This is a genomic window from Mesorhizobium sp. Z1-4 (genome assembly GCF_004000235.1).
Classification (GTDB): Bacteria; Pseudomonadota; Alphaproteobacteria; order Rhizobiales; family Rhizobiaceae; genus RCIO01.
Genome location: NZ_RCIO01000002.1, coordinates 108864 through 166131 on the forward strand (window position 1 = coordinate 108864; position 57268 = coordinate 166131).

Annotated in this window: 49 protein-coding genes and 1 riboswitch (2 of these 50 only partly in view); of the genes, 25 read left to right on the forward strand and 24 right to left on the reverse strand. The window is 62.4% G+C overall.

The window, feature by feature from the left end:
* The 3 genes from EP165_RS07535 to gap form a co-directional block, all read right to left on the reverse strand.
* Positions 1-684: the 5' portion of a phosphoglycerate kinase gene (locus EP165_RS07535; protein WP_127521093.1), read on the reverse strand. Its footprint begins 510 nt before the window's first position; 684 of the gene's 1194 nt are visible here — the first part of the coding sequence; it begins with the start codon at positions 682-684; its stop codon lies off the left edge, out of view.
* 59 nt (positions 685-743) lie between these two features.
* Complete coding sequence (locus EP165_RS07540; protein WP_127521095.1) at positions 744-2657, reverse strand: potassium/proton antiporter; 1914 nt, start codon at positions 2655-2657, stop codon at positions 744-746.
* A 155-nt stretch (positions 2658-2812) separates the two neighbouring features.
* Entirely contained in the window at positions 2813-3823 is a 1011-nt protein-coding gene (gene gap, locus EP165_RS07545) for a type I glyceraldehyde-3-phosphate dehydrogenase (protein ID WP_127521097.1), read from the reverse strand.
* A 263-nt stretch (positions 3824-4086) separates the two neighbouring features.
* Between gap and EP165_RS07550 the strand changes: the two genes are divergently transcribed.
* Positions 4087-4872, forward strand: a complete 786-nt coding sequence (locus tag EP165_RS07550; RefSeq protein WP_127521099.1) for a polysaccharide lyase family protein — start codon at positions 4087-4089, stop codon at positions 4870-4872.
* 27 nt (positions 4873-4899) lie between these two features.
* On the opposite strand, the gene tkt is transcribed toward EP165_RS07550, so the two are convergent.
* Positions 4900-6894: a transketolase gene (tkt, locus tag EP165_RS07555; RefSeq protein WP_127521101.1), complete on the reverse strand. Its 1995-nt coding sequence runs from the start codon at positions 6892-6894 to the stop codon at positions 4900-4902.
* Between the two features lie 273 nt (positions 6895-7167).
* Here tkt and EP165_RS07560 point away from each other — a divergent pair, with 273 nt between their 5' ends.
* Both EP165_RS07560 and EP165_RS07565 read left to right on the forward strand, forming a co-directional pair.
* Complete coding sequence (locus EP165_RS07560) at positions 7168-7440, forward strand: DUF4164 domain-containing protein (protein ID WP_127521103.1); 273 nt, start codon at positions 7168-7170, stop codon at positions 7438-7440.
* Between the two features lie 21 nt (positions 7441-7461).
* Positions 7462-7827, forward strand: a complete 366-nt coding sequence (locus tag EP165_RS07565) for a cell division protein ZapA (RefSeq protein ID WP_127521105.1) — start codon at positions 7462-7464, stop codon at positions 7825-7827.
* On the opposite strand, the gene EP165_RS07570 is transcribed toward EP165_RS07565, so the two are convergent.
* The 5 genes from EP165_RS07570 to EP165_RS07590 are packed head-to-tail and all read right to left on the reverse strand — an operon-like array spanning position 7824 to position 11353.
* On the reverse strand, positions 7824-8297 hold the full coding sequence (locus EP165_RS07570) for a GNAT family N-acetyltransferase (protein ID WP_127521107.1): 474 nt from the start codon (positions 8295-8297) through the stop codon (positions 7824-7826). The genes EP165_RS07565 and EP165_RS07570 overlap by 4 nt on opposite strands.
* A gap of 5 nt (positions 8298-8302) precedes the next feature.
* A complete protein-coding gene (locus EP165_RS07575) occupies positions 8303-8596 on the reverse strand; it encodes a CcdB family protein (RefSeq protein WP_127521109.1) in 294 nt (97 codons plus the stop codon).
* 2 nt (positions 8597-8598) lie between these two features.
* Entirely contained in the window at positions 8599-8835 is a 237-nt protein-coding gene (locus EP165_RS07580; protein ID WP_127521111.1) for a type II toxin-antitoxin system CcdA family antitoxin, read from the reverse strand.
* Between the two features lie 44 nt (positions 8836-8879).
* Complete coding sequence (locus tag EP165_RS07585; protein ID WP_127521113.1) at positions 8880-10694, reverse strand: ABC-F family ATP-binding cassette domain-containing protein; 1815 nt, start codon at positions 10692-10694, stop codon at positions 8880-8882.
* A gap of 2 nt (positions 10695-10696) precedes the next feature.
* Positions 10697-11353, reverse strand: a complete 657-nt coding sequence (locus EP165_RS07590) for a thiamine diphosphokinase (RefSeq protein ID WP_127521115.1) — start codon at positions 11351-11353, stop codon at positions 10697-10699.
* Positions 11354-11448: 95 nt separating this feature from the next.
* A riboswitch (TPP riboswitch) is annotated at positions 11449-11564 on the forward strand.
* Between the two features lie 42 nt (positions 11565-11606).
* On the opposite strand from EP165_RS07590, the gene thiB reads away from it, so the two are divergent.
* The 4 genes from thiB (at position 11607) to EP165_RS07610 (ending at position 16613) form a co-directional block, all read left to right on the forward strand.
* Positions 11607-12608: a thiamine ABC transporter substrate binding subunit gene (thiB, locus tag EP165_RS07595; protein ID WP_501981673.1), complete on the forward strand. Its 1002-nt coding sequence runs from the start codon at positions 11607-11609 to the stop codon at positions 12606-12608.
* Between the two features lie 15 nt (positions 12609-12623).
* On the forward strand, positions 12624-14246 hold the full coding sequence (gene thiP, locus EP165_RS07600; RefSeq protein ID WP_127521120.1) for a thiamine/thiamine pyrophosphate ABC transporter permease: 1623 nt from the start codon (positions 12624-12626) through the stop codon (positions 14244-14246).
* On the forward strand, positions 14243-14956 hold the full coding sequence (gene thiQ / locus EP165_RS07605; protein WP_127521122.1) for a thiamine ABC transporter ATP-binding protein: 714 nt from the start codon (positions 14243-14245) through the stop codon (positions 14954-14956). The genes thiP and thiQ overlap by 4 nt, the downstream gene beginning before the upstream one ends.
* Positions 14957-15131: 175 nt before the next feature.
* Positions 15132-16613, forward strand: coding sequence for a M48 family metalloprotease (locus tag EP165_RS07610; protein WP_127521124.1), 1482 nt, complete (start codon positions 15132-15134; stop codon positions 16611-16613).
* Positions 16614-16616: 3 nt separating this feature from the next.
* On the opposite strand, the gene EP165_RS07615 is transcribed toward EP165_RS07610, so the two are convergent.
* Positions 16617-17474 carry an RNA polymerase factor sigma-32 gene (locus EP165_RS07615; RefSeq protein WP_127521126.1) on the reverse strand — a complete coding sequence of 286 codons (858 nt, stop codon included), beginning with the start codon at positions 17472-17474 and terminating at the stop codon, positions 16617-16619.
* A 163-nt stretch (positions 17475-17637) separates the two neighbouring features.
* On the opposite strand from EP165_RS07615, the gene ispG reads away from it, so the two are divergent.
* A complete protein-coding gene (gene ispG / locus EP165_RS07620) occupies positions 17638-18891 on the forward strand; it encodes a flavodoxin-dependent (E)-4-hydroxy-3-methylbut-2-enyl-diphosphate synthase (protein ID WP_127521128.1) in 1254 nt (417 codons plus the stop codon).
* A 31-nt stretch (positions 18892-18922) separates the two neighbouring features.
* Here ispG and EP165_RS07625 read toward each other — a convergent pair whose 3' ends face one another.
* Together EP165_RS07625 and EP165_RS07630 are read right to left on the reverse strand one after the other, a co-directional pair.
* Positions 18923-21424, reverse strand: a complete 2502-nt coding sequence (locus tag EP165_RS07625; RefSeq protein WP_245440076.1) for a hybrid sensor histidine kinase/response regulator — start codon at positions 21422-21424, stop codon at positions 18923-18925.
* Positions 21425-21519: 95 nt separating this feature from the next.
* Positions 21520-22425, reverse strand: a complete 906-nt coding sequence (locus EP165_RS07630; RefSeq protein ID WP_127521130.1) for a polyprenyl synthetase family protein — start codon at positions 22423-22425, stop codon at positions 21520-21522.
* 102 nt (positions 22426-22527) lie between these two features.
* Here EP165_RS07630 and mtgA point away from each other — a divergent pair, with 102 nt between their 5' ends.
* The 4 genes from mtgA (at position 22528) to EP165_RS07650 (ending at position 25731) form a co-directional block, all read left to right on the forward strand.
* The gene (gene mtgA / locus EP165_RS07635) at positions 22528-23274 is read left to right on the forward strand and encodes a monofunctional biosynthetic peptidoglycan transglycosylase (RefSeq protein WP_501981662.1); all 747 of its coding nucleotides are present in this window, start codon (positions 22528-22530) and stop codon (positions 23272-23274) included.
* A gap of 146 nt (positions 23275-23420) precedes the next feature.
* Positions 23421-23603 carry a 50S ribosomal protein L32 gene (rpmF, locus tag EP165_RS07640; RefSeq protein ID WP_127521134.1) on the forward strand — a complete coding sequence of 61 codons (183 nt, stop codon included), beginning with the start codon at positions 23421-23423 and terminating at the stop codon, positions 23601-23603.
* A 133-nt stretch (positions 23604-23736) separates the two neighbouring features.
* Positions 23737-24132 carry a hypothetical protein gene (locus EP165_RS07645; protein WP_127521136.1) on the forward strand — a complete coding sequence of 132 codons (396 nt, stop codon included), beginning with the start codon at positions 23737-23739 and terminating at the stop codon, positions 24130-24132.
* A gap of 9 nt (positions 24133-24141) precedes the next feature.
* Entirely contained in the window at positions 24142-25731 is a 1590-nt protein-coding gene (locus EP165_RS07650) for a gamma-glutamyltransferase family protein (protein ID WP_245440077.1), read from the forward strand.
* 24 nt (positions 25732-25755) lie between these two features.
* Here EP165_RS07650 and phaR read toward each other — a convergent pair whose 3' ends face one another.
* Positions 25756-26364, reverse strand: a complete 609-nt coding sequence (phaR, locus tag EP165_RS07655) for a polyhydroxyalkanoate synthesis repressor PhaR (protein WP_127521138.1) — start codon at positions 26362-26364, stop codon at positions 25756-25758.
* Positions 26365-26665: 301 nt separating this feature from the next.
* Between phaR and EP165_RS07660 the strand changes: the two genes are divergently transcribed.
* Positions 26666-27850: an acetyl-CoA C-acetyltransferase gene (locus tag EP165_RS07660; protein ID WP_127521140.1), complete on the forward strand. Its 1185-nt coding sequence runs from the start codon at positions 26666-26668 to the stop codon at positions 27848-27850.
* Between the two features lie 106 nt (positions 27851-27956).
* Positions 27957-28679: a beta-ketoacyl-ACP reductase gene (locus EP165_RS07665; protein ID WP_127521142.1), complete on the forward strand. Its 723-nt coding sequence runs from the start codon at positions 27957-27959 to the stop codon at positions 28677-28679.
* Between the two features lie 88 nt (positions 28680-28767).
* On the opposite strand, the gene EP165_RS07670 is transcribed toward EP165_RS07665, so the two are convergent.
* Positions 28768-29379 carry a DUF922 domain-containing protein gene (locus EP165_RS07670; protein WP_127521144.1) on the reverse strand — a complete coding sequence of 204 codons (612 nt, stop codon included), beginning with the start codon at positions 29377-29379 and terminating at the stop codon, positions 28768-28770.
* 658 nt (positions 29380-30037) lie between these two features.
* On the opposite strand from EP165_RS07670, the gene EP165_RS07675 reads away from it, so the two are divergent.
* The 8 genes from EP165_RS07675 (at position 30038) to EP165_RS07710 (ending at position 41584) form a co-directional block, all read left to right on the forward strand.
* The gene (locus EP165_RS07675) at positions 30038-33103 is read left to right on the forward strand and encodes a helicase-related protein (RefSeq protein ID WP_127521146.1); all 3066 of its coding nucleotides are present in this window, start codon (positions 30038-30040) and stop codon (positions 33101-33103) included.
* A gap of 10 nt (positions 33104-33113) precedes the next feature.
* Positions 33114-33449, forward strand: coding sequence for an RNA-binding S4 domain-containing protein (locus EP165_RS07680; RefSeq protein ID WP_127521148.1), 336 nt, complete (start codon positions 33114-33116; stop codon positions 33447-33449).
* A gap of 162 nt (positions 33450-33611) precedes the next feature.
* A complete protein-coding gene (fdxA, locus tag EP165_RS07685; RefSeq protein ID WP_127521150.1) occupies positions 33612-33950 on the forward strand; it encodes a ferredoxin FdxA in 339 nt (112 codons plus the stop codon).
* A 369-nt stretch (positions 33951-34319) separates the two neighbouring features.
* The gene (locus EP165_RS07690; RefSeq protein WP_127521152.1) at positions 34320-34892 is read left to right on the forward strand and encodes a CarD family transcriptional regulator; all 573 of its coding nucleotides are present in this window, start codon (positions 34320-34322) and stop codon (positions 34890-34892) included.
* A gap of 177 nt (positions 34893-35069) precedes the next feature.
* A complete protein-coding gene (locus EP165_RS07695; RefSeq protein ID WP_127521154.1) occupies positions 35070-35852 on the forward strand; it encodes a 3-hydroxybutyrate dehydrogenase in 783 nt (260 codons plus the stop codon).
* A gap of 117 nt (positions 35853-35969) precedes the next feature.
* Positions 35970-37052, forward strand: a complete 1083-nt coding sequence (locus tag EP165_RS07700) for a patatin-like phospholipase family protein (RefSeq protein ID WP_127521156.1) — start codon at positions 35970-35972, stop codon at positions 37050-37052.
* A 200-nt stretch (positions 37053-37252) separates the two neighbouring features.
* Positions 37253-38392, forward strand: a complete 1140-nt coding sequence (locus EP165_RS07705) for an efflux RND transporter periplasmic adaptor subunit (RefSeq protein ID WP_127521158.1) — start codon at positions 37253-37255, stop codon at positions 38390-38392.
* Positions 38393-38395: 3 nt separating this feature from the next.
* A complete protein-coding gene (locus EP165_RS07710; RefSeq protein ID WP_127521160.1) occupies positions 38396-41584 on the forward strand; it encodes an efflux RND transporter permease subunit in 3189 nt (1062 codons plus the stop codon).
* A 72-nt stretch (positions 41585-41656) separates the two neighbouring features.
* Here the strand turns inward: EP165_RS07710 and EP165_RS07715 are convergent, their stop codons facing one another.
* Positions 41657-42616, reverse strand: a complete 960-nt coding sequence (locus EP165_RS07715; protein WP_127521162.1) for an NAD-dependent epimerase/dehydratase family protein — start codon at positions 42614-42616, stop codon at positions 41657-41659.
* A gap of 106 nt (positions 42617-42722) precedes the next feature.
* Between EP165_RS07715 and EP165_RS07720 the strand changes: the two genes are divergently transcribed.
* Complete coding sequence (locus EP165_RS07720; RefSeq protein ID WP_127521165.1) at positions 42723-43610, forward strand: LysR family transcriptional regulator; 888 nt, start codon at positions 42723-42725, stop codon at positions 43608-43610.
* On the opposite strand, the gene EP165_RS07725 is transcribed toward EP165_RS07720, so the two are convergent.
* A complete protein-coding gene (locus EP165_RS07725; RefSeq protein WP_127521167.1) occupies positions 43595-44773 on the reverse strand; it encodes an MFS transporter in 1179 nt (392 codons plus the stop codon). The two genes, EP165_RS07720 and EP165_RS07725, sit on opposite strands and share 16 nt — an antisense overlap.
* Before the next feature lie 211 nt (positions 44774-44984).
* Here EP165_RS07725 and EP165_RS07730 point away from each other — a divergent pair, with 211 nt between their 5' ends.
* Together EP165_RS07730 and EP165_RS07735 are read left to right on the forward strand one after the other, a co-directional pair.
* On the forward strand, positions 44985-45713 hold the full coding sequence (locus EP165_RS07730) for an SH3 domain-containing protein (RefSeq protein ID WP_127521169.1): 729 nt from the start codon (positions 44985-44987) through the stop codon (positions 45711-45713).
* A 238-nt stretch (positions 45714-45951) separates the two neighbouring features.
* The gene (locus EP165_RS07735) at positions 45952-46419 is read left to right on the forward strand and encodes an avidin/streptavidin family protein (protein ID WP_127521171.1); all 468 of its coding nucleotides are present in this window, start codon (positions 45952-45954) and stop codon (positions 46417-46419) included.
* Positions 46420-46483: 64 nt separating this feature from the next.
* Here the strand turns inward: EP165_RS07735 and pyc are convergent, their stop codons facing one another.
* From pyc to EP165_RS07775, 8 genes are all read right to left on the reverse strand, one after another.
* Positions 46484-49945 (reverse strand): pyruvate carboxylase, encoded by a 3462-nt coding sequence (gene pyc, locus EP165_RS07740; protein WP_127521173.1) that lies wholly within the window; start codon positions 49943-49945, stop codon positions 46484-46486.
* 146 nt (positions 49946-50091) lie between these two features.
* Entirely contained in the window at positions 50092-51189 is a 1098-nt protein-coding gene (locus EP165_RS07745; RefSeq protein WP_127521175.1) for a branched-chain amino acid ABC transporter substrate-binding protein, read from the reverse strand.
* A 154-nt stretch (positions 51190-51343) separates the two neighbouring features.
* Positions 51344-51697, reverse strand: a complete 354-nt coding sequence (locus tag EP165_RS07750) for a DUF6867 family protein (protein WP_127521177.1) — start codon at positions 51695-51697, stop codon at positions 51344-51346.
* Positions 51697-52422, reverse strand: coding sequence for an ABC transporter ATP-binding protein (locus EP165_RS07755; protein ID WP_245440078.1), 726 nt, complete (start codon positions 52420-52422; stop codon positions 51697-51699). Before EP165_RS07755 ends, EP165_RS07750 begins: the two co-directional genes overlap by 1 nt.
* Entirely contained in the window at positions 52419-53897 is a 1479-nt protein-coding gene (locus EP165_RS07760) for a helix-hairpin-helix domain-containing protein (RefSeq protein ID WP_127521179.1), read from the reverse strand. Before EP165_RS07760 ends, EP165_RS07755 begins: the two co-directional genes overlap by 4 nt.
* Entirely contained in the window at positions 53897-55273 is a 1377-nt protein-coding gene (gene livM, locus EP165_RS07765; RefSeq protein ID WP_127522542.1) for a high-affinity branched-chain amino acid ABC transporter permease LivM, read from the reverse strand. Before livM ends, EP165_RS07760 begins: the two co-directional genes overlap by 1 nt.
* Positions 55274-55281: 8 nt before the next feature.
* Positions 55282-56211 (reverse strand): ABC transporter permease subunit, encoded by a 930-nt coding sequence (locus tag EP165_RS07770; RefSeq protein ID WP_127522544.1) that lies wholly within the window; start codon positions 56209-56211, stop codon positions 55282-55284.
* Between the two features lie 280 nt (positions 56212-56491).
* Positions 56492-57268: the 3' portion of a 4-hydroxyproline epimerase gene (locus tag EP165_RS07775; RefSeq protein WP_127521181.1), read on the reverse strand. It continues 225 nt past the right edge of the window; only the last 777 of its 1002 coding nucleotides appear in the window; the start codon falls outside the window, past its right edge; the stop codon is at positions 56492-56494.

Genomic DNA, 57268 nt, shown 5'->3' on the forward strand with positions numbered 1-57268 from the left:
GGCGAGGAAGGTGTTGGCCATGCCGCCGCCGATGACCAGCGCGTCCACCTTATGGACGAGGTTGGTGAGAAGATCGATCTTCGTCGACACTTTGGCGCCACCGACGATCGCGACCACGGGGCGCTCGGGATCGCCGAGACCCTTTTCGAGCGCATCCAGCTCCGCCTGCATGGTGCGGCCCGCATAGGCCGGCAGGACATGGGCGAGCCCCTCGGTCGAGGCATGGGCACGGTGCGCTGCGGAAAAAGCGTCGTTGACATAGACGTCGCCATTTTCAGCGAGCGCCTTCACGAAGTCAGGCTCGTTCTTTTCCTCACCGGCGTGGAAGCGGGTGTTTTCCAGAAGGAGAATATCGCCGCCAACCATCTCTGAAACCGCCTTGCGCGCCGGCTCGCCGATGCAATCGGAAGCGAAGAAGACACGACGGTCGAGAACGGTCTCCGTTGCGGCAGCAACCGGCTTCAGCGACTGGGCAGGGTCGGCCTTGCCTTTGGGGCGGCCGAAATGGGCAAGCAGGATGACCTTCGCGCCCTTTTCAGAGAGTTCGAGGATCGTGCCAGCCACCCTCTCGATGCGCGTGGTGTCGGTAACCCGGCCCCCGGCCATCGGCACGTTCAGGTCGACGCGTACGAGCACGCGTTTGCCTGCAGGGTCGAGGTCGTCGAGGGTACGGAAGCTGGACATGCTCTGCCTTTCACGGGATTCGCGCGCGCACCATACAGCCCGCCGCCCGCCGTGCAATATCAGGCTTTGTCGCGGCCCTCAGAATCGGCATCCGCGTCCGCCGGTTTCGCTTTCCCAGGCCCGTCGGACGCGATTTCGGAAGGCTCCACATCATCCCCCGGCTCCCGCGGCTTGCGGCGCGCCAACCGAGCGGCGATGAATGTACGTAGCTTGTGCGCCACTTCGCGGCCTGTAAGAAACAGCGGCACCTGCGGGTTTTGCGCCTCAGGCTCGAGCGATACGCCGACGGTTTCGACCTTGCCCGCGTCGTCCACGTCGCGGACGATCAGCTCGACAGGCCCCACTGCCACCCGGTCGGCATACTCGGCCTGGCCGCCCAGCCTCGAGGCCATCATCTCGGCAATCGTCATCGCGTCTTCGCCCGGGCGAAGTTCGATCCCATATGCAGACTGCAAGTCGGCCACCGGCCGCGAGGGATCGATGGCAAAGGCACCGAAAAACTCCTCGTCGTCGACTTCCACAGGCAGGGGGCTCGCGAACAGCCGGTCGAGAAGTGGCGGGTAACGCGAGGAAATGAAGAGATAGACATAATCGCCGGCGCGCAGCCGGCCGGCATATTGATACCGCATGGACTGGCCGTCGCGCACGACCAGCGACGGCCGCGCCCAGCGTGGAATACGTTCGCCCTGTTCCACAGGACTGCCCGGCACAACGTGATAGACAAGAAGCTCGTGGCTCGCCGTACCGGGCAGTTCGACTTCGAGCTTTTCGACCGGGCCAATGCGTTTCGGCACCAGAAGGCCCAGCCGGCGGGCAAGCGGGTTGATCGTCCAACCCTGCACGAGAAGCGATACAAGCACGATGATGAAGGCGACATTGAAGATGGTCGTGCCGTTGTCGAGGCCGCCCAGCAGCGGCACGATTGCGAGCAGGATGGAGACCGCTCCACGCAGGCCAACCCAGGCGACGAAGGCGCTTTCGGAGCGCTGGAAGTCGAACGGCAGAAGCGTGAGCCATACGGCGACCGGCCGTGCAACGAAGATCAGGAACAGCGCCAGCAGAATTGCGGGAATGGCAATCGAGGGAAACTGCGACGGGGTGGCGAGCAGGCCGAGGACCAGGAACATGATGATCTGCGCCAGCCAGGTCATGCCGTCCTGAAAGCGGCGCAGTACGGGGGTGGCCTTCATCTGCCGGTTGCCGGCGTAGAGACCGGCAACATATGCCGCCAGGAAGCCCGAGCCGCCCAGCGCGCCGGTGACGGAAAAGACCAGCAGCGCCAGTGCGATCACAAAGATCGGCACCAGCCCGCGCTCCATGTTCAACCGGTTGACGAGCCCGACGATCATGACGCCGCCGCCATAGCCCGCGATCAGGCCGATACCCATCTGGAGCACGAAATCGAGCAGGAACCCGATGCCGTTCGTTCCGCCGTCGCGTGCCAGGATCGCCTCAACCAGCGCGATGGTGAGGAAGATCGCCATCGGGTCGTTCGAGCCGGATTCGATCTCCAGTGTGGCGCGCACCTTCTCGCGGATTGAAATGCCGCCGATGCGCAACAGGAAGAACACGGCAGCGGCGTCGGTGGAACCGACGATCGCGCCGAGCAGAAACGATTCCAGCCAGGAAAAGCCCAGCAGCAGACGTGCCGCAAGGCCGAAAAAGAGGCTGGTCAGGAGGACGCCGGCAGTCGCCAGTGTCAGCGCCGGCCAGGCTGCCTGACGGAACGATTGTACCGCCGTACCGAAGCCGGAATCGAACAGAATGACGGCAAGGGCCAGGGAGCAGACAAAATAGGCAACGCCGGCATTGTGAAAATCGATACCGAGACCATCGACGCCGGCCAAAAGTCCGATGCCCAGGAACAGAAGCAGCAACGGTGCGCCGAAGCGGAAAGCGAGCAGGCTCGAAAAGGCCGCAACCAGCACGAGCAGCGTGCCGATCAGCGTGACCAGGTATATCCCTTCGAGCATTGAGCCAACTTTCCGATTGCGCCGTGCGGTCTGTTGCGCGCCTCAATGGCGGAATATTGGCGGAGCGTGCTGCAATGCCGCAAGGGCAAGTGCCGAAAAAGGCAAGAAAAAAGCCCGGCGGGGCCGGGCTTTTATAAAACCGAGGGCTGCGATCTTCAGATCAGCTTGCCAATCGCCACCGCGGTGTCGGCCATGCGGTTCGAGAAACCCCACTCATTGTCGTACCACGACATGACGCGCACCAGGTCGCCTTCGATCACCTTGGTCTGGTCGAGCGCAAAGGTCGAGGAAGCCGGATTGTGGTTCAGGTCGATCGAAACCAGAGGTTCGTTGGTGTAGGCGAGGATGCCCTTCAATGGGCCGTCGGCAGCAGCGACGAGCGCGTTGTTGACCTCTTCCACCGTTACCTTTTTTCGCGGCACGAACTTGAAGTCGATCACCGACACGTTCGGGGTCGGCACACGGATCGACACACCGTCCAGCTTGCCGTTGAGCTCCGGGAGCACAAGGCCGACGGCCTTGGCGGCGCCGGTCGAGGTCGGGATCATCGACATCGCCGCGGCGCGGGCGCGGTAGAGGTCCTTGTGCATGGTGTCCAGCGTCGGCTGATCGCCAGTGTAGGCATGGACCGTCGTCATGAAGCCCTTTTCGATGCCGAATGCGTCATTGAGCACCTTGGCGACCGGCGCCAGGCAGTTGGTGGTGCAAGAAGCATTTGATACGACAAGGTGCTCCTTGGTCAGCTTGTCCTCGTTGACGCCGTAGACAACGGTCAGGTCGGCGCCGCTTGCGGGTGCAGAGACCAGCACGCGCTTGGCGCCTGCTTCAAGATGCGCGGAGGCTTTTTCTTTCGAGGTGAAGATGCCGGTGCATTCGAGCGCGATGTCGACGCCGAGTTCCTTCCAGGGCAGCTTGGCGGGGTCGCGTTCGGCCAAAACCTTGAAGCTGTCGCCGCCCTCGATGTGGATCGTGTCGCCGTCAACCTTGACGCTCTTCGGGAAGCGTCCGTGAACGCTGTCATAGCGCATCAGGTGCGCGTTGGTCTCGACCGGTCCGAGATCGTTGATGGCAACAACATCGATATCCTTGCGGCCGGACTCATAGATGGCGCGGACAATGTTGCGGCCGATGCGGCCAAATCCGTTGATGGCGACTTTAACGGTCATGCGATGATCTCCTCGCGGACGTGTTGGGGCATTCCAGCCAGGACGCTGGAGAATTCGGGCGCGCCCTGACGGGCAGGCACGCCCTCTTAACGGCGCTGCGGGGAAGAATCCAGCGGGACTGCCGGAAAAGCATTGGTGCAACGGCATTTGGCCGCAATGCCGCTCAAACTAGAGCCAAATCAATGCTGCGGCGGCACGGATGGACGGGTGCAGGGCGGTGTGGCTAATGTACCGCCGCTGAAGCCCACGGAAAGGATGCTCGCATGGCATACCGATTACTGTCTGTGGTGGTCTTTCTCCTGGCGCTGCCCCTTGCGGCGCATGCCGGAAAACCGCCTTCAGGCTTCGAGGAGGCCCGGTTTCAGGGCCGCAGCCCGCAATTCGACGCGGATGCCGTCACCTTCACTCTCATGAGAGGCGATTGTTCGAAGAAGGTTTACGGCGACGGCCGCGGTGAGAGCGACTGCAAGAACGGCAATCTTCGATCACAGATCCACACGCGCAACAAGCAGAAACTCGGCAGAACCTACGAATATTCGATGGAAATCTGGGTCGATCCGGCATTCACGAATTTTGTCGCCTACGGCCAGCCGCGAAGCCCGCTGCTGATTGCTGAGTGGCAGCGCATCAACACGATCAAGAACCACATCTATGAACTGCATCTCGATTCCATGCGCGGCGTCCAGTTCGAAGACAAGAATTGCTTCGGGCCGAAGAGCTTTGGCGAATGGCGCCGGTTTTCGATGGTGGTGAAGTGGTCGAAGGGCAATGACGGATTTTTGCGCGTAACCTGCGACGATCAGGTGATCTATGAGCTCTCAGGTCAGCAGACTGCTGTTCCGCCGCTGTGCGGCGAACAGGTCAAGCTGCAATGCGATCCGAAACGCCAGGATCTGCGCAAGCCGGTGCAATGGCAGATCGGACCAAAACTTGGAGGTTTTGGCGTGGAGCACAAGAAATACGGCATGCCGAGCCAGTTCCGGACATTTCCGGAAAACGGCCTTCGGCTGAAAGTCCGCAATCTCTATTACGGTAAGCTGCGGCAATAGCCGTGGCAGATGCCACGGCCCGAACGCTCAGGCCTCGTCGTCAAGCCCGGCCATGGCGGCCTTGACGACCGCCTCGGCGGTGATACCGAAGTGAGCGTAGAGTTCCTTGTAGGGTCCGCTCGCTCCGTAGCTGCTCATGCCGATAAACTTGCCGTCCGAGCCGATGAAGCGGTCCCAGCCCTGCCGGACACCTGCCTCGACCGCGATACGCACCGGTGCGGTGCCGATAACGGCGGCCTGATATTCGGCGCTCTGTTGCTCGAACAGTTCGAAGGAGGGAACGGACACCACCCGTGCCGGGACGCCATTCTTCTCGAGCTCGGCCTGCGCGTTTACGGCGATCTCGACCTCCGAGCCGGTGGCGAAGATCGTCACCTTGGCATCGTCGGAGGCCATGCGAAGCTCGTAGGCGCCAAGTGCGCACAGATTGTCGTCGCTGGCTTCCAGGCGAACGGCAGGCAGGTTCTGGCGGGTCAGGGCGAGTGTCGAAGCCGACTTGCGGCTTGTGAGCGCGATCTGCCAGCACTCTGCGGTTTCCATCGCGTCCGCTGGGCGGAAAACCAGGTGGTTCGGGATCGCGCGCAGCGCCGCCACCTGTTCGACCGGCTGGTGGGTTGGGCCGTCTTCGCCAAGGCCGATGGAATCGTGCGTCATGACGAAGATGGAGCGGATGCCCATCAGCGAGGCGAGGCGCATTGCCGGGCGCGCGTAGTCGGAGAACGCCAGGAACGTGCCGCCGTATGGAATGACGCCGCCATGCAGCGCCATACCGTTGATGGCGGCAGCCATGCCGTGTTCGCGAATGCCGTAATAGACGTACCGGCCGTCATATTCGCCGGGCGCAATCGGTTTGGTCTGGCTGGTCTTGGTGTTGTTGGAGCCGGTCAGGTCGGCCGAACCGCCGATCGTCTCGGGCACGACGCCGTTGATGACTTCAAGCGCCATCTCGGACGATTTGCGCGTCGCGACATTGGGCTTGTCCTCGGCCAGCTTCTTTTTGTAGTCGGCCATGGCGCTGTCGAATTCGGTCGGAAGGTCGCCGCTCATGCGCCGCTCGAACTCGGCGCGCAGTTCGCCATCCGTATCGGTGAGGCGCTGTTCCCACGCCTTGCGCTCCTTCGCCGAACGCAGGCCTGCGAGGCGCCAGTCATCCAGAATGTCGGACGGGATAACAAAGGGCGGCGAATCCCAGTTCAACGCCTTTCGCGTTGCGGCGATTTCCTCGTCGCCAAGCGGCGAGCCGTGCACCTTGGAGGTGCCGGCCTTGCTGGGGGAGCCGAAACCGATCGTGGTGCGGAAGGCAATCATGGTCGGCCGGTCGGACTGGCGCGCCTTTTCAATCGCGGCGGCGATGGCGTCCGGATCGTGTCCGTCGGCCTGCAGCGTGTTCCAGCCGGAAGCCTCGAAGCGCTTCGCCTGGTCGGTGGAATCGGACAGCGAAACCGGGCCGTCGATGGAGATGCGGTTGTCGTCCCACATCACGATCAGCTTGTTGAGCCTGAGGTGGCCGGCGAGCGCGATGGCCTCCTGGCTGATACCTTCCATCAGGCAACCGTCGCCGGCCAGCACATAGGTATAATGATCGACGAGACCGTCGCCGAAGCGCGCATTGAGAATACGTTCCGCAAGCGCCATGCCGACGCCGTTTGCCAGGCCCTGGCCCAGCGGCCCGGTCGTGGTTTCGATGCCGGCGGCGTGGCCGTATTCAGGGTGGCCCGCTGTGCGGGAGCCGAGCTGGCGGAAGTTCTTGATCTCGTCCAGCGTGATGTCTTCGTAACCCGACAGATAGAGCAGCGAATATAGCAGCATTGAGCCGTGGCCGGCGGACAGGACGAAACGGTCGCGGTCGGCCCAGTCCGGCTGCTTCGGGTCATGCGTCATGAACTGGGTGAACAGCACCGTGGCGATATCGGCGGCGCCCATCGGCAGGCCGGGGTGTCCCGAATTCGCTGCCTGGACGGCGTCCATCGACAGAAAACGGATGGCATTGGCCATCCGGTCATGCTTTTCGCGTGAAGTCATTTCTTATGCTCGCTGACGGCCCCAGGCCAGGAATGGACATGCGGCGCGCTTGCCGCCGGAAAAAAGCAGGCGACACATATCAGGTGCCGCCCCTGAGTCAACAAAGCGGGCGGGCACCTGCCGCAGCCGTTCCACAACCTGTAAACAGACCAAGAACGCGGGGAAAGCCAATAGGGATTGGTTGACGCGTGCTTCACACGAAGCCTAATCTTTTCCGTCTAACGGCCTGCCATCAGGGCATGATTCCACGCGTACTCTGTCCGGAAAGTCGCCATGTCGAGCGAACCGACACTGAAAGAGGTGATCGCCCGCCTGGGGAAGGCGATCGATTCGCTTGAGGAGTCGGTCACGGAGCGCGTGGGCCGCGAACAGGACTCCGAGGAGGCCGAGGCGGAGGTTCAGCGGCTGAATGCCGACCGCGCGCGGCTTGCGCAGGAGCTCGATTCTTCCGAAGCCAGGGCTGAGCGTCTCGTAGACGCAAACAAGGAAGTGTCCCGCCGGCTGGTGACGGCGATGGAAACGATCAGGGCGGTCCTGGACAGGTAGTCCGGCAAACGAGATGCGGCGATGGCTCAAGTCACAGTAACGATTGACGGCAAGCAGTACCGGATGGCCTGCGACGAGGGGCAGGAAGAGCACCTCATCGATCTCGCATCGCGTTTCGACCGCTATGTCGCCCATCTGAAGGAGAGTTTCGGGGAGATCGGCGACCAACGTATCACCGTGATGTCCGGTATTATGGTGATGGACGAACTCGCGGAGCTGCAAAAGCGGGTTCTCGGCATGGAGAGCGAGATTGCCACGCTGCGCAAGACGCGTGACGATGCACTTGTGAAAGCCGACAAGAACGACGCCGCCCTTGTCGGAGCGCTGTCACACCTGGCCGAGCGCATGGAAGCGCTGGCTGGCAAGCTCGAACGCAAGGCGGACTAAAGCCGCAGTTCCAGAAGAGGAATCGTGCGGCCCGGGATCGAGCCTGAGGGCTCGTCGCCGATCCTGCGGGCGCCGTGGTGTTCGTAGAATGGTACTGCGCCTGGATCGGCCGCGATTTCGAGCGAAGTCGCGCCGCGGGCGGCGGCTTCTTCTGTCGCCCAACGGAGGAGCCGGCGGCCAAGGCCGAGCCCCATGAAACGCGGATCGACAAACAGTTTATCGAGATGCCAAACGCTGTCTTCCTCGCCGATTTCGGCTATGGCAGCGAGGCCGCCATCAACGGTGGCGACCCTGAGCAGCGGTGCGGCGGCGGTTTCAGGCGTCACCGTCAGCTCGGCGCGGCAGGCCTCCATAAATGTGCTGTCATAACCCCAATGCGCCTTGGAGCGCAGACACAGCTCGGTGAGGCAGGCGGCCTCGCCGGGGCGTGCGGCGCGCAGCGCGATGTTTGGGGGTATCGCCTGCGCCATCGAACTCAAAACTCGTGAAAGAGCATATCTAGCGCGGCGACGATTTCGTCGTGGTGTGCAGAGAGGTTACCGATCGGCTCGTCGAACAGCGTGTTGGGAACGGCCCCGATCAGTTGAGTTGCCATCACAAGCTTCTCGCCATCGAGTTCGAATACGGGATGAAGCCTGCGGATCGAGGGTGGCGTCTCGGACACTGGCAGAAGAGGAACGACGGCGCGCGATTGCAGCTGCTCGATGAGGTCAGTCTGGACATCGAGCACGCGCGTTCCCTGCAGCAGAAAAACATCGTAGCGCGCCAAGCTCAGAACATCCGATATTTGGCGAGTGGCAGGCCGTTTTCCTCGACATACCGGTTCCAGCCCTCGATCGCTTCGCGGTTTTCTTCCTTCCAGCGGCGGGATTTTTCAGCCGAAACGGCCTGCGCGATGCTTTCCTCGGCGACGCGGGACATGTTGATGCCCAGCTCTTTCGCCTCGGCGAGCAGCTCCTTGTTGAGCGACAGATTGACGGATTTGCGGGCGGGCGGTCTGGTCAGCATGGCGAACTCCTATGCGCATAATGTATGCGCATGATGCGCATGCATCAACCGCCCTCCATTTCCTCACGCAGCAGTTCCAGCTCCAGCCACTCTTCCTCCAGAGCGGAGCGCTTCTCGCGCAGCGTGTCGAGTTTCGCAGCCGTGTCGGCAAAAGCCTTCGGTTCCTTGCTGTAGAAATCAGGGTCGGCGAGCCTGGCTTCCAGCTTGTCGATTTCGACCGTTGCCGCCTCGATCTCCTTCGGCAGGTTCTCAAGCGCGTATTTCTGCTTGTAGGAGAGTTTTGCAGAGCCCGAGTGTGGCTTTTCGGCCTTTTGTGCCGCAGGCGCTGCTGCCTTCGAAGAACTGGACTTTGTGGCGCTTTTGATGTCGCGGCTGCCACGCTGCGCCAGCATATCGGAATAGCCGCCGGCATATTCGGTCCAGCGGCCGTCGCCTTCCGGTACCAGTATGCTGGTCACCGTCCGGTCCAGGAAATCGCGGTCGTGGCTGACGAGAATGACGGTGCCAGGATAGCCAGCGACGAGTTCCTGCAGCAGATCGAGCGTTTCCATGTCGAGGTCGTTGGTCGGCTCGTCGAGCACAAGCAGGTTCGACGGCCGTGCCAGAATGCGGGCCAGAGCCAGCCGCGCCTTTTCGCCGCCGGAGAGCTCGCGAACGGGCGAACGCGCCTGTTCGGGCTTGAACAAGAAATCCTTCATGTAGGACGCAACATGGCGCGGTTTGCCGTCCACCGAAATCTGGTCGCCGGCACCCTCGGTCAGGTAATGCGCGAGCGTTTCCATCGGGTCCGGCATCTCGCGGTGCTGGTCGAAGCTCGCGAGTTCCAGGTTCGCGCCGTGGCGGATGGTGCCGCCGTCAGGTGTCAGCGCGCCGGTCAAAAGCTTGAGCAGCGTTGTCTTGCCGGCGCCGTTCGGACCGACGAGCCCAAGGCGATCACCGCGCGCCACGCGGATCGAAAAGTCACTTACGATCGGCCTGTCGCCATAGCTCTTGGCGATGTCCTTCGCCTCGATAACCAGCTTGCCGGAATCTCCGGCGTCAGAGGCTTTCAGCGTAGCCGTACCCTCTGGGCCGCGCCGCGTGCGGTGGCGCTCGCGCATGGTCTGCAATTCGCCCAGCCGGCGCATGTTGCGCTTGCGGCGCGCAGTGACGCCGTAGCGCAGCCAGTGTTCCTCGCGCACGATCTGGCGGCCGAGTTTGTGCTGATCGCGCTCTTCTTCTTCCAGCAGCCTGTCCCGCCAGGCTTCGAAGGCGCCGAAGCCTTCTTCCAGCCGGCGGACCGTGCCGCGATCGAGCCAGATGGTGGTCTTCGAAACCCGTTCGAGAAAACGCCGATCATGCGAAATCATGACGATCGCGGAAGGGGAGCGCACCAGCTCGCCTTCCAGCCATTCGATTGTCGCGAGATCGAGGTGATTGGTTGGTTCGTCGAGCAGCAGGATGTCGGGTTCGGGCGCCAGAACGCGTGCTATCGCGGCGCGGCGGCCTTCGCCACCGGAAAGGGTTGCGGGGTTTTCCGCGCCTGTGAGGCCGAGACCATCCAGCAGATAGTCCGCCCGGTTCTGGTCGTCGGCGGGACCAAGGCCCGCAACGACATAATCGCGTACGGTTTCGAAACCTGCCGTGTCAGGCGCTTGCGGCAGATACCGCACTGTCGCATTGGGTTGGCGGAACAGCGTGCCCTCGCGCGGTTCGACCAGCCCGGCGGCGATCTTCAGCAAGGTCGACTTGCCGGAACCGTTGCGGCCGACCAGAGCGATGTGTTCGCCCGCCGACACGTTGAGCGAAATGTCTTCAAGCAGCGGGTCGCCACCGAAAGACAGGCCAATGCCGTCGAGCTGGAGAAGCGGAGGCGCCATGGTCAGGCCGCCGCGTCAACGGGCAGATTGGCGACCAGCATGGCCCGGCCCGCCTCAAGACTTGCGGTCAGCCGGGTTTCGACCTCATTGGATATCGTGAGCGACGAGCCGAAAGTGACGAAGCGGCGGTCAAGCGGCCATTTGACGCCGCGCAGCGTCAGCCCGGCCAGATCGCCGAAGCCCAGAACCGAAAACACCGTACCTCGCGGATAATCGAACTCGGCATCGCCCGGCAGTAGCGGTACAGCCTCAGTCGTGCCGCTTGTCAGCAGAACCCGGAGGCCGCTCTCGGCCGCGCGCATCGCGGTGGTCAGATGCAGAAAGGCATGGTCGGCCCGTTCGCCGCCAAAGGCGCCAGCGAGAATAATCTCGGTCGCACCGTCGCTGCGCGCGACTTCGATGGCGATTTCACCGTCGGTCTTGTCTTTCTCAGCCGGAAACCGTGCCGTCGGGACGTCGCCATGCTCGGCATGGTGATCGTCGGTCGCTGAGTCGAAGTCGCCAACCCACAGATCCGGCGACAGGCCGAGCGCCGAGGCGTACCGGATTCCGGAATCGGCCGCGATCACGCGGGTCCCGCCAATCTGCGCCCGTAGTCTCGGGGTCGGAGTGAGGTCACCGGCGAGAAGTATCGTCGTTCGCTTCGAATTCTGGCTCATGGCGCGCGCTCCTATCACGGAGCATCGGCGCAGTGGAAGCGGCCAGCCCTTGAAAACGGCTGTTGCGTCGGGGCGGCGGGAAGCTTAATGGTGGCGTCGCTCTAACGGGGTGCCGGACGTTCGATCCGGCTGAGAGGCCAAGGGGAAACCCTGCCAACCCGCTGAACCTGATCCGGTTTGCACCGGCGGAGGGATTAGACGCTTTGCCAAGGCGCCATCCCGTTCAACGAAACAGAAGGAGGCGCCGATGCGCATGATCCCTACAACACTTATCGCAACCGGCCTGCTCACCGTCGGCGCTCTCGCTGCCGCGGCGCAGGAAAACACGCTCACGATCTACACATATGAGAGCTTCAATACCGAATGGGGTCCCGGACCCAAGGTAAAAGAGGCATTCGAGGCCGAGTGCGCCTGTACGATCGAATTTGTCGGTGTCGCCGACGGTGTCGCGTTGCTCAACAGGCTCAAGCTTGAAGGTGCGGAGACAAGCGCCGATATCGTGCTGGGGCTCGACACAAATCTCACGGTAGAGGCGCAGGCAACCGGACTGTTCGCTCCCCACGGCATCGACCTTGCCAATATCAGCGTACCGGGGGGGTGGTCGGACGAAACCTTCGTTCCCTACGACTTTGGCTATTTCGCCGTGGTCTACGACACGCAAACAGTGGACACGCCGCCGGTGAGCCTGAAGGAGCTGGTTGAAGATGCCGAGGGGCCGAAGATCGCCATCCAGGACCCCCGGACTTCGACACCCGGCCTCGGCCTGCTCCTGTGGATGAAGGCCGTCTATGGCGACGACGCCGCCGAAGCATGGGCAAGCCTAAAGAGCCGTGTGCTGACGGTGACGCCCGGCTGGAGCGAAGCCTACGGGTTGTTCACGTCGGGCGAGGCACAGATGGTGCTTTCCTACACGACCTCTCCTGCCTACCACCTCATCGCGGAGCGTGAGGAGCGCTACAAGGCCGCCGAGTTCGCCGAAGGGCATTACATCCAGATCGAGGTTGCAGGGATCACTACCAAGGGCGCGGCCAACCCGCTCGCGGCGCAGTTCCTGCAGTTCATGACAGGTCCCGGGTTCCAGGACGTGATTCCGGAAACCAACTGGATGTTCCCGGCCGGCGCGACCACCGAGCCGCTCAACCCGGTCTTCGCCGACATGATCCGGCCCGAAGAGCCGCTGCTGGTCGATCCGGCAATCGTCTCCGAGAACCGCAAGGCCTGGGTCGAGGAGTGGCTTTCGGTGATGAGCAAATAGACCGCAGGTAAACTTATGCCTGCCGCCGCCCCCATTCGTGGCCGCATTCTGCCGGGCGCGCTGGCGCTCGGCGCGATCGGCCTTGTCATGGGCGGGGCGGCGGCCGGTCTCATATGGGAAGCCGGGTCCGACTGGTCGGGTGCTGCGTCCGCACTGGACGGCTACCTGATGCGCGTGGTGCGCTTCACCTTGTGGCAGGCGTTGCTGTCGACCGTGCTCTCGGTTCTGCCGGGCATCTTCGTCGCCCGGGCGTTGGCGCGGCTACCCGCATTCCCCGGACGCGGGGCGATCGTCTGGCTGTTCGGTGTGCCGCTGGCCCTGCCGGCAATCGTTGCCGCACTCGGCGTTCTGGCATTGCTCGGGCGGGCGGGGATTTTCGCCGACGTCCTGAGCACACTGACAGGCGACGACTGGCCGGGCATCTATGGTCTCAGCGGCATTCTCGTCGCGCATGTGTTTTTCAACATGCCGCTCGCTGCCCGCATGTTCCTCGAAGCCTTCAACGCCATTCCGGCCGACCATCGACGGCTCGAGGCGCAGCTCGGCATGAGTTCCTGGTCGGCGTGGCGGCTGGTCGAATGGCCGGCGGTGCGCGTGGCGCTGCCCGGTGTTGCAATGCTCGTCTTCATGCTGTGCATCACCTCCTTCACCATCGTTCTTCTTCTGGGCGGCGGCCCGGCGGCGACGACGCTGGAAGTCGCGATCTATCAGGCGTTGCGTTTCGATTTCGACCCCGGGCGGGCCGTCACGCTGACCTTCGTGCAGCTGGTCCTGACCGGTGTCGTCGTCGCTGTGGCCGCTCGCCTTGGCGCACAAATCGCCGGCGAGGCATTTCTTTCCGTGTCCGGCAGGACCGGCCTGTTTACGTCCGGAACGGAAAAACTCGTCAACGCTGTCATCCTTGCCGCCGGGTTCCTGTTCGTTGCTGGCCCGATGGCGGCAATCGTGCTTGCGGGGCTGGATGCCGATCTGATGCGGCTTCTTGGCGAGGCGAGCGTGCGAGACGCGGCGGTCACGAGCCTGGTGCTGGCTTTGCTCGCGGCGTCGCTTTCGGTCGCGCTCTCCGTTTCGCTGGTCATGGCGCGCCGGGCGCTCGAGCTGCGCAGGGGCCGGCTTCGGTCGCCCGGAATACTGGAGCGAATGACCGATCAGGGTGCGGCGCTCGTGCTGGTCATTCCGCCAATCGTGATTGGGGCAGGCTGGTTTGTACTTTTGCGGCAAAGCGGCGCCGGGGTGTTTGCGGCGGCGCCTGTCATGGTTGTCACGGTCAACGCCATCATGGCGATGCCCTTTGCCATGCGCGCCATCCGGCCTGCCTATGACAGCGCGTCAGCACGGCATGAGCGGCTGTGCGCTCAGCTCGGCATTTCGGGTCTGGCGCGGTTGCGGCTGATCGACTGGCCGCCGCTCAGACGTCCGCTCGCCACAGCATTTGCCTTCGCGATGGCGCTGTCGCTGGGCGATCTTGGGGTCATTGCGCTGTTCGGCAGCGAATATGTGAAAACGCTGCCCTATCTTCTTCTGGAACGCTTGAGCGCCTATCGCACACAAGACGCGGCCGGCGTCGCGCTGATGCTGGGCACGCTCTGTTTTGCGCTGATGATGTTTGCCGACTGGGCGTCGCGGAGGACAAGATGAGCGGAGCCGATATCAGTTGCCGCGATGTGCGGCTCAATCGCGGCGGCCAAAAGTTCAGCTTCGATTTCACGCTGGCATCGGGCAGTGTCGCGGCGCTCATGGGCCCGAGCGGGTCGGGCAAATCGACGCTGCTCGATTTGATAGCGGGGTTCGAAACACCGGGCAGCGGGGCGATACTGATTGGCGGCAGGGATGTGGCCCGGGACGCGCCAGCGCGCCGGCCCGTCTCCATGGTGTTTCAGGAAAACAACCTCTTCGGTCATCTGGATGTATTTGCGAATGTTGCGCTGGGGCGTTCGCCCTCTCTGAAGCTGGACGAGCGGGGACGAGCCGATGTGGGCGCGGCGATAGAACGGGTGGGACTGGGCGGCAAGGAAAAGCGTCCGCCGGCCACGCTCTCGGGCGGCGAGCGCCAACGCGTGGCACTGGCCCGGGTTCTGGTGCGCGACCGTCCGGTGCTGTTGCTCGACGAACCATTCGCCGCCCTGGGCCCGGCGTTGCGCGCCGACATGATCGCGCTGGTACGCGAACTCAGTGCGGAACGCGGAATGACGGTGCTGATGGCCACCCATCACCCCGATGATGCTGAGCGCATTGCCGACACAATGCTCTATCTGGAAGCGGGTACGATTGCCGCAAGCGGTCCCGTGAGCATGTTTTTCGGGCCTGACATGCCGGAAGCCTTCCGGCGATATGTCGGTTCCGAATAAGCTCCACAGCCTGTCATTGCCCGGATAGCGACATAATTGCGCGTCATTTGCGCAACGCGTTCGCGTTAATGTCGCGGGCGCGCCTTCGCGCGGCTGGCGGGCAGCGGCTGCACTGCTATACCGCAGGTAACTGCCTGAAAGGAATCGGAACCTGTTTCGCACCCGCACGTCCAGCATGATCGACAGCCAGTCCGGTCCCGCCACGCGGTGGCTGGCGCTGGCGGGTATGCTCGTGCTGCTCGCAGGGTGTCAGGGCATCGATTTCGGCAACAGCAGCGCGTTCAGGCCCTCCAGTGCGCCGGTGACGGTCGATACCGTCACCCGCAACGACCGGCTGGCCGGCATTGCACGCGAGCAGCATCCGCGCATCCTGGCGACCTATGGCGGCGAATACTCCGACCCGAAGCTTGAGCGCATGGTGGCCAAGGTCGTTGGGCGATTGACGGCGGTCTCGGACGATCCGACCCAGGCCTACCGGGTTACGATCCTCAATTCGCCGAATGTGAACGCGTTCGCGCTGCCGGGCGGTTATCTTTATGTCACTCGCGGGCTCCTGGCGCTGGTCAACGATTCTTCCGAACTTGCGGCGGTCATCGCGCATGAAATGGCCCATGTGACCGCCAACCACGGCATCCAGCGGCAGCAGAAAGAGGCCGAGGAGGTTCTCGCCGCGCAGGTTGTCAACGATGTGCTTGGAAGCAGCCCCAACGCGCAGGTGGCGCTGGTGCGCGGCAAGCTCAGGCTGGCGCAGTTCTCGCGCAATCAGGAACTCGAAGCCGACGCGATCGGCATTCGCTCCTCCGCGCAGGCCGGTTATGATCCGTTTGCCGCGTCGCGCTTCCTGCAGTCGATGGCTGGCTATACCGACCTGCGCTCGGTGAGTGGCAGCAACGACGCCAGTCTGGATTTCCTAGCATCGCATCCAAACGCGCCGCAGCGTATCGAACTCGCGCGCCGCCATGCGCGACAATACGGCCCGCAAGGCGAGCAGGGCGCGCGTGACCGCGATGCCTATCTGGCGGGCGTGGACGGTATGCTCTTCGGCGACACGCCGGAGGAAGGTTTTGTGCGCGGGCGCACCTTCCTGCATCCTCGGCTGGGTGTCTCGTTCTCGGTGCCCGAAGGTTTCGTGATCGACAATTCGGCTGTAGCGGTGACCGCGGCCGGCCCCGGCGATACCGCAGTGAGATTTGACGGTGTCACACTCAGCCGGCGTGTTGCACTTTCCGACTATCTGCAATCGGGCTGGGTTCAGGGGCTGGTGCCCGGAAGCATCCGGCCCGATGTCATCAACGGAAGCGAGGCTGCGCGCGCGCGCGCCACCGCGGATGGCTGGCAGTTCGCAATCACCGTGGTGCGGGCGGGTTCGCAGGTGTACCGGCTTTTGACCGCGGCCCCGGCCGATAGCGCGGCGCTCGGTCGGGTGGACGGTGCAGTCACTGGAAGCTTCAGGGTGCTTTCCGACGCAGAACAGGCGGCACTGGAACCGCTCAGGGTAAGGGTGCTGACGGTGCGCAGTGGGCAGAGCGTGGCTTCGCTCGCCGCCCAGATGTCCGGCGTCAGCGACAAGGTAGCCCTGTTCAGGCTTCTCAACGGGTTGGCACCGGGGGCCAGCCTGTCTGCCGGCGAGAAGGTGAAGATCGTCACCGACAGGTGAGGGTCAGGCAGGCGAGCCCAGCTGCGGATGTGCCTCCAGCAGGGCGGCGCGCAGTTTCTCCAGTGCGCGCCCTTCGATCTGGCGCACGCGCTCTTTTGAAATGCCGAGTTTCTCGCCGAGCGATTCCAGCGTGGCGCCGGATTCGCGCAGCCGCCGTTCCCGGATGATGCGCAGTTCACGGTCGTTCAGGGTTCCGAGCGCGGTATGCAACCATTCGGAGCGGCGTTCATCGTCGATCGTGTCTCCGGCAAGCTCGTCGGGGCCGGGGGCGTCCGAAACCAGAAAGTCCTGGCGGCTGGCATTTTCGTTTTCCGAGCTCAGCGGGGCGTTGAGCGAGGTGTCGGAACCCGAAAGGCGTGCATCCATCATTTCGACATCGGCGGACGACACGCCCAGCGTATCCGAAATGCGTTCGTAGATGTCGGCCGATGTCAGCATCTCGCCGCCAACTGCAAGGCGGGCGCGAAGCCGCCGCAGGTTAAAAAACAGGGCTTTCTGGGCCGAGCTGGTTCCGCCCCGCACGATCGACCAGTTGCGCAGGACGTAATCCTGGATCGACGCCCGTATCCACCATGTGGCGTAGGTGGAAAAGCGGACTTCACGCCCGGGATCGAAGCGGGCCGCTGCCTCCAGCAGGCCGACATGGCCCTCTTGCACGAGATCGGCCATTGGCAGGCCGAAGCCGCGAAACTTGGCCGCCATGGCGATGACCAGGCGCATATGCGCCATTGTGATGCGGTGAAGTGCGTCCTGATCGCGCTGTTCCTTCCAGCGGACGGCAAGCTCCTGCTCTTCGTCGCGTTCCAGATACGGCGCCCTCATGGCGCTGCGGATCAGGCTGTTGGCGGGTGGCTCCTGCATGGCGGCTCTCCCAGGTTGTTGCCAATGTGGGCGTCCTGTGCGGCGAACCGAAGGCGAAACCGCCGCGATTACGCAAACGTGAACGCCCGACACCGCCCATTGACATCAGCCGGAGGGTTCGCCACCTGAGCAGCAACGAAATTCGGGCCGGAAAGGTTGCGGCATGAGCGGATATTCAGGCGCCCCACTACCGCGCCGCGTCTCGGTCGCGGTGCCTGTCGGCGGCGTGACCGTCGGCGGCGAGGCACCCGTCGTCGTCCAGTCGATGACCAATACGGACACCGCGGACATTGACGCGACCGTCGCTCAGGTGGCCGCACTGCACCGCGCCGGCTCCGAACTTGTGCGCATCACCGTCGACCGCGATGAAAGCGCTGCAGCCGTGCCGAAGATACGCGACCGGCTGGCCAGGCTTGGTGTCGAAGTGCCGCTGATCGGCGATTTTCATTATATCGGTCACAAGCTTCTTGCCGATCACCCTGCCTGCGCCGAGGCGCTGGCCAAATACCGGATCAATCCCGGAAATGTAGGTTTCCGCGAAAAGAAGGACCGGCAGTTCGCAGCGATCGTGGAAACGGCGATACGCCACGACAAGCCGGTGCGGATCGGGGTCAACTGGGGGTCGCTCGACCAGGAGCTCCTGACCAGGCTGATGGACGACAATCAGGCCAATGGATCGCCGATGACGGCCGACGAAGTGACCCGTGAGGCGATTGTGCAGTCGGCGCTGCTGTCGGCAGAGCTGGCCGAGGAAATCGGCCTGGCGCGCGAGCGTATCATCCTGTCGGCCAAGGTCAGCCGCGTGCAGGATCTCATCGCGGTCTATTCCGAACTTGCAAAGCGCTCGGACCACGCGCTTCACCTTGGCCTCACGGAAGCCGGAATGGGCAGCAAGGGCATTGTCGCATCGTCTGCCTCGATGGGTATTCTGCTGCAGCAGGGTATAGGCGACACGATCCGCATATCGCTCACGCCCGAGCCCGGCGGCGATCGCACGCGTGAGGTGCAGGTTGCGCAGGAATTGCTTCAGACGATGGGGTTCCGGCAGTTTACGCCGGTCGTGGCGGCGTGCCCGGGATGCGGGCGCACGACCTCGACGGTGTTTCTTGAGTTAGCCGAGAAGATCCAGGCGGACCTCAAGGCAAATATGCCGGTGTGGCGCGAGAAATACCCGGGCGTCGAACAGCTCAAGGTCGCGGTCATGGGCTGCATCGTCAACGGTCCGGGCGAAAGCAAACACGCCGATATCGGCATCTCACTGCCTGGCACGGGCGAGACGCCGGCGGCGCCCGTCTTCATCGACGGGGTGAAAGCCGCGACGCTGCGCGGCCCTAAAATCGCCGACGATTTTCAGGAGATGGTCGCGAACTACATTGAAACCCGCTTCGGCCCGGGCGGCAAAGCGGCCGCCGAATAAAGGCGCGGCATCCGACGCCGCGCCCTTGGCATCAGGCCGAAAGTGCCTCTGCCTGACCGAACATCCAGGTCTCGATCTTGCCTGACAGCCGGTCCGGTGAGATCGGCTTGGTAAGATAATCGTCCATCCCGGCCTCAAGGCAACGTTCCCGGTCGCCTTTCAGGGCATGCGCGGTGATGCCGATAATCGGTGTATGGGTTTCCGTGCCCTTTTCGATGTCGCGAATTGCGGCGGTCGCCTCGAGACCGTTCATCTCCGGCATCGAAACATCCATCAACACGATCGAGGGGTGCAGTGCCTTGTAGAGTTCCACCGCGGTGCGCCCGTTGGATGCGACGCGGTACGAGATCCCCAGCCCATCGAGAATCTGGCTGAAGACGAGCTGATTGACCTCGTTGTCCTCGGCAACCAGAACGTCGATCGAGGCCGGATTGCGCGGCGCGTCGTTGGGCGATTTTATGGCAACGGGCGCCTGCGCGGCGGCTTGCCGCTTTGCCGGTTCGGGCTTCAGCGGCTTGGGCGCCGCCGCAGCGTCTTTCGGGGCTTCCTCGGACCGTTTCACCTGAAGAACATTGACGATCGTCTCAAGCAGGGCCGAAGAGCGCGCCGGCTTGGTCAGCTGTGCGTTGATGCCGTATCTGCTGGCCAGCAGACTGGTTTCAGACTGGTCTACCGATGTCAGCAGGATAATCGGCACCGACGCGTTGATGCCCGACTGCCTGATCCTCTGGGCGACCTCGACGCCGTTCATCCCCGGCATCTGGAAGTCGAGGATGATGCAATCCACGTCTGCATTGATCTCGGAGGCACGCTTCAGGAAAGCGAGGCCCAGTTCTCCGCTTTCGACGGCGGCGCCGTCGAAGCCCCAGTTTCTGAGCTGTTCCGTCAGGATGTCGCGGTTGATCGCGTTGTCGTCGACGGCGAGAACCCGCGCGCCGCTGACATCGAAGGGGACAGGCTTCACACGAACAGCCGAAGCGTCGATCGGCATCGGCACGCTGAACCAGAACACGGAACCCTTGCCGGGCGTGCTTTCGGCGCCGATCTCTCCGCCCATCAACTCGACCAGGCGGGTGGCAATGGCAAGCCCGAGCCCCGTACCTTCGTGACGGCGTGTGGACGAGGCGTCGACCTGCGCGAACTTCTCGAACACCGATGCAAGCTTGTCTTCCGGGATGCCGATTCCGGTGTCTTCGACACGGACCGTAACCATGATGCTGCTGTCTTCGACGGGTTTGCCGAACACCTCGACCAGCACATGGCCGCGCTCGGTAAATTTCACCGCATTGCCGACAAGGTTGGTCGTGATCTGACGGAACCGGCCGATATCGCCCACAAGGCTCGATGGCAGGTCGGGCGCGACCCTGACGATCAGCTCGAGGTCCTTTTCGGCGACACGGGTGGATACCAGCGTTGCAACATCCTCCACGGCCTCGCCGATGAGGAAGGGTGCTGGATCGAGATGCATCTGCCCGGCATCGATTTTCGAGAAATCGAGAATGTCGTTGATGATTGTGAGCAGTGCGTTGCCCGATTTTACGATCACGTCGACGAACATGTTCTGGCGGGAGTCGAGTTCCGTGCGCGCGAGCAGTTCGGCCATGCCCATGACGCCGTTCATGGGCGTCCGGATTTCATGGCTCATATTGGCGAGGAATTCCGACTTCGCTCGGTCGGCGGATTCGGCCCGCACCTTTTCCGCCTCGACGATTTCCTTCGCGTCCTGAAGCGATTTCTGCGCGTCTTCGATATTGCGCATCATGGGGCCGAACACACGTACGCCAAACAGAACTGCCGCAAGAACCATCGTCGCGGCCACGACCATCAAGGTGTATTGCAGCGTGCTGTAGCTGCCGACCATGTCGCCGTGCAGCCGGTCCAGCGTTGCCGACAGGTGCGGGCTGACGCGTTCGTTTGCGGCCTCGCTCAACTGGCGAAACACACGTTGCGCCGTGGAGCTGGTGTAGCTGCGGAATATCGAGAGACGGTTTGCGTGGGTGAGCACTTCCTTCACGTCGCGTCGCAGCGAGGCTCCCAGCCCGTCGCCGTCCCACAGGGGGCGCAGCGTTTCAGGAAGCGGCAGACCAGCGATGCTGGCGATGATCGTGTTGTCGGCCGCGGCCGGCGCGGCCAGGCCCGCAGCCCGGTCCTCTTCGGCCGAGATCGACTGGCTTTCGCCCATGCCAACATCGCCATCGGCGGCAGCGCGGATCGCATCGTAAGCTGCGGCGAGCCTGTCCAGCGCGGCCTGCAAATCGGCCTTGACGGTATCCACGGAGGTGCTGTCCCCGTGGCTCGAATGGCCGTTGGCCGACAAAGAGTGGCGCGTGTGATCGAGGCGGAGCGCGTGATAGATGACTTCGTCGGTAGCGTCGGCCATCAGGCCGATGACCGCGCCGAAGCGCACATGCGTTTTCGCCGTTTCTGCCTGCCAGTAGTTGTAGGCGGAGCCGGCACTGACTGCGAGTATGAAACCGGCTAGGATCGCGAAGAAACGCGTGCGCATATACTGGCGCGTGATGACCGAAGACATGGTCGTACCCCTGTACTCAACAGAGGCTAAAGATCGTTCATTCGGATTAAACGGCTGTTAACGCTGCAACACAATTCTTGAAGGCGCGTTGTTGCCTAGGTTTCACGCGTTGCGACGAACGTTGCGGCCTGGGTCAAATGCAACGCCGCAGACCCGTAGGGTGCAAGCAGCGCGGTTGCCTGGCCGACCAGCCCGTCGAGCTGGCGCCGTGCCCAGTCCGCGCCGTGAAGCGCCACGAGTGTCGCCTTGCCTGCCGTCGCGTCCTTGTCGGTCGCCTTGCCCAGTTTTTCGGTTGTCGACGTTACATCGAGCAGATCGTCGGCAAGCTGAAACGCCAGTCCGATCGCCGAACCGAATTCAGCCAGCCGCTCGCGGTCGGCTTCCGGCGCGCCGGCGATCACCGGGCCGGCTTCGCAGGCAAACCGGATCAGTGCCCCCGTCTTCATCGCCTGGAGCGTAATGATCTGCTGTTCGCCGGGTGCCGATGCGGCTGCGTCGAGGTCGAGCATCTGACCGCCTGCCATACCGCCAAGTCCGGCCGCGCGTGCAAGCAGCGCCACCAGTGTGAGCCGCGCCTTCGCCGACAGCGCCGTTTCGTCGTCGGCAATGATGTCGAAGGCGTAGGTCAGCAGGCTGTCTCCGGCCAGGATGGCGGTCGCCTCGTCGAAGGCCCGGTGAACCGTCGGCTGGCCGCGGCGAAGGTCGTCATCGTCCATGGCCGGCAGGTCGTCATGGATCAGCGAATAGCAGTGTATGCATTCAAGCGCTGCCGCTATGCGGAGCGATGCGGCTGGCTTGGCGCCGAAGAGCGCGGCACTTTCCATGACCAGAAACGGCCGCAGTCGTTTGCCGCCGTTGAGTGCGCCGTGCCGCATTGCGGCGAGCAGCCGCTCCGGCCGTGCGATTTCGCCGGCGCGGAGCTGCGCGTCCAGCAGCTTTTCCAGCAGGCGCTGGGTTTCGTCCGCGCAGCGTGCCAGCCGTTTCTCGAATTCGTGGTCCATGGGCGGGCAATGCAGCCAAACGTCCGTCCGGTCAAGCCGCGTGCGGCGTTGCGCCCGGCGGCGCCGCCCGCTATTCGGTTGCGGCAATCGGAGTCGGTCCGTTTGGCGCAGCAGACAAAATCCAAAACAAAGAGGAAGTCCGGCCGTGGTGCGACGGCGGCAAAGCCGCGCCGGCGATTGTGGCGCTGGCTGCGGCGCCTGTCGCTTGCGTTGGCAGTTGTCGTGCTTCTGCCCATTGTGCTCACACCGATGTACCGGCTGCCGGCGTTGCATCCGGTCTCGATGCTGATGGTGAAGGATCTTGTCACGTTCCAGGGCTACCGGCGCGACTGGGTGGCTTTTGAAGAAATGGGTACGGTGCTGCCCTATTCCGTCGTGATGTCGGAAGACGGTCAGTTCTGTTCGCATGGCGGTGTCGATTGGGGGGCTCTGAACACCGTGGTCCAGGACGCCCTGGCGGGCGAGGGCCTGCGCGGAGCTTCGACAATCCCCATGCAGACCGTGAAGAACCTGTTTCTGTGGCACGGACGCTCATATGTGCGAAAAGCTCTGGAGGTGCCGCTGGCAATCTATTTCGATGCGGTCGTGCCGAAGCAGCGGATCATGGAGATCTATCTGAATATCGCCGAGTGGGGCCCGAACATCTATGGCGCCGAGGCCGCGGCGCAACACTATTTCGGCCGGTCGGCTAAAGCATTGACGCGCCGCCAGGCGGCGCTGCTTGCGGTGACTTTGCCAAATCCCGGTGCGCGAGATCCCGCCAATCCGGGCAGCGGGCTGAGCAATCTCGCCGCGATTGTAGAGCGGCGCGCACAGCAGGCAGGAGATTATGTCGGCTGTCTGCGCTGACACCGGACCAGCGAAGATTCTTCGAAATGAGCGCTGGCCAAAAGCGGGTTTGGCGTGTATAGGCACGCGACTTTCAAGGAATTGTGCCCGCGAATGAGCCGGACTTGCCGGATACGCGGGCTTTTGACTGATAGATGGAGCTCGTCGTGGCTGTACCAAAACGAAAAACTTCGCCGTCCAAGCGCGGCATGCGCCGCTCGGCCGATGCGCTGAAAGCCCCGGCCTATGTCGAAGACAAGGATTCGGGCGAAATGCGCCGTCCGCACCATATCGACCTGAAGACCGGCATGTATCGCGGCCGCCAGGTGCTGGAGCCGAAGGAGAACTAGGTTCTTCTTCGCAAACGTGATCGAGGCCGGCCTTTGCGCCGGCCTTTTTCGTTTGAACCAGGCGGGTTCGGTACTTGACGCGGTGTTTGGGTGCCGGTCTTAACTGCGGGCGCTCAAACCGGAGACCGCAGCCATGGCTCACCTGCCGCTCATGATCGTGCCGTTCATTCTCTACAATCTTGGCCTGACCGGGCTTCTGGGCGGTGACGATCCCTGGTCGAACGTCCTCTTTTCGGTGTCGATGATCTCGGGCGGCGTGTGGTCGATGAAGCTCGCCGATCTGATGCTGGTGATCGCACTGGCGCTGCTTTTCATCGAGCTCGTCAAATCGACGCGTACCTCCAACGCCTCGGTAATCGACCATCTGCTTTCGACACTGGTTTTCGTGCTGTTTCTGGTCGAGTTCCTGCTCGTCAGGGGCGCAACGACTTCGCTCTTTTTTGTCCTGATGCTGTTTTCCCTGGTGGATGTGCTGGCCGGGTTCTCCGTTTCACTGCGTGCGGCAAGCCGCGACGTGAACCTGCGCTAGGCGTCGCCGATGACGCGGGATTTCTCGCTACCGGGGCGTTCGCCGGTAATCGCGGAAAACGGCATGGCGGCGACAAGCCACCCGCTTGGCACCATGAGCGCAATCCAGGTGCTGCGCGAAGGCGGCAATGCGGTCGATGCCGCTATCGCGGCCGTCGCCACGCTTTGCGTCGTGGAGCCCGGCGCCACCGGTATCGGCGGTGACTGTTTCGCCATCGTGGCCGAACCTGACGGCACGCTTCACGGTCTCAACGCCTCCGGCCGTTCGTCAATGAGCGCCGACGCCGATGCCGTTCGTGCGCGCGGGATCGCCAGACTTCCCGAATTCGATGCGCTGTCGGTTACTGTGCCGGGCGCGCTGGCAGGATGGGAGGCGCTGTCGAAACGTTTCGGCACGGTCGGCTTCGAACGGCTGTTTGCCGACGCGATCCGATACGCAGAAGACGGGTTTGCGGTCCATCCGCGCGTCGCTGCCGACTGGAAACGCTACGAAGCGGATCTGGCAAACGACCCCGGCGCGCGGCGTCACTATCTCGCGCACGGGCAAGCCCCGCGGGCAGGTGCGCGGATGCGCCAGATCGCGCTCGCGGATGTGTTGCGCAAAGTTGCCAAAGGTGGAGCGGCAGCCTTCTACGAAGGTGAGATTGCGGCCGAAATTGCAGCCACGGTCAGCGCCGGCGGTGGCTTCATGGAAGAAGCCGACCTTGCGGCCAGCGACGCCGACTGGGTGGAGCCGATCGGTGTGGTTCATGCCGGCCAGCGCCTCAATGAAATCCCGCCAAACGGGCAAGGCATTACCGCGCTGATCATGCTTAATGTGCTCGATGTTCTGGATGCCAGGCGTCTGCGGCGCGAAAGCGCCGAGCGCTGGCATCTGTGGATCGAGGTGGCGCGTCTTGCCTATGCGGCGCGCGATGCCTTCGTTTCCGATCCGGCAACAATGAACATGCCGGCCGAGACGATGCTGTCGCGCGAATTTGCGGAAGCTCTGGCGGCGCAGTTCGATCCGGGTCGCCGCAACAGCAGTCTCGTGATGCCGAAGCCGCCCGGCCCCGACACCACCTATCTGACCGTGGTGGACCGCGACCGGCGCGCCGTTTCGTTCATCAACTCGCTTTATTACGGCATGGGTTCGCGCATCGTGACACCGAAGAGCGGCATCACCCTGCAGAACCGCGGTGCCTGTTTTACCCTCGAGAAGGGCCACCCCAACGAGTTCGGGCCGGGCAAGCGGCCACTTCATACTATCATTCCCGGAATGGCGACCGGCGCGGAAGGCGCGACACTGTCATTCGGCGTCATGGGCGGTGGCTTCCAGCCAATGGGGCATGCGCAGGTGTTCACCGACATCTTTGTCGGCGGCATGGATCCGCAGGAAGCCGCAGACAGTCCGCGGCTGTTCTGGGGTGACGACGGCGTGCTGGAAGCCGAGACCGGGATACCGGATGAAGTGAGCGTTGGGCTTGAAGCGCGGGGCCATCGCGTTCGCAAAGCGGAAATGCCGCATGGCGGGGCTCAGCTTATTGCAATCGACCGCGCCAGCGGGTTTCTGATTGGCGGCTCCGATCCGCGCAAAGACGGACATGCCGCAGGGTGGTGAGGGCCGGCCCGCACCCCTGGCTGCTCAGCCGCGGCCCATCGAATCCAGCTTGTGCTGCATTGCCTTGATCTGATTTTTCAGTTCGCTGAGCTCGTCGCCGGCTTCGTCTGCAGGCGGCGCTTCGTCATCGGTCTCGGCGGCAGGCGCCGCACCGGTCGGAAACGGCGAGAACATCTGCATGGCGTTCTGGAACATTTCGATGTTGCGGCGCGCCTGCTCCTCGATCGCCTTCATCGGCGTCGTCATCTGCATCATGTCCATCGCATTCTGGCCGAAGGTGGATTTCATCTGCTCGCGCAGGCGCTCCTGCTCGCGCGAAAAGGCGATCATCGACTGTTCCAGGAAGGATGGCACGACCATTTGCATCTGGTCGCCGTAGAAGGCGATCAGCTGACGCAGGAATGAGACCGGCAGCATGTTCTGCCCGTCCCTGTTCTCCAGCTCGAAAATGATCTGGGTCAGCACCAGGTGGGTGATGTCTTCCCCGGTCTTGGCGTCGTTGACTGTGAATTCCTCACCGCGTTTGACCATTTCGGCAAGGTCTTCAAGCGTTACATAGGTAGATGTGCCCGTATTGTAGAGCCGTCGGTTGGCATATTTCTTGATAACAACCGGATCGTCTTTAGCGGGCATATGAGAGCCTCCCGAGTTACCGGCAATTCCGCCGTCGTTGCAGCGGACATAAACGGGACAGCCTGTCCGAAGCCGGCTTTGCTGACCATATTTTGGGCAGCATATGCGCAAAACAACCCGAAAAGAAAGCGGTTTGTGCAGTGCAAGGCATGGCCGCCGCACAGCAGCAGCGCCAATGGGTCCAATGCCGGGTTTCGGCCCGGGGCAAATTGGCTCCATCTCCCGCTTGGCGTTTGACTCGCATCAAGGAAACGGCAAGAAACAGGACTAGAGATCCGCCATCCGTTTCCGGGAGATTACCATGTCATCGGACGCCATCGTCGTTGCAAGTGCGGCCCGCACGCCAGTCGGTTCCTTCAACGGCGCATTCGCCAACACGCCGGCCCATGAGCTCGGTTCGACCGTCATCAAAGAAGTTCTTGCGCGGGCCGGGGTCGACGCCGCCGAAGTCGATGAGGTGATCCTGGGCCAGGTGCTCACGGCGGGGCAGGGCCAGAACCCGGCACGTCAGGCATCGATCAATGCCGGGCTGCCAAAGGAGACGACGGCCTGGGGGCTCAACCAGGTTTGCGGGTCGGGTCTGCGCACGATCTCAGTCGGTATGCAGCAGATCCAGACAGGCGACGCGAACATCATCGTCGCCGGCGGTCAGGAATCGATGTCGCTTTCGCCGCACTGCCAGCATCTGCGGGCCGGCACGAAAATGGGCGACCTCAAGCTGATCGACACCATGATCAAGGACGGCCTTTGGGATGCCTTTAACGGCTATCACATGGGCAACACTGCAGAAAACATCGCCAACCAGTTCCAGATCACCCGCGACGAGCAGGACAGCTTTGCCGTTGCGTCTCAGAACAAAGCCGAGGCGGCACAGAAGGCCGGCAAGTTCAAAGACGAGATCGTCGCCTTCACCGTCAAGACCCGCAAGGGCGACATCGTGGTCGATGCGGATGAATATATCCGCCACGGCGCCACGCTCGAAGCGATGCAGAAGCTGCGGCCGGCCTTCGACAAGGAAGGCACGGTGACCGCCGCCAATGCGTCCGGTCTCAATGACGGCGCCGCTGCCGTGCTGCTTATGAAGGAATCGGAAGCCTCGCGCCGCGGCATTACCCCGCTGGCGCGCATCGCTTCCTGGGCGACCGCCGGCGTCGACCCCTCGATCATGGGCACAGGCCCGATCCCGGCTTCCAAGCGCGCTCTGGAAAAGGCCGGCTGGTCTGTAGGCGATCTCGACCTTGTCGAGGCGAACGAGGCATTCGCGGCGCAGGCCTGTGCCGTGAACAAGGGGCTCGGCTGGGATCCTGAAATCGTCAACGTCAACGGCGGGGCCATCGCCATCGGCCACCCGATCGGCGCCTCCGGCGCCCGTATCTTCAACACGCTGGTTTTCGAGATGAAGCGGCGCGGGGCGAAAAAGGGTCTCGCAACGCTTTGCATCGGCGGCGGCATGGGCGTCGCGATGTGCGTTGAGGCGATGAATTAAGGAAGCGAATAGGGGAGCAGGGCAGTAAGGGAATAGGGAAAAGAGCGGAATTACCGCCTCCCTTGCTCCCGTATTCCCCTGCTCCCATCAAAACGGGAGGAAACAGATGTCACGAGTAGCACTCGTCACCGGGGGCTCGCGCGGTATCGGCGCGGCCATTTCGATCGCACTCAACAAGGCCGGCTACAAGGTGGCGGCGAACTATGCCGGCAATGACGAGGCCGCAGCCAAGTTCAAGGACGAGACCGGCATTGCCGTCTACAAATGGTCGGTCGCCGACTATGAGGCGTGCAAGGAAGGCATTGCAAAGGTTGAAGCAGATCTCGGCCCGGTCGACGTTCTGGTCAACAATGCCGGTATCACACGTGACGCGATGTTCCACCGCATGACGCCCGAACAGTGGCGCGAGGTGATCGACACCAATCTCACCGGTGTCTTCAACATGACGCACAATGTCTGGGGCGGCATGCGCGACCGCAAGTTCGGCCGCGTCGTCAACATCTCGTCGATCAACGGCCAGAAGGGCCAGGCAGGGCAGGCGAACTACTCCGCCGCCAAAGCCGGCGACCTCGGCATCACCAAGGCGCTGGCACAGGAAGGCGCGCGCGCTGGTATCACCGTCAATGCGATTTGCCCCGGCTATATCGGCACCGACATGGTCATGGCCGTTCCCGAAGACGTACGCAACAAGATCATAGCGCAGATTCCCGCCGGCAGGCTGGGCGAACCCGAGGAGATTGCGCGCTGCGTTGTGTTCCTTGCGTCCGACGATGCGGGGTTCATCACCGGCTCGACCATCTCGGCCAATGGCGGCCAGTTTTTCGTATAATAGTCGACGCACCGTCATCCCCAGCCAGGTTCCGAGGGTATCGGTCCCGAGCGTTAGGCGGTGGATGGCCTCAGGGTGACGGGGCTGGCTAAAGCAGCCGCCGGATCTGTTTCAGCGTGCGGCGGTCGAATGCCCGCTGCGCGTCGATGTGCTGCTTTTTGAGTGACTTGATCAGATCATAGGCCTTACGGCGCACTGCCCAGCAGTTGCTCTCGGGCTTCAGCCGCTTCAGATCGCTGCTCATCTTGCGTGCGTAGCGCTCTGCAATTTTCACATGCTGCAATTCGTGCTGCCTGATCACGCGTTCGAAGTGGCGGCCCAGGCGCGCTGCCGAACGGGGGGCGTCTTTGGGGCCTTTCCATTCGGGCAGTTTCAGCGTGATGGACAGGCCTGTGTCTGCCCTCGTTATGCGGCAGGCGCCGTCTTTCGAACGCATGTCGTAGTCGGGATAGAAGTCGATGATGCCGAGGCCATAGGCGCGTCCGCTCATCGGCGCGAAGCGCCGGACGGAGCGGACTATCTCCGTGTGATTTCGGCCCGAAACCGGGTAATAGGCGTGACGAACCTTTGTGCCCGTCACCTTCCAGCCGGACAGCAGCGGCACCACCATCACCGCGATCAGAAATGCCGAGGCGGCTCTGCGCAAACCCGGTTTTGTGCCGGTCGGCATCTTGCCGACGCCTGCGTGGACCTGACCCATGATCGTGTTCCCCAAGCACCGCGGGCCGATTGTGACTCAGCACCGTCTTTGAGCCAAGCCCGGGCTGTTTCAGGACGGAACGAAAAAGTTAACGCGGGCGGCACCGGAACCGGCGGCCGTTATCGATCGGCAGGCCGCGAATGTGCCCGCCGCAGCCAGATCGCACCAGATGTTGTGGTGAACAAACCCAAAACACCGGCCTATCAGTGATTCGTCGCCGGTTCGTTCCGTTTTTGGCCTGAACGTTAATCTCGAACGTCCGAAAGCGCGGCGGCGCGTTAAGTTCCGTATAGGATTTGTTAAGAGAATCTTAGGCTTAGCAGCAGGCATGGCGAGCTCGTGAGGTGTCGTGGCGCAAAAGGTTAACGCAGGTGGGCAAATCCGGCGACATGAGCGGATCTGGTGGCCGGGCCGATTCAGCATCTGGACAGAGCTGGTCCGATTCGATCAACATCTAGCCGTGAACAAACCCGGAATCAGCAGGAGTCAGTGATTCGTCGCCGATTCGTTCCAGACTCGTTCCATCCGTTAACATGGGCATGGTCGAGGGGTTTTGTTGCCGCCGCATCTTCCTATATGACGGACGGGTCAGCGCGGCAGCGCAGTTCATCGGCCACCCAGCTTCCGCCGACGGCTTCTTTCATTCCGAGCGCCTTGCATGAACATTCAGACAAAGCAGGCCGGTCCCCTCATCCTTTCGGGGCGCGATGTGACAGCGGTGCTGGGCCCGACCAACACCGGCAAGACGCATCTGGCGATCGAGCGGATGGTTGCGCATGAGAGCGGCGTGATCGGACTGCCGCTGCGGCTTCTGGCGCGCGAGGTCTATCACCGGGTCTGCGAGAAGGCCGGCGCCTCGAAAGTTTCATTGGTGACGGGCGAGGAGAAGATCCAGCCGCCCGGTTCGCGTTATTCCGTCTGTACCGTCGAGGCGATGCCGCGCGAAACCGATGCCGCTTTCGTTGCCATCGACGAGGTGCAGCTCGCCGGCGACCTGGAGCGCGGCCATATCTTTACCGACCGCATCCTGCATCTGCGTGGCCGCCAGGAGACGCTGCTGCTCGGTTCCGACACAATGCGCGGTATTCTCGAGCGGCTTCTGCCCGGGCTTTCAGTCGTGACGCGGCCTCGGCTTTCGCATCTTGCCTATGCAGGCTCCAAGAAGCTGACGCGCTTGCCGCGGCGCTCTGCGGTCGTCGCATTTTCCGCCGATGAGGTTTACGCCATCGCCGAGCTTATTCGCCGCCAGCGGGGAGGAGCTGCGGTCGTGCTTGGCGCCCTCAGCCCGCGCACCCGCAATGCGCAGGTCGAGATCTACCAGTCGGGCGACGTCGATTATCTTGTCGCGACCGACGCAATCGGCATGGGTCTCAACCTCGATGTCGATCATGTCGCGTTTGCGCAAAACCGCAAGTTCGACGGCCATCAGCACCGTCTGCTGACGGCGGCGGAGCTCGGCCAGATCGCGGGCCGTGCCGGCCGTCATGTGCGCGACGGAACATTCGGCGTTACCGGCAAGGTCGATACTTTCGACGACGAGATGGTGCGCCGGATCGAAGCGCATGAGTTCGAGCCGGTGAGGGTGTTGCAATGGCGCACGGCCCGGTTCGATTTCGCCAGCATCGACGCGCTCAGGCGCTCCGTTGAAACGCTGCCGCCGGTCGAAGGGCTGACGCGTGCGCTGCCCGCGGCGGATGTCATGGCGCTCGAACAGCTGGCGCGGGAGGGCGATATCGCCGCTCTTGCCGACCGGCCGGAACGTGTCGCGCTGTTGTGGGACGCCTGCGCCCTGCCGGACTACCGCCGCATCGCGCCGGCCCAGCATGCGGAACTCGTCGGCTCGATATTCCGCGATGTTGCCCGGACCGGGCATGTCGATGAAGATTACATGGCCGATCAGGTGCGTCGCGCGGCGCCGACTGAGGGCGATATCGACGTACTTTCGCAACGCATCGCCCAGATTCGCACCTGGACCTATGTTTCGCACCGGCCTGGATGGCTTGCCGATCCGCTACACTGGCAGGAAAAAACACGCGCTATCGAAGACAGTCTGTCCGATGCGCTGCACGAAAGATTGACGAAACGCTTCATAGACCGCAGGACATCCGTGCTCATGAAGCGCCTCAGAGAAGATACCATGCTTGATGCCGAAATCAGCCCATCCGGAGACGTGACGGTCGAGGGACACCACGTCGGGACACTGGAAGGCTTTCGCTTTACCGCTGACCAGAGCGCCGACGGCGAAGACGCCAAGGCGGTGAGAGCAGCGGCGCAGAAAGCGCTGGCGCAGGAATTTGAGAAGCGGGCAGATCGCTTTGCCAATTCGCCGAATGGCGATCTGGCGCTCGACTCCCAAGGCGTGCTGCGCTGGATCGGCGCGCCGGTGGCAACGCTCGTTTCAGGTGACGATGCGTTGAAACCGCGCCCCGTGCTGCTTGCCGACGAACAGCTGACCGGTGTGGCGCGCGACCGCGTGTTTGCGCGCGCCGAGCGCTTTGTAAATTATCAGGTTGAAACGCTGCTCAAGCCGCTGATCGACCTCAAGGGCGCGGACCAGCTGACCGGCATGTCGCGCGGCCTCGCTTTCCAGCTGGTGGAGAAGTTCGGGCTGGTGAACCGGCGCGACGTTGCCGAGGATGTGCGCGGGCTCGATCAGGATGCGCGTGGCGCGCTGCGGCGTCTCGGCGTCAGGTTCGGCGCATACCACGTTTTCGTGCCGGCGCTTCTGAAGCCCGGACCAGCCGGGCTGCTGACCCTGCTGTGGGCGCTCGCAAACGACGCCAAGGACCGCGCCGGTTTTGGCGATGTCGTGAATCTGCTGGCTTCAGGCCGCACGTCCGTGATCGTCGACCCCTCATTCGACCGGGCATTTTATGCCCTGTCCGGTTATCGTCTCCTTGGCCCCCGTGCGGTGCGGGTCGATATTCTCGAGCGGCTCGCGGATCTGATCAGGCCGGCACTCGCCTGGAAGGAAGGCGCGGTGGCGCGGCCGGAGGGCGCCTATGAGGGCAATGCCTTCGTCGTCACACCCGCGATGCTGTCGATCCTTGGCGCAACGCCGGACGACATGTCGGAAATATTGAAGGGCCTCGGTTATCGCGGCGAGCCCAAGCCTGCGGCCGAGGTAGAGGCGCGGATTGCCGAGCTCAACGCGCAAGCTGTTTCCGCGGCCGGCAATGCCGAGGGCGCGAAGAGCCCGCAGCCGGAAGCCGAAACGGCCGGTGAAGGCGCCAACGCGGAAGCCGGTCAACCGGAGCCATCGGCGCCGGCGGCAGAAAGCGGCGAGCAAAGCTGCCCTGAAAAACAGGAGACGGCGCCAGCCGAGAGTGCAGATGTCGCGGCGGCTGTAGGGCCGGCTGCCGGAGAGGCAAACGCAGCTGTCGCAGAAATGCCCGGTCAGGACGGAGCCGTTGCGGATACGGCGGAGGCCGCAAACGCGGACGAAACCGAAGAGCCTGCACCGGTCATCATCTGGCGGCCGGGCCGTATAGGTGACAGGCCGCGCAACAAGGGCAATCGCCAGGGCCAACAGCGGGCGAAGAACGGCGGCAGCGAGGGCAAGCAGCACACCAAGCAGCGCCGCAAAGGCAAGCCCGATGGCCAGCGCGGTCCGCGGCCCGAGCACGTGGGTGGCGCGCGCAAGCGCGACGAGCGTCCACGCGAAGCCGACCCAGACTCGCCGTTCGCAAAGCTGGCGGCGCTTCGGGACCAGATGAAGAAGTAGGAGCCAGGCCGTGAACGAGGCGTTGCCCGGACAGCGCATCGACAAATGGCTCTATTTCGCGCGTGTCGTGAAAACACGCACGCTGGCGACGAAACTGGCGCAGTCCGGCAAGGTGCGTATCAACCGGCAAAAGACGGACAATGCCGCCCGGCGTGTGCGGCCGGGTGACGTGCTGACCATTTCGCTGCGCGGACGGGTGCTGGTACTCAAACTGACCGCGATCGGCACGCGCCGCGGACCGGCAAGCGAGGCTGCGGCGCTGTTCGAGGACCTTTCGCCTCCGCGCGAAACGCTTGACGCAGCGCGGTCGTCCGCGGCGGCTATTCCGCGGGATGCAAAAGGATGAGCAAAGCCGGAGCACGGTTTGGTCGGAGGACCGTCATTCGGGGCAACCGGCAAAACTGTTCCCGATTGCGGCAAGGCGGCGCAATGGCGATACTTGCCAGCGTCCGACAAAGGGTCTACCTCACCCGCGAAATTCGTTTATTGCCGATCTGAAGAACTCGCCATGACCTATGTCGTCGTCGACAACTGCATCAAGTGCAAATACATGGACTGCATCGAGGTGTGTCCGGTCGACTGCTTTTACGAAGGTGAAAACATGCTCGTCATTCACCCTGACGAGTGCATCGACTGCGGCGTATGCGAGCCCGAATGCCCCGCCGACGCGATCAAGCCGGACACCGAGCCCGGCCTTGAGAAGTGGCTTGAGGTGAACACCGAATACGCATCGAAATGGCCCAACATCACGCGCAAGGGGGAGCCGCCCGCCGACGGCGAGAAGTTCGACGGCGAGGAAGGCAAATTCGAGAAATACTTCTCGCCTGAGCCGGGTGCCGGCGACTGAGACATACTCCGCACTTTACCCAGCGGCAGGTGAGCGAGATGAGGATATGGCAAGGGCAGTGGCGTTAACCGCGCCGCGCCATCACTCTTCGCGCATGCGGCAAATTGTTGAATCTTTCGGCTTTTTGTGGTAGGTTCACCAAATATGCCGATGACACACCATCGATCCAAGGCGCTAAAGCTTTAATCATCGAAAGGCGCAATCTCCACCCCGGCCCAGGGCAACCTGGTCCAGCGACGGCGTTTTGTCTCCATGACGCCGGATTGTTTGGGAGTGGTGTTTTGCGGTGTCCGGCACAGCTGACCGCGGCGCGGTCGAGGTGACTAGTCCGGCTGCCAAGGCCGGCGGGCAAACAGGAGTTTAGGGCGTATGGCAACCCAGCAGAAGAAATCGGCGACACGCAACGGCTACAAGACAGGCGAGTCCATCGTCTATCCCGCGCACGGGGTAGGGCAGATCGTCGCGATCGAGGAGCAGGAAGTTGCCGGTCACAAGCTGGAACTCTTCGTTATCGATTTCCAGAAGGACAAGATGCGCCTCAAGGTGCCGGTTGCGAAGGCAGCTTCGGTCGGCATGCGCAAGCTGTCCGAGACCGACTATGTCGATCGTGCGCTCAAGGTCGTTCAGGGCCGGGCGCGGGTGAAGCGCACCATGTGGTCGCGCCGCGCGCAGGAATATGACGCCAAGATCAATTCGGGCGACCTGATTTCGATTTCGGAAGTCGTGCGCGATCTCTATCGGGCCGAGAACCAGCCGGAACAGTCCTATTCCGAGCGCCAGCTTTATGAAGCAGCTCTCGACCGCATGGCGCGTGAAATCGCGGCCGTGAACAAGGTTTCGGAGACCGAGGCGGTCCACCTGATCGAGGCAAATCTCGCCAAGGGTCCGCGCCGCGGTCCGAAGCCGGACAATGAGGAAGCGACGCAGGAAGAGGCTGCATAAGCAGCTTTCCACCGAGAGTACTGGAAAAACCCGGCCTTCGCGCCGGGTTTTTTGTTGTGCCCCGAATGCCGAACGCAGACTGCCGGCGGCGTCCGTATTCCTACCAATGGACATTTTGCTGCAGTGCAATATATCCATGGCAATCTCGAGCGGCATCAGCCATGGAAAGGACGGATCATGCTCACCGGAAAAACAGCCGTTGTCACAGGGTCGACGTCCGGCATCGGCCTTGCGATTGCCGAAGCACTCGCAGCGCAGGGCGCCAACGTTGCGATCAACTCCTACACCGACAACGAAGACGACCATGCGATCGCTGCCCGGCTGGCCGAGCAACATGGTGTCGAGGCCGCCTATTTCAAAGCCGACATGTCGAAGGGCGAGGCGGCGCGCGGCCTGATAGATGATGTCATCGCGCGCTTTTCGTCGATTGATATTCTCGTCAACAATGCCGGTATCCAGTTCGTCGCGCCGGTGGACGAGTTCCCGCCGGAGAAGTGGGACGCCGTGATTGCCATCAACCTGAGCTCGGCTTTTCATACGACCGCGGAAGCGGTTCCGCATATGCGCCAGGCAGGCTGGGGCCGCATCATCAATGTGGCCTCTGCCCACGGCCTGAGGGCATCGCCGAACAAATCGGCCTATGTCGCTTCCAAGCACGGAGTGCTGGGGCTGACCAAGGTCGTTGCGCTTGAGGAGGCTGGCAAAGGCATAACCTGCAACGCGATTTGCCCCGGTTATGTTTTGACGCCGCTGGTGGAGCAGCAGATCGAGGATCGCATGCGCGAATCCGGCCTCGACCGGCGTGCCGCCGAGCTCAAATTCTTCCTCGACAAGCACCCGAGCGAGCAGTTCGTGACGCTGGGCGAGGTTGCCGCCGCCGCCGTTTACCTGGCAGGCGATATGGCGGCGCAGGTCACCGGCACCACGCTGTCGATCGACGGCGGCTGGACAGCCCGGTAATCCCGTCTTGCGAGGCTTCAACAGCCGCCATCGGCCAGACCTCGTCCCGGCACCGTCCATCGGCGGGCGAGGCTGGCCCCGGGAGCCGGGTTTGCGGCGCTGTAAAGGATCGGCCTGATGTCTAAACCGATCAACATCGCGCTGCAGGGCGGCGGTTCGCACGGCGCATTCAGCTGGGGCGTGCTCGACGCGCTGCTGGAGGATGGCCGCCTTGATTTCACCGCCATCTCGGGAACCAGCGCGGGTGCCATGAACGCGGTCGCATTTGCCGACGGCTGGAGCAAGGGTGGACGCGACGGCGCCCGCGAGCGGCTGGAGGCATTCTGGTGGGCGGTCGGCAGCGTCGGGCGTTTCAGTCCGCTTCAGCGAACCCCCTGGGACGTCTTGTGGGGCAACTGGTCGGTAGAAAATACGCCCGGCTTCCATTGGTTCGACACAGTGTCGCGGTTCATCTCGCCCTATGTCGCCAATCCTTTCGATTCCAACCCGCTGCGCGATGTGGTCCGGCGGCAGATCGATTTCGACAGGGTGCGTTCGGCAAGCGGGCCGAAGCTGTTTATCAGTGCGACCAATGTCGAGACGGGCCAGCTGCGGGTGTTCGACAAGCGGGAAATCAGTCTTGACGTTGTGATGGCCTCGGCGTGCCTGCCGCAACTGTTCAAGGCGGTCGAAATCGAAGGCGCGCCCTATTGGGACGGTGGCTACGGCGGCAATCCGGCACTCTACCCGTTCTTCTACGCCAGCCGTGTCGAGGATGTTCTGCTTGTCCAGATCAATCCCGTGGTGCGTGAAGGTGTGCCGCGCTCAGCGCGCGAGATCCAGAACCGCGCCGAAGAGATCACCTTCAACGCCGGCCTCCTGCGCGAGTTGCGGGCCATTGCCTTCGTCAAGGAGCTGATAGCGGCAGGCAATATTTCGCATGAGGACTATCGCGACATCCGCATGCACCGCATTGATGCGGACGAGGCATTTCGCGATTTGTCTGCGTCATCGAAAATCAACGCCGAATGGGCATTCCTCAAATATCTGCGCGACCTCGGCAGGGTTGCGGCGCAAGACTGGCTGGCGGATTGTTTTGACGATGTCGGGCATAAGCCCACGCTCGACCTGTCGGATATGCTCGCGCCGCAGCTGAAGCCCGGCAGCCAGAAGCCGATGGGGCGGCGCGTGCGCGAATTCCTTGGCCAGCGTCGGACCTGAGGCCGGTGGGTAAGTAATTGTCGTTGCTACTGACAATTGTGACAGCACAGAGCCTTTTGTGCAGCGCGAAAATGTAGTAGAAGCGCGCTCCTCCGCTCCGCTTTTGCGGTTCGGGATTGAACACAGGATGGACCCAACCCATATCGTGCAGGACGTTGCGTCAGCCGCGGCCCTGCCGGGTCCATCAATTGGACGTAGATATGCCAAAGATCAAGTTTCACCAGGTGGCGGCAGTCGTCGTCTTCGCAGCCACGGCCGCATGGGTAGCAACCGGCGAGTTTTCGTCCGTTGGCAGCGCCGCAAACGAGGCCCCGGCGGAAGCACAGGAAGCTGCGCCGCGCGAGCAGGAAGCCGTCCTGCGCACTGTGGCCGTGGTCGATGCACCGCGCATCATGCATTCGCGCGCCATCCGGCTTTCCGGCACCACCGAGGCGGACAAGAAGACCGTGCTGACAACGCGGGCAGGCGGCATCATTGCCGAACTGCCGGTGAAACAGGGCGGTGCGGTGAAGGCGGGCGATCTGATCCTCAAGCTTGAAGCCGAGGGCAAGGAGGCGATGGTGGAAACGGCGCGGCAGCTGCTTTTGCAGCGCGAGGCCGAGGCCGAAGCCGCAAAGCGCCTCGCTGAAAGCGGCAGCCTGCCCAAGCTGCAGCTCGACAATGCGCTTTCCGCACTGGCGGCGGCGAAGTCGCAGCTCGAATCGGCGATTGCCGAGCTCGGGCGCATAGAATTGCGCGCGCCTTTCGACGGCGTAGTGGATGTCGTGAATGTCGAGCAGGGTAGCCCGGTCGGCTCGGGCGCTGCGGTCATAACGCTTCTTGCGCTCGACCCCATTCTGGCGATCGGCGAAGTGAATGAGCGCGACCTGAAGCATGTGAAGCCCGGAAACACGGCCAACGTGCGGCTCGTGAACGGGCAGGATGTGGAGGGCGAGGTGCGCTACATTTCGCATGCCGCCTCGCAAACCACCCGGACCTATCGGGCCGAAGTTGCGGTTCCAAACGACGATCTCGCCATTCCCGCGGGCATGACGGCGGAGATCACGATCCGTGCCGAACCCGTGCTGGCAACGGTGCTGCCGCGCTCGGTTCTTACTCTCAGCAACAATGGCGACATCGGCGTACGGGGCGTCAATGACGAAGACATCGTCGTGTTCTTTCCGATCGATATCGTGGACGACACGCAGAGTGGGATGGTGCTCGGCGGCATTCCCGAAGGCGTGCGAATCATCGTCGCCGGCCAGCAGCTGATCTCCGACGGAGACAAGGTGAATGCTGTCCAGGCCGACGAAGAAATGATCAAGAAGCTCATCAGCGAAGCCACTGGCGGGACGCTCTAGCACATGGATATTGTCAAGCTCGCGATCAGGAATTCGCGGCTCACACTTGCTACGCTGGTTTTCCTGATCATCGCGGGGGCGCTGTCCTACCTGTCGATCCCGAAGGAGGCGGAGCCGGATGTCGCGATTCCGATCCTTTATATCAGCCTTGGTTATCAGGGCATTTCGCCCGAGGATTCGGAGCGCCTCCTGCTGCGCCCGGTCGAAGCCCAGGTCAAGGGCATCAAGGGTCTGAAGGAAATGAAGTCCTCCGCTTATCAGGGCGGAGGGTTCGTGCTTCTGGAGTTCGACCCGTCAACCAATCTCAGCACCGCGCTGGAAGACACGCGCAACAAGGTTTCGGACGCCAAACGTGACCTGCCGAGCGGTGCGGACGACCCGACGGTCAACGAGGTCAACATCTCGGAATTCCCGGTTCTGGTGGTCACGTTGTCCGGCCACATTCCAGAGCGTGCGCTGACGGCAGCGGCGCGTGAGTTGCGCGACCTGATCGAAGAAGTTCCAGGTGTGCTCGAGGCATCGCTTCAGGGCGCGCGCGACGATCTCGTGGAAGTCGTCATCGACCCGATGAAGCTCTCGTCCTACGGCCTGCGCCTCGACCAGATGGTTCAGGCGATCGGAGCTTCCAACAGCCTTGTTGCGGCAGGTGCGCTGAAAGGCGAAGAGGGCAGCTACCCGGTCAAGGTGCCGGCGCTGATCGAGACTGTCGAGGACGTTGCCAACCTGCCGATCGTGGCGTCGGGCAATGCGGTCGTGCGGGCTCAGGATCTTGCCACGATCCGCTCGACCTACAAGGACGCGGTGACGATTACGCGGCTCGACGGCGAGCCCGCGATAGCGATCGAGGTCAAGAAGCGGACCGGCGCAAACATCGTGGAAACGATCGAGGCGACGAAGCTGGTGGCCGACAATTTCGCCGCGCGCATGCCCGAAGGCGTCAACGTTACCTACACCCAGGACAAGTCGGTTTTCGTCAACCAGCTGCTCGGCGATCTGCAGAACCACGTGATGATCGCCGTCATCCTGGTGTTCATCGTCATTCTGTACGCGCTGACGGGCCGTGCATCGCTGCTGATCGGCCTGGCAATTCCAGCATCGTTCCTGATGGGTATCCTGGCGTTGGCGATGCTGGGTTACACGATGAACATGATCGTGCTGTTCAGCCTCATCCTGGCCGTCGGCATGCTCGTGGACGACGCCATCATCGTGACCGAGTTTGCCGAACGGCGCATGTCGGAAGGCATGCCGAAGGAGCAGGCATTCGAGCTTGCCGCCAAGCGTATGGCCGGTCCGGTCATCGCCGCGACGATGACCCGTATCGCCGCATTCTCGCCGCTGCTCTTCTGGCCGGGCATCATCGGCGACTTCATGAAATATCTGCCGATCACGCTGATCGTGACGCTGGCCGCATCGATGCTCTATGCGCTGGTGTTCACGCCGACGCTTGGCGCGATCTTCGCAAAGGTGCATGTGCAGGACGATGAGGAGCGCAACCGCGACGGCCTCTACATGAAGCTTGTGCGCAGCGCCGTCCGGTATCCGAAGACCGTGCTGCTGCTGACGGTCCTGCTTCTGACCGGTATTGTGCAGGGCTACGGAAAGTACGGCGCCGGCGTCGAATTCTTCCCCAGTGTCGAGCCCGACTACGGCCTGCTCTATGTGCATGCGCGCGGCAACCTTTCGCTGCAGGAACAGGATGCACTGACCCGTCAGGCCGAAGAGCGTCTGCTCGGCTGGCCGGGCATCAAGTCGGTCTACACACGGGTCGGTTCGACCCGTGGCGGCGGGGCCGACGTTCCCGAGGATGTCGTTGGTGTGATCCAGTACGAATTCGTCGACTGGCGTGAGCGCAAGCCGGCCAATGACATTCTGGACGACCTGCGTATTGCCATGGCCGGCATCGCCGGCGCGGAAGTGGAAGTGCGTGTGCCCGATGCCGGACCGCCGACCGGCCAGGCGATCCAGGTGCGCCTGTCGGCGGCCGATCCAACCGGCCTCAACGAGACGGCGGCGCGCGTGGCCGAAGCCGTGGCCAAGGTGCCGGGCGCCATCGACATCACCGACGGCCTACCGCCGCCCGGTGTCGATTGGGCACTCGAGATCGACCGCACCAAAGCCGCACAATACGGCATCAGCCCCTATTCGGTGGGCACGGTGGTGCAGCTTGTGACCACGGGTCTCAAACTCACCGACTACCGCCCCGCCGGTGTGGACGACGCCGTCGACATCCGCCTGCGCCTGCCGGAAGACCGGCGCACGTTGGCGACGCTCGATCAGCTGCGGGTGGAAACTGCTCAGGGTTCGGTGCCGATCTCCAACTTCGTGACGCGCGTCGCGGAGAAGCGGACGGGCGTTCTCAACCGGATCGACGGCGAGCGCACGATCGTCGTGCAGGGCAATGTCGCGTCGGGGTTCCAGGATGCCGTGGTGCAGGCAGCGGTAAAGGACACCGTTGGCGCAATGGATCTCGGCCAAGTCAAATGGGAACTCGCCGGGTCCAACCAGGACAGCGAGGAGGCCTCGGCTTTCCTGTCGAAGGCTTTCGGTGCGGCAATCTTCCTGATCTTCATCGTGCTTCTGGCGCAGTTCAACAAATTCACCAGCGTGTTTCTGGTGCTGATGACTGTGATCATGGCGACCATCGGCGTGTTTCTGGGCTTGCTCATCACCGGCCAGACCTTCGTAATCGTAATGTCGGGTATTGGCGTGATCGCGCTGGCAGGCGTGGTGGTGAACAACAACATCGTGCTGATCGACACCTATGACCGCCTGCGGTCCGAAGGGTGGACCAAGATCGACGCGGTGCTGCAGACCTGCCGCGAACGTGCGCGCCCCGTGGTGCTGACGGCCATCTCGGCAATTCTCGGTGTGCTGCCGATCGCATTCGGGCTTGGGCTTGAGCTGTTCCATCACGAGACGACGATCAACGCGCCGTCGACGCAGTGGTGGATTGCGCTTTCGAGCGCCATCGTGTTCGGCCTCGCCTTTGCCACGCTGCTGACCCTGATCGTGACGCCGGCGGCGCTGATGGTGTTCACGCGCGAGAAAAAGCCGGAAGGCGAACGCCGCAGCCTGCTCGGCCGGTTGTTCCGCCGCCGTTCCAGGTCCGGCGAGACAGCGGGCGTGAAGAGCGACGAAGATGCCGCGGAAGGGGATTTCCCGGCAGTGAGTTATCCCAAAGCTGCCGAATAGGCGCCGGCATGCCAGGAACAGGAGAACGGCGCGGATATCCGCGCCGTTTCTTTTTGGGCGCCGGTCGCCGCATCATGCGGCGTTGCGCTTTGGTTCCGTTTCAAAACCAAGATCTGCCAGCGCAGCGGCTACCGCTTCGTCCAGCGGCGTATGCGGTACAGGGCCGATGACGGCCTCAAGCCTGCCGGACACCAGCCGGTGTGGCTGCAGGCGCAGATAGCTCATCTCCGCAATTTCCCACATCATGGCGTTGACCATGCCGGCAAGCCTGACCGTCCACCAGGGCAAAGCGCTGAGGCGCAGCGGTTTGCCGAGAGCCTTTTCGGCGGCCGTCTTCATCTGCAGTTCTGTGACGGCATGGCCGGTGAAGTGGAAGACCTCGAACGGACCGAGCTTGCCGGTATTCTCGACCAGCGCGACGAATGCTCGCGCAAGGTCGGGCAAATAGGCCCATTCGTGAACGAGGTTCGCCGGGCCGGCGGTGGTGTAGACGCCCTTGCCGAGCTTCTTTGTCATCACGAGGTCGAACCACGAACCTGTGCCGGTGCCGCCGAAGAAATCGCCGGCGCGCAGTATCGCCGTGCGGACGCCCCGCTCACGGGCCGCCTTCTCGAACAGGCTTTCCATCTCGACGCGAATGCGTCCTTTGCGCGTCGTCGGGTTGAAGGGAAGGTCTTCGCGCAACTCGACCGGCAGCGGGCTGCCGAAATTGTAGACATTGCCTGGAAAGAGGTGGAGCGCGCCGCTGGCTTCGCAGGCGGCCATGACATTGCGCGCCAATGGCATGCACATCTCAACCCAGTCAGTGTAAAGCGGATTAAGGCCGTTGAAGATGATGTCCATACCCTGCGTTGCACGCACAAGAGCCGCCTGGTCCAGTGCGTCGGTCGCGACCGCCTGTGCGCCGTCCAGCTCAGGCGGCAGCTTGCCGTCGCGGGTTATGGCCCGGACCGAATAGCCTGCCTCGAGGAAAGCTTTCGCGACCGTGCGGCCGAGGCGCCCGCGTGCTCCGAGAATTGCGATCGTTTTCATGACGGATATCTCCTGCCGTTTCGATATTCATCATATGCGTCATCCAGATTTGAATTATAATCGCCTAACCTTGAGGCATGGATATTCAAATTTGAATGGATGAAGCATGGCGGAATTCGATTGGAACCTGATCAGGAGTTTCGTCGCAGTCGCCGAGGCCGGCAGCCTGTCGGAGGCGGCACGCCGGCTTTCCTCGAGCCAGCCGACCCTCGGCCGCCACGTTGCGGAACTGGAAACGGCTCTGGGCGCCGTGCTCTTCCGGCGCGGGCGCAGCGGATATGAGCTGACCGAGAACGGCGCGGCGTTTCTCGACCGTGCGAAAGCAATGCGTGACAACGCGGATACGATTTCCCGCCTCGCCGTCGGACGGGAAGAAAAGGTTGCAGGGACGGTGCGTATCACCGCAAGCGAGGTGGTGGCGACGTATGTGCTTCCATCGATCATGGCGCGCCTGGGCAGGAGCGAACCCGATATTGAAGTCGAGATCGTTGCCAGCGATCAGGTCGGCAACCTGCTGCGCCGCGACGCCGATATCGCGGTGCGCATGGTGGAGCCGGCGCAAAACGACATCATTGCCCGCAAGATCGCCGACCTGCCGCTGACCGCATGCGCGGCATCGAGTTACCTAGAACGGCGGGGACACCCCAAGACCGCGACCGACCTTCGGGACCACGACATTGTCGGCTACGACCGGGCCGACGACATCATTCAGGGTTTCGCGCAGTTCGGACTTTCGGTCGACCGGCACGCCTTTCGGTTCAGAACCGACAATCAGGTCGTGTTCTGGGAGGCTGTGCGTGCCGGAAACGGTATCGGGTTTGCGCAACTTTCGCTGGTGAAGCGCGATGCTCTGGTCGAGCCATTGCTGCAGGGACTGCCCTTGCCGGTTCTGCCGATGTGGCTGGCGATGCATCACGATGTTCGCCACAGCCCGCGTATCAGGCGCGTTGCCGATTTCCTGTTTGCCGAGCTGAAAACCTATGCCGCGGTCTGAGCCCCCGGCATGTCGGCGGCGCGCGCCAGCCCCGCCATGAGGGCGACGAGCACCAGCATCATCGCAAGGGTCACGAAAACCGGGCCAAAGCCGGTATTCTGGCCGGCAAATCCAATGATAGACGGCGCTACGAGCAGGCCGGAATAGCCCATCGCCGTAACTGTCGACAGACCCGCTCCGGAGGTGTCTGCGGGATGATTTCCGGCGGCCGAAAAGGCGATCGGAACCATATTGGCGGTGCCGAAGCCGCAGATCGCAAAGGCAATGATCGCAACCCAGTCGTTGGCTGCTAGGCCGGCGGCAAACATGCCGGCAGCGGCGATCAGGGCCGATGCGCGCAGCGTCGTTACCGCGCCGAAGCGTGTGCGAACGCCGTCACCGACAAAACGCGTGACAGCCATCGCGCCGGAAAAGGCTGCATAGGCGAGGCCGGCAACGGCAATTTCGCTGCCAAACTCCTGTCGGATAAAAATGGCGGCCCAGTCGAGAACCGCGCCTTCCGGAACCATTGAAAGCAGCGCGACAATGCCGGTGAGATATATTGCCGGCGAGCGAGGAAAGCCGAATTTGGTGGGCGATCCGCTCACCGGACGCTCTTCGTTGATCAGAAAACTTACGGCGCAGGCAACGAGAACCAATGCCACCACCGTGGCCAGGATTGCGTGGACCAGATGTCCGTATTGCTGAATTGCCAGGCTGCCTGCAGCGCCGCCGGCAAAGCCGCCGAGACTCCAGAAGCCGTGCGAGGATGACATGATCGCCCGGCGCAGCTTCTTTTCGACCGCAACCGCGTTGGTGTTCATGGCGACGTCCATGCCGCCGATAAGTCCGCCGAACAGGAAGAGCATAATCGCTGCAACCCAGACGTTCGGCACAAGGGCGATGCCCAGCAACGCGAAGGCGCAGACAAATGAAAAGCCGCGAAGGACGGTTCGCGATCCCAGACGGTGGATGAGCCATCCGCACCAGGGCATGGCAATGAGCGCCCCGACGCCGAAACCCACGATCAGCAGACCGAGCGTGAATTCGGTGATCTCAAGCCTGGTCAAGAAGACTGGGATCTGCGGCGCCCAGCTGCCAACGAGAAAGCCGTTGGCGAAAAAGAGGGTCGCGACCGCCCAGCGTCCGCGTTCTGCGGCAGCTTCTGTTTGGCAGCTGTTCAAGGATCGACCTCGCTACAATCGGTGCACGCTAAATCGATTGAATGGCAAGTCAAGCACGAAGCACGGCGGATGATTGTGCCAGTCATCCGGTCGCCGCATTGCCGACCAACGGGCGCCATATTCGGATTCCAATAAGTAGCCAGGGGGCGCCGCGATACCGATCCTCGGAATGAGGAGCGTTGCTGCCGCGGGTTGTGAGTAGAGAGTAGCGATGAACGGCCCCGTCAAATCCGTCACCCGCCCACATGTTGTTTCGTCTGCTGCCGCGGGTGCTGCTTTACAGCGGCATCGTGTCATGGCGAGCCAGTTTCCGTCTTCGGACGGAACGGGCGCGGCCACAGTGATCATGTCCGCCACTGGCCTGGTTGTGCTTGCAGCGGCCGCTGGCATGTTTTTCCTGTCCTCGCCTCAGGAGGAACCTGCCGCGGCCCAGCCGCCGGTAGTATTGGAAGAACAACAACCGGTCGCCGGCGCTGAGGCCAGAGTGCCTGCTGCCGCAGAGCGGGTTCCGGAGCCTGTTTTCCAAACCGCCGGCACGGAAGTTGAGACGGCGGAGATGCCGCCAGCGTTGCCGAATGCTGCTGACGTGGCGGCCATACTTTCCGATCACGACAGTGGCGGTGCGTCCGTCGTTGCGGTTGCGGAAACGGTGGAAGAACTGCTGGCTCTGGAAGAAATCCAGAGCCGCGAGGTCGAAGCGGATCTCGCGCGAACGTCGGACGAAATCACCGCGGCCATCCAACCCGAAGCCGGCCCGAAGGTCAGTGCTGCTGCCACCACCTGGGTCAACATGCGTTCGGGACCGTCGGACGATGCCGAAGTGCTGATGGTCGTCCCCGGCGGGGCAGACATAGAGGCGGAGACCGGGTGCAACTGGTGTGCGGTCACCTATGACGGCCGTGCCGGCTATATCTACAAGAGTTTCATCAGCTATCGTTAGTCAAGCTGCAAATGCAGATACGCCGCTGAAGCAGGCGAGTTCCACGTCTTCCTCATTGATAAATCAATAAAATAGAATCCTTCGGCTGCATGAGGTACGCAAGTCACATTGTATTTCTTATCAATTTTTATCTGAACTTGTATCCGGTTGAAAGAAAGCCAAATATAATCAGTATTGATTAGATGCGTACTATCAGTTTTTATTAGTGTCGGGGCGTAAACGAGGGAAGGTCACTGCCATGTTGCGAAAAATAGCATTCGGTGGATTGATGCTCGCCGTATCGACGCCGGCTTTTGCATTCGACGTGTCGACGTTCACTGATTTTTCCAGCCTGGTTTCTGTTTCCAGCACCTGGAAGAACCAGTCCGGCTCGACGATGATGATCAGTGTCGATTCATTCGGCAATGTCAGCGGGCAATACATCAACCGGGCGACCGGAACCGGCTGCCAGAATACGCCCTATCCTCTTGTTGGCCGCGTCAACAACAACTTCATCGCTTTCTCGGTCGCCTGGAACAACGCAACCGAGAACTGCAATTCGGCCACCGGGTGGGCGGGTTACGCGCAAGCGACCGGTTCCGACGTGCAGATCGTAACCAACTGGAACCTCGCATATGAGGATCCTGCCGGTCCGCGAATAGAGCAGGGCAGCGACACGTTCACCTACGTGCCGCAGACGATGACAAAGACATTCCGGCTGGAGTAGGCGCAGTGCGAATAAAGCAGCTTACCCTCCCCCTGGGGAGGGTAAGTCCGTGTAGCCCGTAGCGTTACTCGGCGTAGACGACAAGCAGGTCCTTGGCGTCGATCTGGTCGCCCGATCTGACGAGAACCTCGGCGATCTCGCCGTCGCGCTCGGCGTGCAGGGCAGTCTCCATCTTCATCGCTTCTATGGACAAGAGCACGTCGCCAGCCTTGACCGCCTGCCCGGCTGCGACCGCCAGCGTCGAGACCACACCCGGCATCGGCGCGCCGACATGGGCGGCGTTACCGGCCTCGGCCTTGCGGCGCGCAGCCCCTCCACCCGCGCCGTGCGCCCGGTCCGGCACCTTGATGCGGCGCGGCTGGCCGTTCAGCTCGAAGAAGACCGTGACCATGCCCTTTTCGTCGGTGTCGCCGATGGCAAGGCAGCGAATGACCAGCGTCTTGCCCTTCTCGATGTCGACGAAAATCTCGTCCTCGGCTTCCATGCCGTAAAAGTAGTTCGGCGTGGGCAGCACCGAGACCGGGCCATAGTCGTCCTGCGCGGTAACGAAATCGGTGAAGACCTTCGGATACATGAGCCAGGAGGCGAACTCGTTCTCGTCAAGCTCACGGCCGAGCGTTTCAGCTATCTTCTTACGGTCGGCGCCAAGGTCGGCTGCGGCGAGCAGCGAGCCTGGCCGTGCCGTAGTCGGCTTCTCGCCTTTAAGCACCTTCTTCTGGAGGGCGGCAGGCCAGCCGGCCGGCGGCTGACCAAGATCGCCGCGCATCATCGACACAACCGAATCGGGGAAGGCGATGTCCTTCTTCGGGTTTTCGACATCGGCGACGGTGAGATCCTGGCTGATCATCATCAGCGCCATGTCGCCGACGACCTTGGACGAAGGCGTCACTTTCACGATGTCGCCAAACATCAGATTCACATCGTGATAAGCCTGAGCGACCTCGTGCCAGCGGGTTTCGAGGCCGAGCGAGCGAGCCTGCTCTTTCAGGTTGGTGAACTGGCCGCCCGGCATCTCGTGCAGATAGACTTCCGAGGCCGGGCCCTTCAGATCGCTTTCGAAGGCGGTGTACTGGTTGCGCACCGCTTCCCAGTAGAAAGAGATCTGTCGGATCCAGCCGGCGTCGAGCCCGGTTTCGCGCTCCGAACCCTGCAGAGCCTCGACAATAGAACCGAGACAAGGCTGCGAGGTGTTGCCGGACAGCGCGTCCATGGCGGCATCTACCGCGTCAACGCCACTCTCTACGGCAGCCAGCACGGTGGCAGCGGCGATGCCGGACGTATCATGCGTGTGGAAATGGATCGGCAGGTCGGTTGCCTCACGCAGCGCTTTGAAGAGGGTGCGCGCGGCTGCAGGCTTCAGCAGGCCGGCCATGTCCTTCAGCGCGATGATATGCGCTCCGGCCTTTTCGAGTTCCTGTGCCAGGCCGACATAATATTTGAGGTCATATTTCGACCGGGCGGCATCGTCGATATCGCCGGTATAGCAGATGGTCGCTTCGCAGAGCTTGCCGCTCTCGCAAACCGCGTCCATCGCGACGCGCATGTTTTCCACCCAGTTCAGGCAATCGAAAACACGGAACAGATCGACGCCGCCTTCTGCGGCCTGTTTCACGAAATGCTGCACGACATTGTCGGGGTAGTTGGTATAGCCGACGCCGTTTGCGCCGCGCAGCAGCATTTGCAGAAGCAGGTTCGGCGCGCCTTCGCGGATCAGCGACAGGCGCTCCCACGGGTCTTCGGTAAGAAAGCGCATGGCGACATCGAAGGTCGCGCCGCCCCAGCATTCGAGCGAGAGCAGCTGCGGCAGGGCGCGTGCGTAGACGCCGGAAATTCGGGCGATGTCGAACGTGCGCATGCGGGTCGCCAGCAGCGACTGATGTGCGTCGCGCATCGTGGTGTCGGTGACCAGAACGCGTTTTTGATCGCGCATCCAGGCGGCGAATTTTTCGGCACCCAGCTCTTCGAGTTTCTGGCGTGTGCCGGCGGGCGCGGGCGCATCGACATAAGGCACTTTCGGCGCGGCGGCTTCCGCGTTCGGCCTTGGCCGGCCGCGTGCTTCCGGGTGGCCGTTGACGGAGACGTCCGCCAGATAGTTGAGCAGTTTGGTCGCCCGGTCCTGCCGCTTCACCGCGGTGAAGAGCTCCGGCGTCGTGTCGATGAATTTGGTCGTGTAGGAATTGTCGCGAAACTTCGGGTGGCCGATGATCGCTTCGAGAAAGGTGAGGTTGGTCGCCACGCCGCGAATGCGGAATTCGCGCAGCGCGCGGTCCATCCGGCGGATCGCTTCTTCGGGCGTCGGTGCCCAGGCCGTCACCTTCTCAAGCAGTGGGTCGTAAAAGCGGGTGATCACTGCACCCGAATAGGCGGTGCCGCCGTCAAGCCGGATGCCGAAGCCGGTCGCACCGCGATAGGCGGTGATGCGGCCATAGTCCGGAATGAAGTTCTGCTCGGGGTCTTCCGTCGTGATCCGGCACTGGAGTGCGTGGCCGTTAAGGCGAATGTCCGCCTGTTTCGGCACCCCTGAGCCGGGCGCGCCGATCGCATTGCCTTCAAGAATGTGGATTTGCGCTTTCACGATGTCGATGCCGGTGACTTCCTCAGTCACCGTGTGCTCGACCTGGATGCGCGGATTGACCTCGATGAAGTAGAAATTGCCGCTATCGGCATCCATGAGGAACTCGACAGTGCCGGCTCCCAGATAATCGGTCGCGTTGGCAATTTTCAGCGCATAACCGGAGAGTTCCTCGCGCTGCGCGGCATCGAGATAAGGTGCCGGCGCGCGTTCCACGACCTTCTGGTTGCGGCGCTGGATGGAGCAGTCGCGCTCAAACAGGTGAACGGCGTTGCCCTGACCGTCACCCAGCACCTGCACCTCGACATGACGGGCGCGCTCGATCAGCTTTTCGAGATAGACCTCGTCCTTGCCGAAGGCGGCTTTGGCCTCGCGGCGGGCCTCGGTTACCTCGCGCTCAAGGTCTTCGGCCTTGTGGATTGCGCGCATGCCACGGCCGCCGCCGCCCCAGGAGGCCTTCAGCATCACCGGGTAGCCGATACTCTCGGCCATCGCGGCAACATTGGTCATGTCGTCGGGCAGCGGATCGGTTGCCGGCACGACTGGCACGCCGATCTCGATGGCCAGATTGCGGGCGGCGACCTTGTTGCCGAGCCGGCGCATGGTTTCCGGCTTGGGGCCGATAAAGGTGACACCGGCATCGGCACAAGCCTCGGCGAGCTCGGGACTCTCCGACAGCAAGCCGTAGCCCGGGTGTATGGCGTCGGCGCCGGACTGTTTGGCGACCCGGATCACCTCGTCGATCGAAAGATAGCTTTCAATGGGCCCGAGGTCGCGCTCCAGATGCGGGCCGCGCCCCACCTGATAGCTTTCGTCTGCCTTGAAACGGTGAAGGGCGTATTTGTCTTCCTCGGCCCAGATTGCGACGGTGCGGATGCCGAGTTCATTGGCGGCGCGAAACACGCGGATCGCGATTTCAGACCGGTTGGCGACGAGGATTTTGGTGATTTTCAATGCGGTCCGCTCCAGGCGTGAGGGATTTCGCCGCATTGATTACCCCGCTAAATGCTGCAGTGCAAACGGCGATGTGGACGGACATAAAGAAGGCCCGGCATGTCGCCATGCCGGGCCTTTGAATTCAGCTTGGCTGAACGTGCAGATTACTGCAGGTAGTCGTACTTGCCGTCTTTCCACTCGTAGAAGACGTAGCCCGGCAGCGTGACGTCGCCCTTGTCGTCGAAGGAGAGCGAACCGAGCACGGTGTCGAACGAGCCGTCATTGAGTGCCGCAACGACCGCGTCATAGTCAGTCGAGCCGGCTGCCGAAGCTGCCTGCGCCCAAGCCTGGATCGCGGCGTAGGTGTAAAGCGCATAGCCCTCAGCCGTCTTGCCGGCTGCGAGCAGCTTGTCGACCACCGGCTTGGCTACTTCGCTCTTGCGCGGGTCGGGCGAGAAGGTCATGAGCGTGCCCTCGCCGGCATCGCCGGTGATGGCCCAGTACTCATCGGTGACCAGCGCGTCGCCCGAAACGAGCACGGTGTCCATGCCCTGCTCGCGCATCTGGCGCGCCATCAGGCCTGCTTCGGTGTGGTAGCCACCGACATAAAGTACGCCGATGCCTTCAGCCTTCAGCTTTGACACGAGCGCGGTGTAGTCCTTTTCACCGGCGGTGTAGGCTTCGTAGAGTGCCGGCGAACCGCCATTGGCTTCGTAGGCAGCCATGGTGGCGTCGGCGAGACCCTTGCCGTAGGCGGTCTTGTCGTGAACGAACGCAACCTTCTTGTCGGCGAAATTGTCGGTCAGGAACTTGCCTGCAACTTCACCCTGCTGGTCGTCACGGCCGCAGACGCGGTAGACGCCCGGACCCGGACGCTCATCGGTGAATTTCGGGTTGGTCGAGGCAGGCGAAATCTGAACGATGCCTTCCTCGGCATAGACGGCCGACGCCGGGATCGAAGAACCCGAGCAGAAGTGACCGGCCATGAACACCACGCCTTCGCCAGCCATCTGGTTGGCAACGGCAACAGCCTGCTTCGGATCGCATGCATCATCGCCGACGGAGAGCGAAAGCATCTCGCCATTGATGCCGCCTGCTTCGTTGATATCGGCAACGGCCTGCTCTGCGCCGCCCTGCATCTGGGCGCCGAACGAAGCATACTGGCCAGTCATCGGGCCAGCGACAGCGATCTTGATCTCGGCCCAAGCCGGACCGGACATCAACAGTCCAAGAGCGGCTCCTGCCAAAAGCACCTTTTTCATGGTAACTCCCTTAAACACCTTTGTGTTCCCAAGCGGCCCGGATCGGTGTCCTTCCCCCGGTTCCGCAGTGCGGGATGTTCTCCCGCTTGACCGGCATGAAAGCCTAATTCTTCCTTGAAATAAAGGCTTTCTAGCCAGAAATGGTTGACGCGGCTCAGTTCTTTTTGCTCCAACCGATCGAACCACTCCGCTGATATTCAAAACTGTACTGGGTTGCCATCTGCCCGGCACGCGTCACGCGCATGCCGAGAAAGGCGATCGCCGTGATCACGATCAGATCGATGACATAATAATAAAGCGACAGAAGTGTGCCCGAAAACAGCGCGAAGTGAATGAAACGCGTCGCGGCGGTAAGGAGCAGCATGTAGATAAAGAGCGTCGTCGCGCTTTGCCATGTGCGCGCAAGCGCCCGGCCGGTCAGGTATGCTGCGCCGCCCGCCAGGATCACGGTGACAAACACGAACTCCAGCGCCGACACTTCCCACAGGAGAGAGAACTCCTTTTCCATCAGTGACGTCCTCCTTCGAGATATGCGGCGCGCACCTCTTCGCGTTTGAGCAGCTCCGTGCCGGTGCCGCTCATGGTGATTTTGCCGTTGACCATCACGTAACCGCGATGTGCCAGCTTGAGGGCGTGAAACGCGTTCTGTTCAACCAGGAACACGGTCAGCCCCTGGCTCTCGTTGAGTTCGCGAATGACCTCGAAGATCTGTTTCACGATCAGCGGTGCGAGACCGAGCGAAGGCTCGTCAAGCAACAGAAGCTTGGGCCGGCTCATCAAAGCGCGCGCGATGGCCAACATCTGCTGTTCGCCGCCGGAGAGCGTGCCGCCACGCTGGCTGGCCCGCTCCTTGAGGCGCGGGAACAGGTCGTAGATGCGTTTGAGGTCCTCGTCGAAATAGTCCGGCGAAACGAGCGACGCGCCCATCTGCAGATTTTCCAGCACCGTCATGCGCGGGAAGATACGACGGCCTTCCGGCGACTGCGCGACGCCGAGGCGCATGATCTCGTGCGTCGGCATCGCGGTGATATCCTGGCCGTCATAGACGATGGTGCCGCTGCGGGCCTGCGGATTGCCGCATATCGTCATCATCAGCGTCGATTTGCCGGCGCCGTTTGCTCCGATAAGGGTGACGATCTCACCGGCGTTCACTTCGACATCGACACCGCGCAGCGCGACGATCTTGCCGTAATAGGTCTCAACATTCGAAACAGAAAGCATCGGGGCGGTCATGCCTTGCCTCCCTTGCCGGAGGTTCTTCTTGAGGATGTGCGGCTGGACGGTACCTTTCCACCGTCAACCCGGCGCGAAAAATCGGTCTGCTTGCCGGACGCAAGCGCCTTTGCCTGCTTGACCCATTCCTCACGCTCGATGCGGCCAGCAAAAGAGAGATAGGAGCCGACCCATTCGACCTCGGCCTTTTTCCAGGCCGCGACCTGGGAAAAATGCCAGATGCCGAGTGTGTTCAGCTTTTTCTCGTTTGCCGGTCCAATGCCGCTGATGCGGGTGAGATTGTCAGCACCCCCGGCCGCGGGCTTCTTGGTTCCGGCTGGCTGGGCGCCGGGATGTTTGTCCGCATCCTTGACCTTGATTTCACTGACCGCCTTTGCAGGCACAGCTGATTTTTTGGCTGGTGCCTTCTTCGCAGGAGCGGTTTTCGCTGCGGCCGATTTGGCCGGAGCCGATTTCGCGGCAGGCTTGGCCACCGCTTTTGCCCTAGCCGGCGCCTTGCGAGGTTTGCGCGCCGGCTTCTCCATCTCCGCGACATCGGCCTTGATCTCGGGAACGTCGATCTCTTCTTCGTCGTCGACACCGAGATAGGCGGCGATGACACGCGGATCGCTCTTAACGAAATCGGCGCCGCCGTCGGAAATCTTCACGCCGTAGTCGAGCACAACGATGTGGTCGGAGATTTCCATGACCACGCCCATGTCATGCTCGATCAGTAGCACCGAAGTTCCGGTTTCGCGAATGAACTGAAGCAGCTCATTGAGCTCTGTCGATTCGCGCGGGTTGAGGCCCGCCGCCGGTTCGTCGAGGCACAGCAAATGCGGCCCGGTGCACATGGCGCGTGCAATTTCGAGGCGGCGCTGCGCGCCATAAGGCAGGTCGCCTGCGGCATCGTCGGCACGGTCGATCAGACGCGTGTGCTCAAGCCAGTAGACAGCCTTGTCGATCGCCTCCTGTTCCGCCTTGCGATAGCTCGGCAGGCCAAGCACGCCGCCGATCGTCATGCCGGAAGCGATCATCAGCGGATTGTGCTGGGCAACAAGCAGGTTCTCCAGCACCGTCATGCCGCCGAACAGCCGGATATTCTGGAAGGTGCGTGCCACACGTGCCTTCTTCGAAATCTCGAAGTCGGGCATGCGCTCCAGCAGGAAGACCGATTGGTCGTCACTGATGTGCCAGCGCCGTCCGCTTGCGGTCACCGCGTCCACCGTCTCCTGCTGGCCGCCGAGCCCGTGGCGCATGACAATGCGGCCCTCGGTCGGTTTGTAGAAGCCGGTGACGCAGTTGAACACGGTGGTCTTGCCTGCACCGTTCGGGCCGATCAGCGCGGTGATATCGCCGCGTCCGACCTTGAAAGACAGGTCATCGATTGCGACCAGCCCGCCGAAGCGCATTGTGAGATGTTCGACCGTCAGGATGGGGTCGGCGTCCCACCGGTCATTGGCCGACGCCGATGGTTGTTTGAGGGCGACGTTCATCAGTGGCCCTCCCCTTGCGCGACCATATCGGCCCCGATCTTCTTGCGTTCCTTCAATACCGCGGAGGGCACCCTTGTCGTTATCAGCCCGCGCGGCTTCCAGACCATGATACCGACCATGGCGAGGCCGAAGATCAGCATGCGATACTGGACCGGATCGAAGCCGGGTCCGAAAATCTGCGACAGAAAGCCGATGTTACGCAGCATCTCGATGCCGCCGATCATAACCACGGAGGCGATGACGACGCCGATCTGCGAGCCGAGGCCGCCAAGCACCACGATGGCGAGGATGATCGCCGATTCCAGGAAGGTGAAGCTCTCGGGCGAGATGAAACCCTGCCGGGTGGCAAAGAAGGAGCCCGCAAAGCCACCGAACATCGCGCCGATGGCAAAGGCCGTCAGCTTGGTGTTGGTGGTGTTGATGCCGAGCGAGCGGCAGGCGATTTCATCTTCGCGCAGTGCTTCCCATGCACGCCCGACCGGCAGCTTTCTCAGGCGCATCGTCACGAAATTGGTGATCAGCGCCATGATGAAGATGATGTAGTAGAGGAATATGAAGCGGTGGATGGTCGAATATTCGAGGCCGAAGAAATCGGCGAAACCGCCTTCTCCCCGTGTGAACTCCAGACCGAACAGGGTCGGCTTCGGAATGCCGGAAATGCCATCCGGGCCGTTCGTGAATTCGTACCAGTTCAGGAGCACGACGCGGATGATCTCACCAAAGGCGAGCGTGACGATCGCCAGGTAGTCGCCACGCAGGCGAAGCACCGGAAAGCCCAGGATGATGCCCCAAAAGGCGGCCAGGATGCCGGCCAGAGGCAATGCCATCCAGAAGCCGAGGTCGAAATATTCCGCCAGCAGTGCAAAGGAATAGGCGCCGACGGCATAGAAGGCGACATAACCGAGATCGAGGAGGCCTGCGAGGCCTACCACGATGTTCAGGCCCCAGCCGAGCATGATGTACGTCATGATCAGAATGGCCAGGTCGATATACTGGCGCTGCTGGCCGGGAAAGAAGGTGGTGAAGAAGAAGGGCAAGATCACCGCAAATCCGAAAAGCGCGATGCCCAGATATCGTCCAAGCCCGGGCAGCCGTGCAGACGAGCCCGAGAGCTTGTCGCCGATAAACTGCGTTGCCGGGGTCTTGGCCTTGAAGACAAACAGATTGAGAAGCAGCCGTCCGCCGAAAACGATCAGAATGGCCGAAATCCAGAGCGGCCAGCGATAGGTGATCGCAAGTCCGCCAGCGGCGATGTCGGTTTTAAGGGGCAGGAAGAAGAAACCCAGTACCGCGACAAGAAATGCCGCCGTCGCCGAATCCTTCAGCGAATCCACGAACATGCTGTTTTTGGCGGCTGGACCGCCATTCGGTCGCATCGCCGCCATCACACCTTCTCCACTTCGGGTTTGCCAAGAAGGCCGGAGGGCAGGAAGATCAGCACGATCGCCAGGATCGAGAATGCTGCGACGTCCTTGTATTCGACCGTGAAATAGCCGGACCAGAAAACTTCGATCAGGCCAATGGCGAGGCCGCCGAGCATGGCTCCGGGCAGGGAGCCGATGCCGCCGAGCACAGCAGCGGTGAACGCCTTAACGCCGGCCAGGAAGCCAATATAGAAATCGATAACGCCATAGAGCAGCAGGAACATGAGGCCGGCCACTGAAGCGAGCGCGGCGCCCATGACGAAGGTGAGCGAGATGGTGCGGTCGACATTGACGCCCAGCAGCGCGGCCATCTTGCGATCCTGCTCGCAGGCGCGCTGGGCACGGCCGAGAGGCGTGCGCGCGATCAGCAATGTGAAGCCGACCATCAGAAGCAGGGTCGTGACGATGATGATCATCTGCATGTAGGACAGCTGCACGACGATCGGCCCGTTTTCCGTCACCCCTTCCATGATCGTGACACCGCCCTGGATTTGCGGGGGCAGCGGCTTGACGCGGGCGCCCTGCGAAACCTGAACGAAATTCTGCAGCACGATCGACATGCCGATTGCTGTGATCAGCGGCGCCAGCCGGAACGATCCGCGCAGCGGCCGGTAGGCCAGCCGCTCGACAGTCCAGCCCCAGGCGGATGTGAAAAGCATCGCCACGATCAGGACGATGAGCAGCACAACCGGCAGAAAGACGAAGCCGAACACCGTGGTGAGGATCAGGAAGGTCGTCAGCGCGATAAATGAGCCGATCATGAAGATGTCGCCATGAGCGAAGTTGATCATGCCGATGATGCCATAGACCATCGTGTAGCCAATCGCGATGAGGCCGTAGATCGACCCCAGCGTCAGCCCGTTGATCAGCTGCTGCACAAAATATTCCATCATTGAACTCCCGGATGCTGCGCCAGCTGGCGTGCCCCGTTTTTGTTGGTTCCCCTTGGTCCAGACTTTCGTCTGTCAGGCGCGAAGTCAACGCGCGCCGGAGGCCCGGTGGCTTCGCCGGGTCGCGGGACGCTACCACCAGCCCGGCGCAATGTCATTGCCCCTCGTTGGCTAGTTCGGGTTCGATACGCAAGATTCTTGCGCAATTCCCCCAGCGGGAAGTCCTTCATTGCAGAAGTCGGATTGGTCGGGAAGAGCCGTTCGCAGGCGCTCCGGTCACTCATTTGACGGTAAATCCATGTGCAAAGGGATCGCGGTCGTCGATGAATATCGTGTTCAACCCGGTCATGCGCGCCCATCCGGAGATGGACGGGATGATCGCGGGTTTGCCAGCGACCTCTGTCACGCCTTCGATTTTGCCGGTGAACCGCGAGCCGATGATGGATTCATGCGTGAAGTGCGTGCCTTGCCGCAGCCGTCCGCTGGCATGAAGCTGGGCCATACGCGCCGACGTGCCGGTTCCGCATGGAGAGCGGTCGATTGCCTTTTCGCCGTAAAAGACGGCGTTGCGTGCGTCGGCTCCTTCGGTCTGCGGGGCGCCGGTCCACAAAATGTGCGATACACCCATGATTGCAGGGTTTTCCGGATGCGCGATCGCATAGGCCTCATTGAGCCGCTGACGCATCACAGGGCTCCAGGCGATCAGCTGAGCTGCTGTGTAGTCGGCCATGTCGCGGAAATTTTCCTGGCTTTCGACGATGGCGTAGAAATTGCCGCCGTAGGCCACGTCCACCTTGAGCGGACCGAGGTCGGGACAGTCGACTTCAAGACCTTGCGAGTGCAGGAAGGAGGGCACGTTGGTGAGCGATACCTCTTCGACATATGCGCCCTCCTGCCGGTAGCGCGCCACAACCAGTCCGGCCGGGGTTTCGAGCCGCAACACACCCGGTTCGCGCGGGCGAACGAGCCCGTGCTCGATGGCGAAGGCTACCGTGCCGATCGTTCCGTGCCCGCACATAGGCAGGCAGCCCGACGTTTCGATGAAAAGGATCGCGAT

What these genes read in the sequence shown, in the direction of transcription:
- EP165_RS07540 (WP_127521095.1), bottom strand. Translation starts at nt 2,657, where the DNA reads ATGCTCGAAGGGATATACCTGGTCACGCTGATCGGCACGCTGCTCGTG.
- gap (WP_127521097.1), bottom strand. Translation starts at nt 3,823, where the DNA reads ATGACCGTTAAAGTCGCCATCAACGGATTTGGCCGCATCGGCCGCAAC.
- EP165_RS07550 (WP_127521099.1), top strand. Translation starts at nt 4,087, where the DNA reads ATGGCATACCGATTACTGTCTGTGGTGGTCTTTCTCCTGGCGCTGCCC.
- tkt (WP_127521101.1), bottom strand. Translation starts at nt 6,894, where the DNA reads ATGACTTCACGCGAAAAGCATGACCGGATGGCCAATGCCATCCGTTTT.
- EP165_RS07560 (WP_127521103.1), top strand. Translation starts at nt 7,168, where the DNA reads ATGTCGAGCGAACCGACACTGAAAGAGGTGATCGCCCGCCTGGGGAAG.
- EP165_RS07565 (WP_127521105.1), top strand. Translation starts at nt 7,462, where the DNA reads ATGGCTCAAGTCACAGTAACGATTGACGGCAAGCAGTACCGGATGGCC.
- EP165_RS07570 (WP_127521107.1), bottom strand. Translation starts at nt 8,297, where the DNA reads ATGGCGCAGGCGATACCCCCAAACATCGCGCTGCGCGCCGCACGCCCC.
- EP165_RS07580 (WP_127521111.1), bottom strand. Translation starts at nt 8,835, where the DNA reads ATGCTGACCAGACCGCCCGCCCGCAAATCCGTCAATCTGTCGCTCAAC.
- EP165_RS07585 (WP_127521113.1), bottom strand. Translation starts at nt 10,694, where the DNA reads ATGGCGCCTCCGCTTCTCCAGCTCGACGGCATTGGCCTGTCTTTCGGT.
- EP165_RS07590 (WP_127521115.1), bottom strand. Translation starts at nt 11,353, where the DNA reads ATGAGCCAGAATTCGAAGCGAACGACGATACTTCTCGCCGGTGACCTC.
- thiB (WP_501981673.1), top strand. Translation starts at nt 11,607, where the DNA reads ATGATCCCTACAACACTTATCGCAACCGGCCTGCTCACCGTCGGCGCT.
- thiP (WP_127521120.1), top strand. Translation starts at nt 12,624, where the DNA reads ATGCCTGCCGCCGCCCCCATTCGTGGCCGCATTCTGCCGGGCGCGCTG.
- thiQ (WP_127521122.1), top strand. Translation starts at nt 14,243, where the DNA reads ATGAGCGGAGCCGATATCAGTTGCCGCGATGTGCGGCTCAATCGCGGC.
- EP165_RS07610 (WP_127521124.1), top strand. Translation starts at nt 15,132, where the DNA reads ATGATCGACAGCCAGTCCGGTCCCGCCACGCGGTGGCTGGCGCTGGCG.
- EP165_RS07615 (WP_127521126.1), bottom strand. Translation starts at nt 17,474, where the DNA reads ATGCAGGAGCCACCCGCCAACAGCCTGATCCGCAGCGCCATGAGGGCG.
- ispG (WP_127521128.1), top strand. Translation starts at nt 17,638, where the DNA reads ATGAGCGGATATTCAGGCGCCCCACTACCGCGCCGCGTCTCGGTCGCG.
- EP165_RS07625 (WP_245440076.1), bottom strand. Translation starts at nt 21,424, where the DNA reads ATGTCTTCGGTCATCACGCGCCAGTATATGCGCACGCGTTTCTTCGCG.
- EP165_RS07630 (WP_127521130.1), bottom strand. Translation starts at nt 22,425, where the DNA reads ATGGACCACGAATTCGAGAAACGGCTGGCACGCTGCGCGGACGAAACC.
- EP165_RS07645 (WP_127521136.1), top strand. Translation starts at nt 23,737, where the DNA reads ATGGCTCACCTGCCGCTCATGATCGTGCCGTTCATTCTCTACAATCTT.
- EP165_RS07650 (WP_245440077.1), top strand. Translation starts at nt 24,142, where the DNA reads ATGACGCGGGATTTCTCGCTACCGGGGCGTTCGCCGGTAATCGCGGAA.
- phaR (WP_127521138.1), bottom strand. Translation starts at nt 26,364, where the DNA reads ATGCCCGCTAAAGACGATCCGGTTGTTATCAAGAAATATGCCAACCGA.
- EP165_RS07660 (WP_127521140.1), top strand. Translation starts at nt 26,666, where the DNA reads ATGTCATCGGACGCCATCGTCGTTGCAAGTGCGGCCCGCACGCCAGTC.
- EP165_RS07665 (WP_127521142.1), top strand. Translation starts at nt 27,957, where the DNA reads ATGTCACGAGTAGCACTCGTCACCGGGGGCTCGCGCGGTATCGGCGCG.
- EP165_RS07670 (WP_127521144.1), bottom strand. Translation starts at nt 29,379, where the DNA reads ATGGGTCAGGTCCACGCAGGCGTCGGCAAGATGCCGACCGGCACAAAA.
- EP165_RS07675 (WP_127521146.1), top strand. Translation starts at nt 30,038, where the DNA reads ATGAACATTCAGACAAAGCAGGCCGGTCCCCTCATCCTTTCGGGGCGC.
- fdxA (WP_127521150.1), top strand. Translation starts at nt 33,612, where the DNA reads ATGACCTATGTCGTCGTCGACAACTGCATCAAGTGCAAATACATGGAC.
- EP165_RS07690 (WP_127521152.1), top strand. Translation starts at nt 34,320, where the DNA reads ATGGCAACCCAGCAGAAGAAATCGGCGACACGCAACGGCTACAAGACA.
- EP165_RS07695 (WP_127521154.1), top strand. Translation starts at nt 35,070, where the DNA reads ATGCTCACCGGAAAAACAGCCGTTGTCACAGGGTCGACGTCCGGCATC.
- EP165_RS07700 (WP_127521156.1), top strand. Translation starts at nt 35,970, where the DNA reads ATGTCTAAACCGATCAACATCGCGCTGCAGGGCGGCGGTTCGCACGGC.
- EP165_RS07705 (WP_127521158.1), top strand. Translation starts at nt 37,253, where the DNA reads ATGCCAAAGATCAAGTTTCACCAGGTGGCGGCAGTCGTCGTCTTCGCA.
- EP165_RS07710 (WP_127521160.1), top strand. Translation starts at nt 38,396, where the DNA reads ATGGATATTGTCAAGCTCGCGATCAGGAATTCGCGGCTCACACTTGCT.
- EP165_RS07715 (WP_127521162.1), bottom strand. Translation starts at nt 42,616, where the DNA reads ATGAAAACGATCGCAATTCTCGGAGCACGCGGGCGCCTCGGCCGCACG.
- EP165_RS07720 (WP_127521165.1), top strand. Translation starts at nt 42,723, where the DNA reads ATGGCGGAATTCGATTGGAACCTGATCAGGAGTTTCGTCGCAGTCGCC.
- EP165_RS07730 (WP_127521169.1), top strand. Translation starts at nt 44,985, where the DNA reads ATGAACGGCCCCGTCAAATCCGTCACCCGCCCACATGTTGTTTCGTCT.
- EP165_RS07735 (WP_127521171.1), top strand. Translation starts at nt 45,952, where the DNA reads ATGTTGCGAAAAATAGCATTCGGTGGATTGATGCTCGCCGTATCGACG.
- EP165_RS07745 (WP_127521175.1), bottom strand. Translation starts at nt 51,189, where the DNA reads ATGAAAAAGGTGCTTTTGGCAGGAGCCGCTCTTGGACTGTTGATGTCC.
- EP165_RS07750 (WP_127521177.1), bottom strand. Translation starts at nt 51,697, where the DNA reads ATGGAAAAGGAGTTCTCTCTCCTGTGGGAAGTGTCGGCGCTGGAGTTC.
- EP165_RS07755 (WP_245440078.1), bottom strand. Translation starts at nt 52,422, where the DNA reads ATGACCGCCCCGATGCTTTCTGTTTCGAATGTTGAGACCTATTACGGC.
- EP165_RS07760 (WP_127521179.1), bottom strand. Translation starts at nt 53,897, where the DNA reads ATGAACGTCGCCCTCAAACAACCATCGGCGTCGGCCAATGACCGGTGG.
- livM (WP_127522542.1), bottom strand. Translation starts at nt 55,273, where the DNA reads ATGCGACCGAATGGCGGTCCAGCCGCCAAAAACAGCATGTTCGTGGAT.
- EP165_RS07770 (WP_127522544.1), bottom strand. Translation starts at nt 56,211, where the DNA reads ATGGAATATTTTGTGCAGCAGCTGATCAACGGGCTGACGCTGGGGTCG.